Genomic DNA, 57671 nt, shown 5'->3' with positions numbered 1-57671 from the left:
CCCGCGCGACACTCCCCCCGCATTGAAACACTGCGCCACCGAGCCCACCATGCTGAACGGCATGCCCGCGCAGGAACGCGGCCACACAGTCACGCTGCATTCTTCTCCGCAGCAACCCGAACACCCACAAATCCCAAAATTCCATAGATCACACCCGATAAATCCGGCACTCTCTCCACGACAGAACAACCCGGTGAGGCCCCCCATGCCCGCAGATCGCCCCCTCTCAGGCCGCGTCGCCCTCGTCACCGGAGCGGGAAGGGGGATCGGCCGCGCCACCGCCCTCCGGCTCGCCAGCCTCGGCGCCGCCGTCATCTGCGTCGCCCGCTCCCGCGATGAAATCGAAGCCTGTGCCACCGAAGCCGGTCCCGCCGCCGCCGCCATACCCTGCGACATCACCGCGCCGAACGCAGCGCAAACCCTCGTCGAAACAGCACAGGCCCGCTTCGGTCGTCTCGACATCCTCGTGCTGTCATCAGGCGCCTTTCACAGCGGAACCATCACCGAAACCGACAGCGCCGCCTTCGGTAAACTCTTCACCGTCAACGTCGGAGCCCCGCTCGAACTCATCCGCACCGCCCTCCCGATGCTCCGCGTCAGCAAAGGCCAGATCGCCGTCGTCAACTCCACCATCATCCGCGCCGCGAACACAGCCGGACGCGGCCTCTACGCCGCCACCCAGACCGCCCTCAAATCCCTGACCGATACCCTGCGCGATGAAATCAACCAGGACGGCATCCGCGTCATCTCCATCATGCCCGGAACCACAGCAACACCGCGGCAGGAAGCAATTTACGAAACGTCAGGCAAACCCTGGCGGCCCGAACTCCTCCTCCAGCCGGAAGACGTCGCCGCCGCCCTCTGCGGCAGCCTCCTTCTCCCAAAAACCGCCGAAGCCACCGATATCTTCGTCCGTCCGATGCAAAAATTCTGATCTTCTCCCGCCCGCTACCGCAGCGTTGCGGCAAAGCGACGACACACGCCATGAAGGACCATCAGTCCGGGGATAACATCGCGACGGCCTCTCTGACCGCCGCCGTAATCGGATTGATAATCGTGCAGGACATCGCCTCCGCGATCCGCCCCGCCGTCTCCGAAAAAGGGCCACCCCCGATGATCACACACTGCGCGTGATCCAGTCGTACACACTGCCGGGCCATCTCGAGCAGTAATGCGTCCTGTTCCCGTGGCGCGGCAGCCAGCACCAGCGGATCGATATCCGGCGTTCGGGTGCCGGTAAAAAAACTTTCCAGTCCAAGACGCCGCACCGCCGCATTGATCGGTCCTGTCAGGTCCGGCGTCGTCGTCGCCACGCCAAATGGCACACGGCACCGGCCGGCAGCACGAAAAGCCGCCTCGCCCAGTCCGACCACCGGCACATCAACCAGTTCCCGCAGCCGCATCACACCAGGATCACCAAAAGCCCCGACAATAATCGCAGCCGCTCCGGACGCCGCCCCGACCCCAAGCCGCACCACCTCATCCGCCGCTTCCGTCAGCGCCTTCTCGTCAACAATCATCGTGGCGCCACGCGCGGCAACCGCGCCGTCCAGTATGACATCGTCCGGCAGCGACGGCGCCGCCGCCGCGATCATGATATCGAAAACCGCCCGACTGGTATTCGGGTTTATCAGAAAAATATGACGCATAAAAAACTGTTGTTTCGTCCATGAATGACCCGGAAAATCGTCCTGCGACACCGGATGATCGAAAAAAGCGACGGTCAGAACCCCAGAGATGTCCTGACATAATACATGCCACCATTGCTCCCGTAAGGAGAGTAAGGCGAATACACCATCGCATTGAACTGGCTGGCGATGGCTTTTTTATTCACGCGCGTCGGATATTCGTTGCCCAGATTGTTAGCCCCGATGGCAACGCTCCAGCGAGGAAAGATGTGGTAGCCAAGTTCGATATTCGTCACGAAAGCCGGACTCTGCTTCGCCCACAGAGATGTCGGCGTCGATGGCGTGGCAACATAAACCAGCGAGCCATAGCGTGACTCCTGAACGAACAGTGACCACTTTCCGTAATTCCAGTTCACCGCAAGATTTTCACGATTTTTTGGTGACGAATGAAGAAGGATTTCTTTCGCATAAGCGTTAAAATAACTCAGGCCGAGCTGCTTCAGAACCGATGGAACCTTGTTGTAGCTGCGAATTTCATTGTCCGTGATATTCACACCAAACGAGAACACAAACCGTCCGTAGCGCTGCGTGCTGAGCGTATAATCGGCAGTCAGATCGCCGCCAAATGTGTTGGTGTTGACGGGATTCGTATAATACGTCGCGTAAGTTGCGTTCCCCAGACCAGAATTTGCCAGCAAAGCCTGCACCGCGGACCCGCCAAGCGTCGATGTGCTGGCCAGCCTGTCATTGATCGCGATGTAATAAAGATTGCCGGTCACATGGAAATTATCCACCGGCGTCGCGTCCAGACCAATGCTGTAACTGCGCGAATATTCCCCCTTTAGCTTGCCCGCGCCCAGCGCCTGTGCCGCGGAACTGTTCGTGGGGATCTGCACCGTCGTGTAGGTCGGTGACGGGGAAGAATAGAAGTAATAGGTCTGCCCGAGCGTCGGCGGCCGATACCCCGTGTTGACGCTCGCCCGAAGCGCAAACCGGTGGCTGACATTATACCGCGTTCCGACGGACCCGGTCATGACAGTGGCAAGATTGTTATAGCTCACCGCCCGTCCGCCAAACGTCCACTCCCATTTCTTCGTGAGAAAAAGGTCAAGATTCATGTGACCATCATAAACGTCACGGTTCTGACTCGTCACCGAAAGCGGCGGATTGCCCGCATGGTCCGCCGCTCCGGGTGTGGCCGCCTTGCCCGCGTCAGGCCCGGTGAGGATCGGCACCCCTCCGTCTGTCCACGACGCCTCGTCACCCGCACCCATCTGAAACCCGTCGCGACGATACTCAGCCCCGAACTCCAGACCAAGCGGCTTAGGCAACACACCGGTCTCAAAATTACGGGATGCCTTAAACCCTGTGCTCAGCTGTGAAGAAACAGCCTTGCCCGTATAAAACGTCGTCGGACTCGCTGTGCCCAGACTGGCGTTGTTTGTCCCCTGCATGTGATAGGTCTGATGGTCCTTCGCATAATTGATGTAGCTATCCCATGAAAACCCGAGAGTCCTGCCACGGAATCCGTTATTCACCTCAAAATCGTTCTCGTTCAGCTTCAGATAAGGCAGCATCCCGTTCGGCCAGAGCGCATCAACCGTCAGATCATCCGCCGCACTGCGATAATTCTCGGCCGCATTAAGCCTGCGATGAGAATAGGTATCGGTGCTGTAAAGAGAAATCGAATTCGTCAGCGGTAACTCCATGTTGGCGGACAGATCCTCCTGCGTCGTCTTCGAAAGCCCGAGCGACCGCTGCACATCCCGGCTGGCCGTCGCATCTCGCGGGTCCGGAGATCCGTCAGGAAGAGCGTGATACATCGTGCCGTTATAAAGACCACTGCGATTTGTCGGAAGCTGGTGCGTCACCTGCGCCGCCAGATCGAGATACCCACCGCTATGCCCCAGCGCCATGCCGTAACTGGCCGACCCGTCGAGCGCCTGACCATCGCCCGCATAATACCCGCTGTTCTTGAAATTGACCTGTCCGCCCTTCGTGTCTCGCCGGAGAACGATGTTCACCGCGCCGGCAATCGCATCCTGACCGTAAAGCGCCGACGCCCCTTCAGTAACGATCTCGACATGATCCACAGCCGAAATCGGAATCAGCCCGATATCCGTTGGCTCCGTTCCCCAGTTCGGCCCCGGATTGGGATTGAACGCCGCACTGATATGTCGCCTGTGCCCGTCAACCAGAATCAGCGTCTGATCCGCCGAAAGCCCGCGAAGCTGCATGGTCTGCACAAAAGCATCCGGTCCCGTGCCAGGCTGCGGCGGCGATGAGATCGAAGGCGACATCTGTGCCAGAGCCTGCGTCAGATTGGTTTGTCCGGTCGCCATCAGTTCCGCGTTGCTGACGATCGTTACCTGTGTCGTGCTGTGCCGCCGCGTTCCCGGAGAAATCGCGGAATTCCCCACCGGCTGACTGCCAGTAACAGAAATGGCTTCCGGATCAGTGGAAGCGAGAACATGCGAGGGACGCATCACAACGGGACGCGATACATCAGGGCGGCCCCCCGCCGTACGTGATGTCACGGAAGCAGCCTGACGCGGCGCTGAGCGTTTCGCATCAGGCCGGGTCCGGGTGGTGTGCGGGACCCTGCCTGCATGCGTGTGAGCCGTCTCCGGAGTGTCCGTCGTGGCGGCAAGAGCGGCGGATACAGTCGAACCCGGCCAGGCCGCTGTCGCAAGCAGCATCAGAAGGGAAAGGGGCATGTGACGTGGCATCGAAAACTCCGGTCAGCAACAGAACGAGGATGTTGTATCGAAATAGTAATGAAATAAGCGGTGAACAGCAGAGGATGAAACTGTCAGGAAGATTTCGCGGCAAAATCAGGCAATGCACGAAATTCCGTCTCACCGCGCGGAACGAACCGCGCGGTCACCGCCAGAAAGAGATAGAGAACAGCGCTCAGCAGAAAGACGGCGCCCGGGCTGCCCATATCGAACAGTGCCCCGGCCGCGAGAGGAACTATCGCACCCATGACATTCCCCGCCGCCAGCGCGATAGCCGTCGCCTTGCCCCGGTTCCCGATCGGAAAACTCCCGGGGATCATGATCCACAGCGTCGTGTTGATCATGATGACAAGGAAATAAAACAGAAACCCGAAGACGACCGGCAGAATTGCAAACGCTATCGTGTTCGACAGCAGCAATACGGCCAGAGCACCAGAGATCGCGCCAACGCTCAGCACATCCGCAGGGGAATAACGCCGGGCCAGAAAAGACGCCGCCAGAGCCCCCGGAATACCACCGGTCTGACACAGACTCACCAGTAACAGGGCATTGGCATCCGTGCGCCCCGTCACCTGAAAAATGACAGGCATCAGCGTCAGCGCTGACATCTGCACGCCATAGGCGAGACCCGCGAGAAGAGAGAGAAGAACCAGGTGCGGAACCAGCCCGGAAAACGAACCGCATACCAGGCTGCCCGTCCCGTCCACAGGAGAGACTGGTCGTATCTCAGCGCTCATCGAACGTCCGGTGAGCAATGACATGACACGCTCCAGTTCGCCGAAACGCCCGCGTGTCAGAAGAAAATAGGGCGTCTCAGGAATCCTGCGCCGCAAAACCGCAAGCACACAGACCGGAGCCACCAGAGCGACAAACAGCCAGCGCCAGCCGGAACTGCCCGGAAAAACAAGAAAAACCAGTAACCCGACAGAAGGGGCCAGCATGTTCCCGAAACCACCCGCGCCGAGATTGGTCAGGCCAATCGCCGTCCGCCGTTTCCCGGGCGGAAAAAATTCCGACAGAAGCGTCAGCCCGGTCACAATCTCGCCGCCCAGCCCCAGCCCCACCACAAACCGTCCCGCACAGAGCCAGGCATAACCCGGCGCCACCGCGCACAGCGCACCACCAAAAATGTAAAGCGCAAGGTTCAGGTTAAACGCCACACGCCGCCCATACCGATCCGCAATCACTCCCGAGAGGAGCTTGCCAGCCGCGGCGGAGAGAAAAGTTACGGTGTTGAGAAAGCCAATCTGCAGACCATCAAGCCCCCAGTGTTCCCGAAGCATCGGCGCGACGGTACCTACCGCATTCTGTTCGAAGACATCAAAAAGAATACCGATGAAGACAAGAAGGAAAATGATCCTCTGAGTCCGGGTGATCCCCCCGCGCTCCAGCATGTCATCGATAACGCGTGACTCTGCGAACAGGGGAGGCGACTGATCAGCGCTTTCGACAGGCATCGTCTGTTCTGGTCCTCTGGGTGGAGCTGATGCGTGAAAAAATAATTCCAAAATCGCAACAACGCAATAAAAATTTCATGATGGTGACGAAATGAGTGCGTGTGCCTGTAAAACCGCGCTGTTTCCCCTGTCGGATCAAATGGATAGAGTTGCCCGGATCAAACGAAAGCCGGACCCGACAGCGGAATGGCGGGTCTCTTCGGAAGGGCAGTCAATGAAACGCGATACCGAATCCTTCATCACCCGCGTTTCCGACGCCCTGGAAAACCTTCCGCCAACGGAAAGACGGCTCGCGGAATTTATGCTCAGCTTCCCCGGCGAACTCCCGTCCTATACCGCTTCCGAACTGGCCGTTGCCGCCCGGGTCTCAAAGCCAACCATCTCCCGGTTTATCCAGAGGCTCGGCTACGAAAACTATGCCGAAGCGCGCAGACAGGTCCGCATCGAACAGAAACACGGCTCGCCCCTGCTGCTGCTCGATCCCCGGCAGGAACGAAGCGGAACACTCCAGGCTCATCTCGAACTCGGCCTGACGAGCCTGTCAGAAACCTACGGCGCGCTGGATGAACCGACCCTTGAGCGCGTCGTGCAGTCCATTCTGAAATCCAGACATGTCTGGCTCGCAGGCTTCCGCGGCAATTATCCCTTCGCCGCCTATTTCCGCTGGCAGATGCTGCGCGTGGTGGCAAACAGCACCCTCATCCCCGCCGCAGGCGAAACCCTCGGGGAATACATCCCAGGCTTCTCCCCCGAAGACACGATGATCATCTTCGCCCTTCGCCGGACTACAAAAGCCTCAGAAACCCTCGTCCGAGCAGCCGTTCGCGCCGGTGTCAAAGTTCTCTGCATCACCGATGAAATGACCGAAAACCCAGGCCCGGCCACATGGATCGTGTCGTGCAAAACCAGAACCGGCGGCCCGCTCGATAACCACGTCGCCGTCATGAGCATCACCCATTTCCTCGCCACGCGCCTTATCGAATGCAGTGGCCAGACCGGCCGCCGCCGCATGGCCGCGATAGAAGTCGCCCATACCCTTTTCGACGAACTTTAAGGGGCTGTTCCATAAAGTCCGTCGCCGTCCCGGGCAGGGGAGCAATACCCGGCCGCCTCCTCCGCCACCGCTTCAGATCGTGCTCAGCATCAGACTGGTCTCAGAGTTGAGAACGCCATCGATCACACGGACCTCCCTGAGAACACGGTCAAAACTTTCCAGCGTATCAGTCCGGATTTCAGCAATGAGATCCCATGCGCCATTCGTGGTGTGCAAAGCATGAAGCTCCGGAACAGACCTCAGGGACCGGATCACCGCACTGGTGGATTTCCCGGCCACCTCAATCAGCATGATGGCCCTGATGCTGTCATGATGTTCGCGGGCCCGAACGGTAAATCCCAGAATGGCCCCGCTTTCCAGAAGCCGGTCCAGCCGGGACTGAACCGTCGCGCGTGACACGCCAAGAGCCCCCGCCAGTCCCGCAACCGGCGCCCGCCCGTCCGCGCGCAGAATGGCCAGAAGCTGCCGGTCCAGATCGTCAAAAATATGCATGGAACATTCTGCTCAGTCTTACAGGACAACATGCAAAAAATATCCTCCTTCCCGATACAGATTGCCAGTTAAAATTGCCATTTCGGAGGAACACACTCCTGTCCGGCGCAAAGCGCAGGAGATATCATGGTCGGCTATGTTGGCGTCGAAAACCTCATCCGGCTGGTCCGGCATGTCGGAATAGAAACAGTCCTGCGTGAACTGGCGGATTATATCGAGGACGATTTCCGCCGCTGGCCCGAATTCGACAAAACCCCCCGTATCGCAAGCCATTCGCGTGACGGCGTCATCGAACTGATGCCAACAGCCGACAATGCGCTCTACGGCTTCAAATACGTCAACGGACACCCCCGCAATACACGTGAAGGCCTGCAAACCGTCACGGCATTCGGCGTCCTCTCCGACGTCAACACCGGCTATCCTCTCCTGCTTGCGGAAATGACCCTCCTGACAGCCCTCCGCACGGCGGCCACATCAGCAGTCGCCGCCCGGCACCTCGCCCGTCCCGACAGCCGCATCCTGGCCATCATCGGCCTCGGCGCGCAGTCCGAATTCCAGGCCACCGCCTTCCACGCCCTCCTCGGCATCACCCATCTGCGGGTCTGTGACGTCGATCCCGCCGCCACCGAAAAATTCCGCGTCAATATGCAGAACAGCGGACTGACCATCACGCTCGCCCCAACCGCTCAGCAGGCCGTCCAGGGCGCCGACATCATCACGACTGTCACGGCGGACAAGCTGCAAGCCACCATTCTCTCCGACAACATGATCGGCGCCGGCGTCCACATCAACGCCGTCGGCGGCGACTGCCCCGGTAAAACCGAACTTCAGGCCGATATCCTGAAACGTAGCCGCGTCTTCGTGGAATTTCCGGAACAGACCCGCATCGAAGGCGAAATCCAGCAGATGCCGGACGATTTCCCGGTGACAGAACTATGGCAGGTCATCACTGGCGAGGCACAGGGCCGCCGCACGGCGCAGGACATCACGATTTTCGATTCAGTCGGCTTCGCAACGGAAGATTTCTCTGCCCTGCGTTATCTGCGCGACAAGGTGCGTGACACCGATTTCGTCACGGAAATCGATCTCGTCGTGGAGCCGGATGATCCCCGCGACCTGTTCGGCCTCCTGACACAGCCCTGACCCCGCAACAGATCGCCGCCATCCACCTGACACCCCGCCCTCAGGGATGACGCGTATCAGCCACCTTCACGGATCGCGTAAGGAACCGGGAGGGGAAAGTGACAGGTGGTACAGCCTGTCCTGACCCCTAACCGGCCAGTGCGCGCTTCAGGGCGGTGAAATAAGATTGTCTGAACTGGCGGCTCAGTGGCGCATCGGGAATGAACACGTCGAACACATGATAAGCACCCGGAATGACACAGACTTCTGTTGCCACACCCGCCGCCATCAAACGCCGTGCATATTCAAGATCCTCGTCTAAAAACAGATCCAGAGACCCGACGCCGATATAAGCCGGCGGCAGCCCCTTCAGGTCCGTCGCGCGAAATGCCGATGCATATTCGGAAACGTCCGCACTCCCGGGCGCTTTGCCCAGATAAGCATTCCAGGCATAGTGATTGGCGGAACGGGTCCATATATACTGGCCCATTTCAGGGGACGGCATGACGGTCGTCCCCGTCCGGTCATCCAGCATGGGATAGATCAGCAACTGGAAAAGAACGTTCACTTCCGCCCGGTCTCGCGCCAGCAGAGCAAGACAGGCAGTCAGACCACCGCCGGCACTGTCCCCGCCTATGACAAGGCGATCACGATCCGTTCCCAGATGAGCGGACTGCTCATGAACCCATTTCAGAACAGCATAACAATCCTCTATCGCCGCCGGATATGGCGCCTCAGGTGCCAGACGGTAATCAACGGAGAAGATGACCAGCCCCAGTTCGCTCACAAGTTGCCGGCACCGTGCATCGTCCACTTCGGGCGTGCCGCTGACGATGCCGCCACTATGAATATAGACCAGTGCCGGCGCGTTCCGATGGTCGCCCCGGGGCCTGTAGATTACGACCGGAACATCAGGGGCGCCGACAGGGCCAGGCACGCGGTGCTCTTCGATCATGACGTCCGGATGTCCGGCAACCGGAACGCTGCGAATGGCCGTGATAAATGCCGTGCGGGTCGCTGCCAGGGTCTGATCGGAAAGACCATCAAAAGACGGCAGAACTTTCAGAGCTTCCCGAAATTCCGGCGCAACAGGATTGTGAGGCATGAGTATTTCTCCGCGTTGTCTGTCCTCACGATAGATGGCGTTGCCCGGACAGCGGCATCACGTCCAACTGATTGAACAGAAAGTGTTTCCGGAGAGAGTTTCACATTGTCTGTCCGCTGGTCTTCGAACTGACGAACGCACGCCGCGGCTGAAACGACCCTCATGCGGCGCAAATTCTGACAAAATGTTTCTAAGCTAAATTCCCGACGGCATCGTGTGTCACGGACAATGACAAACCTGCTCACTCACTCCGGCCCGGATTTCCGCCGATACACACGCCATCAGGAGATTGAAATTTCCTGAAGCAGAATCTGCTCATTTTCCGTTTCGTCCTGAGACTGAAAGAGCGCACATTCCCGATAAATCCACATACGATCAGAGCATCAGGAGCAACGCACAGACCGCCCGTTACTCACTATGTAACTCTAGCATCAGGCACCTTAAGTGCACTTGCAAATTACTCGCAATAACGATACGAGCCTGCTGGCCACAGGGCAGCAGGAGACAGTAATGAGGCCGGTTATGCATCGCCGCAGGGTTATCTGTGTAATCCCTCTGTCACTTCTCTTGAGCGGAAAAGTTCTTGCTGCCGACCTGGAAGAGAAATCCGGCCTCCCTCATCATGCCGCAACGTCCGTTGCAGGCGGAAAAACCGGAAATTCCGAAATCCCCGCTCCGCAGGTCGAACGGCTGGAAGTGCGCGCCCGCAGAGCGGCGACCATCGCGTCTTCCGCCACCAAGACGGACAGACCTCTTGTTGAAACAGCGCAGTCCGTCACGATCGTCACCCGCAACGAAATGGACATACGTGGCGTGCTGAGCCTCAACCAGGCCCTGCGCTACACGGCGGGCATCACCTCCGACCTGCGCGGCGGGGGAGTGGGCACCCGCTACGACCAGTTCGCCCTGCGCGGTTTTACGGTTCCAACCTTCCTGGACGGGCTGAAGTTACAGGACAGCCCCACGGGCTATGCCGTCGCGCAGACCGATACCTCGCGTCTCGACCGGGTCGAGATCCTCAAAGGACCAGCCTCCGCGCTCTATGGCCAGTCCAGCCCCGGCGGCCTCGTCGCCCTGTCGAGCAAGCTGCCGACGGATCAGCGGTTCTACGGCGGCGTCAACACAACCGGAGGCAGCTTCGATCTCTATCGCGTGGATGCCGATGTCGGCGGCTACGCAACGGATAACGGCCTCGTCCGCTACCGGATCTACGGGACCGCAAACGGTCAGCACAGCCAGCTCAGCCGGACCGGAAGCCGCCGCTTTTCCATCAGCCCGGCCTTCACCTTCGGTGGCGACGGGCCGACGACGCTGACGCTGCTGGGCAACTATCAGTATGACCCCGAAAACGGCACCTATGGCGGCGTTCCGCTGTTCGGCTCGCTCAGACCCGCGTCCTACGGTTATCTGCCGCGAAACTTCTATGATGGTGACGTGCCTTTTGAGAAGTTCAACCGCCGCCAGGGGGGCATCACCTATATCTTCAGCCATCGCTTTAACAGCGACTGGAGCTTCACCACGCGCGGACGCTACGATGACGTCAAAACCATCTACCGCAGCGTGTACGATAACGGTTATTACACCGGCGACGACACACTCAGCCGCTCCGCCTTCGGTACGAACGAGCATACGCACAACCTGGCCTTCGACAGCCAGTTCAAAGGGCATGTTCGCACCGGCCCTCTGCGCCATACGATGATGTTCGGCTTCGACTACATGCAGCAGCGTGCGGCGGAGCAGGGAGCCTACGGCAGCGCGCCCGATATGAACGTGTTGCATCCCGACTATAACATGGTGATTCCGGCGATGACCCCTTACATAGATTATCTGACAAATTCGCATCAGATCGGTGCCTATGGTCAGGACGAGATCACATGGAAAGGCCTGGTTCTGACCGGCAGCCTGCGGAACGACTGGTATCGCTCGACACAGACCGAGCGCCTGTCCGCGTCGACAACCCGTCAGAGTCCGGGTCAGATCACGTGGCGCGCCTCAGGCCTCTATCACTTTAATTTCGGTCTCGCGCCCTATATCAGCTACGCGACATCCTTCCAGCCACAATCGGGAATTGTCTCAAACGACGGTGGAAAGAGCTTCCGTCAGGCCGATCCCTCGCTCGGGAAACAGCTTGAAGGAGGCGTGAAATATCAGCTTCCAGGAACGTCGCTTCTGCTGACCGCCGCCGGATTCCATATCGAACAGACGAACAATCTCGTCTCCGTCAACAACCTCGGCTACAGCACGGAGAGCGGAAAGGTTCATTCGGACGGCTTCGAGTTTGAAGCTCATGCCGAGCCTTACAGGAACCTTACGATTACAGCGTCAGTCAGCGTCCAGAAAGTCAAAGATGATTCCACAGGGAAACCGCTGATCCAGTCCGGCAGAGGAAACGCCGCACTGTTCGTTTTCTACAAAATGCCATCCGGTCCGGTTAAAGGGCTCGGTTTCGGCGGTGGAATGCGTTATTCCGCGAAGGCTTACGGCGGTGAGGCTTCATATGGCAGCGTCTGGGTTCCTCAGCATGCGGTTTTTGATGCTTCAGCCACCTACGATCTGTCGAATCTGTCCCGCTCGCTGCACGGATGGACGGTCGGAGCAAGCGTCCGCAACCTTTTCGATAAAAACTATGTCGGTAACTGCCTGAGCTACGCGTCTTATGGTCAGTCATGGTGCTATTACGGAGAGCGCCGGAACGCGCAGGGCAGTATCGGCTTCACCTGGTAAGCTCATGGTTTTCCAGACCGCCATAGCCCGGCGCACCCGATCCCGCAGTCCGGATGAAGCACGGCATCCCGGCCCCCCTGTCCGACAAACCCGTTGAACGGACAGGGAGTTTTCGTCCTCAGCGCGGCCAGTCGCTCAAGGCCAGACACGAACAACCGCGTACGAGCAGCCAGAACGGCTCACATCACCCCGGATCGACATTCCTTCGAGCCCCCGAACAACAGGCATCAAGCAGACAGCGCGCCAGAATCCCGACCTGCGCCGCAGGGCCAGGTGACGCAAACACCTGCCCGCTGGCATAGGCGCCCTCCATCAGGAGAATCAGCCCGTCTGCCAGCAGATCAGGCGCACCCGCCTCCATGGCGTGCGCCTGTTGACGTAGCCAGTCACGCACATCCTGCTTGAGCCGTGCAGCCTCCTGTCGAACGGGGTGATCCGCGTCCGGATATTCCACAATCGCATTGGTCAGCGCACAGCCCCGATAGGCCGGCCGGGAAGCGCGTTCCGCCAGCCCGTCGAAATAGGCCAGAATCCGGGCGCGCGGATCATCGGGGTGAACGCGACGCACCTCCTCGATGCGATCCCAGAAGCTCTGCTGGTAATCGGCGAGATAGGCGGTCGTCAGGCCATCCTTGGATTCAAAAGCACGATAGAGCGACGGCTTGGTCACACCGGCGTTCTGCACGATTTCCTCCACGCCCACCGCGCGAATGCCCTGATTGTAGAAAAGATCCCGCGCTGAACTGCGTATCCGGTCAGCGGCACAGGGGCGGGAAGGGGGCGACGGAGACGATGACATGAATACACTCGCGACTTGACGATGTTACCGATCGGTACCTATGGTCAGAAAAACAGCATCGACCGGTCATCCATATGAGCACTTCTCCGCCTTCCGGCAAGCAATCACAACGTCCGCATGTCTTCGTGCCGGTGGTGCTGATCACCTTTCTCTCGCTGCTGATCTCGGCCGGCGTCCGGGCAACGCCCGGCGTGCTGATGATGCCACTCCAGGAGACGCTCGGCTGGAGCCGCGCAACCATTTCTTTCTCAGCCGCCACCGGCATCTTTCTCTATGGTCTCGTGGGGCCGTTCGCGGCGGCACTGATGCAGAGCATCGGTATCCGTCGAACCCTGATCGGCGCCCTCCTCTTGACGGGCCTCTCAACAGGGCTGTCGCTGGGCATGACGCAACCATGGCAATTTTTCCTGACCTGGGGCGTGCTGACCGGATTTGGCACCGGCGCGGTGGCGATGGTGCTGGGGGCAACCATTGTGAACCGCTGGTTCGTCACCCTTCGCGGCACGATCATGGGCCTGCTGGCAGCCAGTACAGCCACAGGATCGCTGCTTTTCCTGCCGGCGCTCGCCGCTCTTGCCCATCATCATGGATGGCGTGCGCCTGTTATGGCGGTCTCTGTCACCTGCCTTGCCATCATACCCCTTGTGGCGCTGTTTTTGCCGGAACATCCCGGAGACCGGGGACTGGTGCCACATGGAGCGCCAGCGGATTACAAGCCACTCTCCCATTCAGATCGGAACCCGCTCCGCACGGCTGTGACTGCGCTGATAACAGCGGCGCGCAAACGCGATTTCTGGTTCCTCTTCCTGACGTTTTTTGTCTGCGGCTTCACGACGAACGGACTGATCGGCACCCATTTCATCGCCATCTGCGCCGATCATGGCATCGGTGAGGTGCCGGCGGCAGGCTACCTTGCGATGATGGGCCTGTTCGACCTGTTCGGCACCACCATGTCCGGCTGGCTGACCGACCGGCTGGATGCCCGCTGGCTGCTGTTTTCCTATTACGGGCTCCGTGGTCTGTCGCTGATCGTCCTGCCATTCATCGACTTCTCTCCCGGGAGCCTGATGATCTTCGGCGTCTTTTACGGACTGGACTGGATTGCCACCGTGCCGCCAACCCTGCGGCTGGCAACCATGACCTTCGGAGAACGCGCGGCCCCGATCGTGTTTGGATGGATCGTGTTCGGACACCAGATCGGCGCAGCCTGCGCGGCGTCGCTCGCAGGCATTCTCCGGCAGGCGCAGGGCAGTTACCGGGATATGCTCATCCTTGCCGGCAGCACCGGCGTTGTCGCCGCAATTATGGCTCTCGGCATCGGCAGAGACGCCAGGCAACGCTCAGCACTTCAGAACCGGTTTTCGTAACTCCACCGACGCAACATCACGATGTTCACCACGATCCGGTCAGCCCCGGCAACGCCGAAGACGGCGCGTCCGACACAATGTGGTCGTCCTGCTGACGAATGTCTGTCATCTGGCGTCGGCATCCTGGTCGGTCTACGCTCTTCCGGCACGCCGACGCGCAACTCACAGAATGAGTTCCACTCAGCAGAATCCCAACCACCTTACCTGGAGAAGAAATTCTTGACCGGTGTATCGAGACGAAACTTCGTGACAGCCGGAGCGGCTCTGGCCGGCGCCGCTTCAGCAATGGGGCTCGGAGTCCCGGAGGCCCATGCCGCGGATAATGGAAACGGATTCATGGCGGCGTCCTCTCCCACCCCGGGCGGCCCCGGCGGTCCCGGTCGCCACCAGCGGAAAGGCCCTGGTCTCCAAAGCATCTGCGCGCTCTGTGAAGTCACCGGCGGTGGCCAGAAAGTTTACGGAATCGCAGTGGAGTATGACGTCAATATCGACCCCGCCAGCCTGGCGCCCGACACATACACCACCGCAGTCTTCCCCGCTGCCAGAGGCTTCTTCGCGGGAATGCCCGAGGAACCGGATAAGAACGCCACAACAGCCGCCGCCATGCCACGGGCCATTGTGGCCCTCTATACGAATGCCACCCCTGCGCTGCGCTCCGACCGCAGGAGCGTGCCCGGCCAGTATGTCATCACTGAATTCCGGCATGATACCGACCTCAGTCTCCCCACCACCGATAGTGACAAGGTGATACTGACGCAGGACAAAACCGTCAGGACAACTGCAGGCACGGCTTATCCCGCCAGTAAAACCGTGTGGAGCAACGCGGGTCAGCGCGGAAACAGTGTCGTCATCCGGGGCGTGGATGCCTGGGAACAAAATCACTGGTGGTGGGATGATACGCGTTCCGCCTGGCTCGAATACAGCATTTACCTGCCGAAATCCTTCCTCAAAGACGGTGGTGAGAACAGGACCTATCCGCTCCTCCTTGCAATCACCCACTCGGGAACGAGTTACGACGGCACCTGTGCCCAGACGCTGACCGAACAGTGCATCGCCAGCATCTGGAGCCTGCCGGAAGAGCAGGACAGGCATGAATGCGTGATCATCACGCCACGCTACGAACGCACAACGATGAACGATTACTGGGAACACACGTCCGACGTCGAGAATACCTACAGACTCGTTGAGTCGCTCCTCCGGAACACATGGAATTATGGCAACCCGAATCTGGAAGACCGTCGCGATAAGGTTCTGAAAATTGATCCCGGACGAGTCTATTGCACAGGCTGGTCCATGGGAGCGATGACGTCCCTCTGGCTGATGGCAAAGCATCCGGAAACCTTTGCCGCCGGCCTCATCATCGCCGGCCAGCAACGGCCCGCAGATGTCGTCACGCTCGCTAAACAGAAGATCCTGATCATCACAGGAACGGAAGACAATAAAGCCACCCCCTGGAACGAGAAATGCGTGCCGGTCTGGGAACAGGCAGGGGCCACCGTCACCCGCCCCGCGGAACGTCTGAATCCCGCACTCATCTTCCCGATCGACAACCAGCAAAAGCTGACCGATCAGGTCAATGGCTACCTCGCCAGAAACAGCAACATCACCTTCCTGACTTTTGAAGGCGTCGATCACATGGGTTCCGCGCGGAAGTTCTTCTACATCAAAGCCGCAAGGGACTGGCTGTTCAGACAGGTGAAGTCGTAAGCAGGCCAGATCCCTCAGCAGAAACCTGCGGACTTCTGACCCGGCGCCATCACGCCGGGCCACATTCCGAAGTTCAGCGCAGACCGCCTGATGCGATCAGTGTCTCGCCGGTCAGCCAGCGGGAGTCATCGGATGCCAGGAAAACCGCCAGCGGTGCGATGTCCTGCACCTGTCCCGCGCGCCCCAGCGGCGTCTGCGCAATAATTGCCTGCTCCATCTCCGAGCCGACGACATTCGCGCTCCGGGTGCCTTCGGTTTCAATCAGGCCGGGATTGATGGCATTGACCCGGATCTGCTTCGGCCCGAGTTCACGCGCCAGCGACCCGGTGATGGCGTCGATCGCGCCCTTCGTCCCCGTATAGACCGCGGAATCAGGCGGCGTGATGCGCGATACAACGGAACTGATATTGATAACGCTGCCACCCGCCCCCAGATGGGTGACCGCAGCCTGGGTCGTCAGCAGCGTGCCCAGCACGTTGACGTTGAAGAGCCGGTGGAAATGCTCCTCGGTGATCTCTTCAATCGACGCGAATTCATAGACGCCGGAATTATTGACCAGAATATCCAGCCGGCCGAATGCAGTGATGGCGGCATCGACGATCGCCTGAGCGTCAGCCCTGCGCGAGACGTCGCCCTGAACCGCCACGGCCTTGCCGCCAGCATCCGTGATCGCCGCGACCACCGCATCGGCCCCCGATTTGCTGGAAGCGTAATTGACCACGACCGCAGCGCCGTCCGCCGCCAGCGCTCTGGCAATACCGGCGCCGATCCCCTTGGATGCGCCCGTAACGATTGCGACTTTTCCGGAAAGCTTGCTCATTGTTCTGCGCCTGTCTGTATGGGCCGGGAAGCGTGCATGCGCCTCATGCCCGGTTTGCGGAAACCGATGGATTAAATGTGGAGCGACCACTCCAACATATGTGCATATGAGGCGCGTATCCCTGCGTTCAAGGATTTGTGGAGTGATGACACCAAAAAAAATCGGGAGCGGGCGGCGTGGCCGCGGGCGACCGCAATCCTTTGACAGGGAACAGACCCTGTGCGCGGCCATGCGCCTGTTCTGGGACCGGGGTTATGACGGAACAAGCTTCGACGACCTGATCGCCGCCATGGGGATCAGTGCATCAAGCTTCTACAATGCGTTCGGCAGCAAGGAAGCCCTGTATCAGGAGGCGATCGACGCCTACCTCAAAGTCGCCGGCGCATGGTTTTTCGCCGCCCTGCAGGAAGACACCGACACGCGAACCGCCTTCCTGCATCTGATGACCGCTGCCGCCGCCGAGTTCACGCGTGACGATCTGCCCTCCGGCTGCATGATCGCCGTCGCCGCTACCCAGTGCGCCCCGGCCCAGACACGCCTGCGCGACCTTCTGGCCAGCCAGCGCACCCGGTCCGAAGCCGAAATGACAGACCGCCTGCGCCGGGGCATCGCAGCCGGCGACCTGCCCGCCGATACGGATATCGAGGCGCTGGCGGCTTTCTATGGTTCCCTGCTGCGCGGCATGGCCGTCCAGGCCCGGGACGGAGCGTCACGGGCCAGATTGCTGGAAATCGCGCGGATCGCGATGCAGGCATGGCCTGTAACGCAGGAACTCCATCCCCCGGAAACTCTCCCCCACAGCTATGCACAAAGTCCCTGAACGCCATGGCCGCCCCCTTCCTCCGGGAGGACATTCCCTGCCGACCGCGCGGCAAGGAAAGCGGCAGAGAAAAATTCCTGGGAAGAACAGGGGGAAGGGTCGCCTCAGGCTGACGCCTGCCTCAGACAAATCGGCAGGGAAACCATGGCGCCTGAGTGAAATAGCCTGCCCGGGTATGGGAACTTAAATTCCCACCGCTCAGACCCCGGAGCCCGACCTGCCGGAACAGCCTGTCCGCCAGATCAGTCGTTCTGCTGTGATTTCCGTGATTGCCGGTTGAGCCGAAGCTGCTCCCGTCGTGCCGCCCTTTGTCCTGCCGGATCTCCCTTCTGCTGCTGATGGGCGACTTCCCGCGTCAGTTTGTTCCAGTTATCCCAGCGCCGTTCATCAATCCGCCCCTCTTCACAGGCGGCCCGGACCGCACAGCCCGGTTCGGCCTCGTGCTGACAGTTCCGGAAACGGCACTGCTGAGCAAGCTCCCCGATTTCCGAAGCAAAATTTCCAAAAGCCGCCGCAAGGCCCTCGCTGGCATTGACCATTCCAAGTTCCCGCATGCCCGGCGTGTCAATCAGCAGCCCCCCCGAGGGAAGGCAGACCAGTTCCCGATGGGTTGTCGTATGCCGCCCCCGTGATTCGTGAGCCGAGACCACTCCGGTCGCCGCATGGTCCGTTTCCAGCAAAGCGTTCAGCAGTGTCGATTTTCCGGCCCCTGAACTGCCGACCATGACACCGGTCCGCCGCCCGCTCAGGTATGAGGCTGTTTCCTGAAGACCTCTCCCTTCAGGAGAAGACACGACCTGAAGGGCCGTTTCCGGAGCACAGGCCCTCGCCGCCCTGACGATCGGCTCAATATCGTCGCACAGGTCAGCCTTGGTCAGAATAATGACCGGCATGGCCCGGCTTTCTTTCGTCAGTGCCAGATAGCGTTCCAGACGGGACAGATTGAAATCCGTCCCCATCGTCATGACGAGAAACGCCACATCAATATTGGCGGCAATGACCTGCGACTGCGTACGTTTGCCAACCTCCTTGCGGACAAAACAGGTCGTGCGGGGCAGTACAGCATGAATCGTAGCGCGTTGTTCACCCAGGCGTGGCAGGCACGCCACCCAGTCCCCGATCGCAGGCCGTTCCAGTGGATCGGACGTGTGGCGGAGCCGTCCGGCGCTGTCCGACAGCAGAAGCCCTTCCTCTGTCATGACAGCAAGAAGGCCACGCTGCTGGGAAATAACACGACCAGGAAGCAGATCATTCCCGGAAAACTGTCGGAAAGCACACGCGGTCGCGTCGTTCCAGCCATAAGATGTCAGTAAAGTCAGATATCAGTCTTTCATGGCGAAACAGGAAGTCGCCGATAGTATTCCAAACCCGGCCGCAGGCACGTCCTGCCTGTATGACTGAGGTCGTGTCAATAAAAACAGGTGCTGGTTTCAAAAGCATGGAAATGGAATGTCCAGCAAATAAATGAAGCGCCATACTCCATCGCAGATGTCTCCCCGTGTCCCGGAGAGTCGCCGGAAACGTTCACCAGAGCTCTCACACGAACGAGGGATCCGGTTCACTCTCCATAAGAGGCAGAATTGCCGTCGGAAACTCCCGCACGGTCATTGCGACATGAATGAACGGGTCAGCGTCGGACCGACAGTTCATTGCGGACAAAAGCACTGCAAAAGACGTGTTGATCTCCAATATGTGCTTTTCACTGAACCGAAAGCCCGGACTGTATCGCTCTGAATGTCTCTCTGGCAGCATTGCGCCCGCGACCTCCCTGTCGACTCATCACCGATGCACAGGACCACCCCGGGATAATCGCGAATCTGAGGATGTGGTTCGGTACGCCAGATAAGGAAACGCCGGCCTTTCGCCAGGGAACCTTCGAAGTCGACAGTCCTTTTTCCCGTCACAGCCGTCGCCGCTTCTGCAAAAGGAAGTCTTCAAAGAGTTCTGGCAACCCGTCATTCTGTTATGCCATCAATCATGTGAGATTCGTCTCAATATTAAAACAAGCCGATTCTCCCGACAGAAATAACGATCGCCCGTGTCCCGCTCTGCCGCACAGGCATGGCGACTCCCGCCGTCCCAAACCCTTCCTGCCCCGGAAAAATACCGCCTTCACGGCGAACGCGCCCGAACTCTCCAGCCCGAGTCGAATCCGAAATAAAAATGTCCGGAACATTCTGGAATCCGCTCCGCCCGTCATCCCGTCCCCAGAACAACCCAACTCCGGATCAGCGCTGCTCTCAAAATAATTCACCCGGCACCACAATCTGAAGTTGTTTTCATAAAGTAAAAACAACCGGAAAAGCAGAGCACCCGACCAGCGCCGAAACACCCCTTTGACGGCCACCGGCTCACAATGAGAAACTGCCCGCCTTATGCCCGACACCAATCCCCCTCTGGTCCCGAAAGCCGCTCCGTCCCCGCGCCGGAAAACAACGGCCACGAAGCCCCCCCAAAAGCGGAAACCCAAAGCCGCTACCCATGCCCCGAATGGCACCGCCAATGCCCCGCGCAATATGACAAAGCCGGAAATCGCGGGCTTTCTCGCCGACCTCGCCCGGACCTGGCCCGACGCCAGAACCGAGCTGAAATTCGAAACCCCGTTCCAGCTTCTCATCGCCACAGCACTCGCCGCTCAGGCCACCGACGCCTCCGTCAACCGCGTCACGCCCGCCCTCTTCGCCGTCGCCCCCGGCCCGGCGGAAATGGCGAAACTGAGCGTCGATGACGTCGGAAATTACATCCGCACCATCGGGCTCTGGCGCAATAAGGCAAAGAACGTCGTCGCCCTCTCCCAGGCCCTGGTCGATCGCTTCGGCAGCGAAGTCCCCGCCGACCGCGACGCCCTCGAATCCCTCCCCGGAGTAGGGCGCAAAACCGCCGCCGTCGTCCTCAACGTCGCCTTCGGTCAGGCCGCCGTCCCGGTCGATACCCACGCCTTCCGCCTCGCTAACCGCACCGGCCTTGCCCGCGGAAAAACCGTGCTTGATGTCGAACGTGGCCTCGAAGCCCGTATCCCCGCCGATCTGCTGCGGGAATCGCATCACTGGCTCATTCTGCAGGGCCGCTATGTCTGCAAGGCCCGTCGCCCCGAATGCTGGCGCTGTGCCGCCACCCGCAACTGCCTTTATCCTGAAAAAGAACTGATTCCGCCCCGCCGCGCAAAATCCTGACATTGCGAATCACAGCCAGCGCCCCAATCTCGGTGGAACAAACCCGCCGCCCGGATTCTGTCCGGGCGTGCGGGTGAATGGGTTTGTGTTTGGACCTCCCTGCGCTAGACCAGAGCCAAGCGGCCAGAACCGTGCGGCATGGCCCGGCGCAGGGAAGGGCCGCAGCGAAGCAGGATTTGCAGACGATGGATTACATAATCGGCCAGAACCCACCCGCGCCGAAACCGGGCACGCCGACAACCGCTCCGGCAGGGCAGGGCGGAGCCGATATCATCACAGACGGCACCGAAGCGACGTTCATGCAGTCGGTGATCGAGGCCAGTAACACCGTTCCGGTCCTCGTCGATTTCTGGGCCGACTGGTGCGGTCCCTGCAAGCAGCTGACACCGGTGATCGAAAAAGTCGTCCGCGCCGCCAAAGGCCGGGTCAGGCTCGTCAAAGTCGATATCGAAGCCAACCGTCAGCTCGCCGAACAGCTCACCCGCCTCGGCCTGCCGTTGCAGTCAATCCCGATGGTCGCCGCGTTCTGGAAAGGCCAGATCCTCGACATCTTTCAGGGCGCCCTGCCAGAGAGCCAGGTCAGAAAATTCGTTGAAACCGTGCTGCAGGGCGCTGGCGGAGGCACGCTCCCCGCCGCCGATCTCCTCGCCCAAGCCCGCACGGCAATGGAGACAAACAAGCCCGAACACGCGGCCGAACTCTTCTCAGCCGTTCTCGGGGATGAGCCTGAAAACCCCGCCGCCTGGGGTGGCCTCATCCGGGCAATGCTGGCGCTCGATGATGAAGACGCGGCAACCGCCGCCCTCCAGGATGTTCCCCCGGCAATCACCAGCCACCCGGACATCGAAGGTGCCCGCGCCGCTCTCGAACTGAAGAAGGAAGGGCGGCAGGTCGCAGGCGAGGCCGATGAACTTCGCCGCCGCATCGAAGGTAATCCGGAAGACTTCGAAGCCCGCATGAACCTGGCGAATGCCCTGAACGTTGCAGGGCACCGCGAAGAAGCCGCCGCCCAGTTGCTGGCCATCCTTCGCGCCGACCGTGAGTGGAATGAAGGCGCCGCAAGGCAGCTCCTTTTCAAATTCTTTGAATCCTGGGGCCACGATGACCCGGCGACCCTGAGCGCCCGTCGCCGTCTGTCGTCGCTGCTTTTTTCCTGAGGAAGCATGAGGCTGGAAGCGTCCCTTTTCGACGATGATATCCCAAGGATCGTTCCGCGCCTGACGGACATCACGCTGGCTGACCTGCCAGTGGAAATCGGGCTGTTTCCCCTGTTCGGCTCGTTGCTGCTGCCAGGGGGGAAGCTGCCGCTCAACGTCTTCGAGCCGCGCTACATCGCGCTCATTGAAGATGCGCTGGCAGACCGTCGTCTGATCGGGATTATCCAGCCTTTCAACGAACTCGACGACGAAGCGGACGAGGCCGAAGAGTTGCCTCCTCTCTTCGACGTCGGATGCATCGGAAGAATTACGTCTTTCTCAGAACGCCTGGATGGCACGTTCGCCGTCACGCTCACAGGCATCACCCGCTTTCGTTATCTCCGGGAAAGCAGTGGTCGCCGTGGCTATCGCACGGCCCGCATCGACGTGTCCGGTTATGCCGGTGACCTGAGCGAAATCCCATCCGCTCCGTTCGACCGGGCGCAGCTTCTGGCCTCTCTTAAAAGCTATTTCAACGTGCGTGGTCTTGGCGTCCGCTGGGAAGTGATCGACCAGATGGGCGATGACGCCCTCCTCATCGCTCTCCCCATGATCTGTCCGTTCCCGTCATCGGAAAAACAGGCTCTTCTCGAAGCCGCCTCTCTGACAGACAGGGCGCGCGTGCTACAGTCGCTGCTTGATCTGTCCGGACCTTCCCCGGGCGAGCCCCGTCCGTCATAGAGACAGCGAAACTGATTTATAATCTGAGACCGATAAGCCTCCCGGAGATTTGCCTCATGTCATCGCCTCACGCTTCCGTCCCTCTTGACCCGCGTCTGCTGTCCGTCCTCGTCTGCCCCGTCACGAAAGGGCCGCTGATCTATGATCGGGAGGCCAGCGAACTGATCAGCAAACAGGCTGGCCTTGCTTTCCCGGTCCGTGACGGAATTCCCGTGATGCTGCCCGAGGAAGCACGCCAGATCAGCTGACCGGACGGACCGACTCATGCGCATCCCGACAACTCCCGCCGCGTCCTCGCCGGAGTTGCTATGACAAAACGGCGGCTTCTGCTGCTGATGCCGGCCTGCGTGTTTCTCCTGTCCTGCCGCATGTCAGGCCAGGATCCACGGGCCGGGGATAATATCGACGTTCCGTCAGAACGTCCCGGACGAGACTTCCCGGAAGCCGCGGAAGCTGAACAGCGCCGGGAACGCAATGCTGATTACAGCGATGCGTCCGCTCCAAAGGGTGGCCGCGGCGGCTACGAACCGGCGCCGTACGCAGGAACGTCACTGCCAAAACCAGGCACATCCAACGTCACGCCCGATACGGAAGTGACATATGGGCGCCCGGCAGGGACCACAAATCCAAAATCCGGGAACTGATACGCATACCAGCGCCTGTGAAAATTGCCCCCTGGCCGGAGCATCCGGACTCTACCCGGACCCGGCATGGACCACAGGCCCCGCACCCCGGTTTGCTGATCATAAAACGGTTTGCAAAGGCTCTGTTGTCGTTACGTGTTGATCTGTGATTTTTCAAAGGGTTAGCAAAATCCGGGCTCTGCCCGAACCCGGTAGGGGTCGCGGACCCCTTCACCCCAATCTGTTGATAAATAAGCATGTTTCCAAAGGTCTGTGACCTTTGGTCAGTTCCAGGGCAAAGCCCTGGGAAGAAGCCGGCACGTAACGACAACAGAGCCTTTGCCGGGTTCCAGGGCAGCGCCCTGCCAGCCCACACCTCTCATACCGACCAGCGTTGGGGCTGACCCACGGAAAGAGAGTCCCGGGACTCCGTCCCCGTAACTGCCAAAGGTCGCAGACCTTTGGAATCCGCTTTGTTGAGTCAACAGATCGGGGTGAAGGGGCCTGCGGTCCCTTCCGGGTTCGGGCGGAGCCCGGGCTCTGCACCCCAGGTTCTGGCTAAACCAGGAAGGGAGTGCAACTCCCTTCGCCCCGATCTGTTGAGTGACAAACCGAATTCCCCGCGACCTCTGGCGGGGTGCCGGGCGTGCCCTGGGGCTCTTTTCCTGATGTCAGTCTCAATACGGGTTGGTATGACATGAAAACAGTCAGTGGTTACGGCTGTCATGCAGTAATCGCAGACGTGCCGGCCACGAAAATTCGCTGTGAATAACGCCCATTCTTCATATGACGATGATATATGAAGGTTCCGTATCAGACCTGCTTACTTTTTTACCTGTGTTCCACTGACGGAGGTGGTTATGAAACTTCTTGCTGTCCATCCAAGCGCACTCATGTACACAAGAGTGTTTCTCAGGCTGGAACCCCTCGGCCTTGAACTCGTGGCCGGCGCGGCAAGAAATGCAGGGCACGATGTCCGGCTGATTGATCTGCAGGCTGAAACGCATCGTGACTACTGGCGGCTGGTGAATGAGTTTAAACCGGACGCAATCTGTTTTTCTGGAAATTATCTCGCAAATGTTCCGGAGATCGTGGATCTTTGCAAAGAGACACGTGAAAAACTCCCTGGTGCGCTGATTTTTGTAGGCGGCCACTCTGTTTCGTTTATCGCTCAGGATATCCTGGAGCTTGGCGGCGGCGCGATTGACTGCATTCTGCGTGGTGAAGGCGAGCCAGGAATCGGGCCACTGCTTGCAGGATGGGAGAAAGGCGATATTTCGACTGTCCCCGGGATTGTAGGCAAAAATTTTGAGGGGCCACCGCCAGCCTTTGTCAAAAGTCTTGATGATGTCCGGCCGGCTCGTGATCTTCTGCGTCACCGCAACAAGTATTTTATCGGCACGCTTGATCCTGCCGCATCAATAGAATTCGCCCGTGGCTGCCCGTGGGACTGCACTTTTTGCAGTGCGTGGACCTTTTACGGCCGTTCATATCGCACGGCGAGCCCGCTGGTCATTGCTGACGAGCTTGAGAGCCTGAAAGAGCCCGGCGTATTCATCGTCGATGACGTAGCCTTTGTTCACGCCGAGCATGGAATGGCCATCGCCAGGGAAATCCGCCGGCGAGGAATCAGGAAAGAATATTACCTTGAAACGCGGGCAGATGTTCTTCTTCGTAACAAGGAAGTCTTCAAAGAGTGGAGTGAGATCGGCCTGAGCTACATCTTCATCGGTCTGGAAGCTGTCGATGAAGAAGGCCTGAAGCGCTTTCGTAAACGTGTTTCGCTTGATCGAAATTTCGAAGCGCTCGAATACGCTCGTTCACTTGGCCTTATCGTGGCTATCAATCTGATCGCCGACCCCTCCTGGACGAAGGAGAGATTTGAGGCTGTACGGCAATGGTGCCTGGAAATTCCGGACATTGTGAACATCTCCGTCACGACACCTTATCCCGGCACAGAAATCTGGCACAAAGAAGCACGCCGTCTGACAACGCGGGATTACAGGCTTTTTGATATCCAGCACGCTGTTTTGCCGACCACGCTGTCCCTCCCCGAATTTTATGAGGAGCTGGTGAAAACCCAGCAGGTCCTGAACACGAAACACATGGGCTGGGCAGCTCTGCGGGATACTGCCGGTATTGCCGCTCGCCTTCTCGCGCAGGGTCAGACAAATTTCGTGAAAATGCTCTGGAAATTCAACTCTGTATTCAATCCTAAGTTGCAGCTTGCCGACCATATGCGTCGTCCACGTTACGAGATGCCTCTTCAGCCTGATGTTGTGGAAAAAATTGACGCAAAAACGCTTTATGTGCACAACCCGAAAGGTCGCAAATCGCGCTCGATTGATGATGCAACTGAGCAATTTGTGGATGAAACCCGAATGAGCGCCGATGTCTGATTTTTGTCAGTATTTGTTACGTTAGTGGGAAGATTTCCCTGACCGAATTGATATTCGGTGCTTCCATGGAGCGTTATCTGTATATCGCGATCGGCCATGGCCTCCGCTCTGGCCGTCTGTGATACTGAGATGGTCACCAATCCCACTGAGTTCATCAGCGGCTGTGCAATTGCCTATTCCAAAATTTTACAGTTTTAACGGCTTGATCCGGGAACCTGATCGGACACACAATTAAAATTTATCTATAGAAACATTGTTAACATATAGAAATAGAATTGAAGTTTCTTACATTTTTGATTGTAGCGAGGTTGACGAAGTAGCGCCTCGGTGGCTCTTTCGTGACGCACGGGTTGTATGTCAGATTCTTGTCGTCGAATTGCAAGACGCTGGTGGTGACGCTTTCAGTTTTGGAGAGATGACAGGTTTGTGGCAGATAAGTCGATTTTCCTGACGCATACCTTTCAAATTTTTTGCACAGTCAGAGTGGGACTGCCTTAATAGCTTCGCTGGGTGAGGAAATATGAAATTGGAGAATGCGTGGTCATGACTGACCGTGTGGTGCTCGTGGACAGAAATTCGGTCCTTTCCGCCGGGGAGAGCGCCAAAACAACCAGCCGGCCGCAGGTCGGGCGACAGTTGTTGCGTGAGCCTTATCCCTATTTTCATTCGATGCTGGCGGCAGTTGTAACCTGGTTAGACAGACTCAGTCTGATTTTGGGAGCAGTCACTGCGAATATGCTTGAGTTACCGCAGGTATCGATGTCATCGGCTCCGGCAGTTACTGTCAGTGATATTGCGGCGGTATTAATATTCTGGCTTTTTCCAAAAAAAAGGAATCTTCTTTCTTTTCCAAAAATTCGACGATTTAAAGGACAGGTTCGTTATTTAGGCGTCGCTTTATGTTTTTCCGTTTCTGTGAAAATTTTGTTGCTGGAAATATTTTTTAGATCGCTTGGCGAATCTTTCAAATTGTCGATGATTTGGTTCTTCTTCGTGGTGGTCAGTCTTTTTTTTGAGCGGTGTGTTGTTACGTTTGTTCTGTTTCTGCCATCTGTTGTTGTGCGATTGCAGAGGAAAATTGCAATTATAGGGTCTGGCGAGGCTGCTACTGAACTGGCCGAACGTATTTCGCATGATGCAGGTCACACCTACGGACTATTCGGTATGTTTGATGTGCCATCTGTTCAGAGTATTGATAATCATTCAGATAACGACTTAAATGCCTTGGTAAAGAGAAGTCGTCATGATCCTCTTCATGCTATTATTCTGGCGTTCTCAAATATTGAAATAGACGAAATATTCCTGAAGGATGTCACTTTACGACTTCGTCAGGTTCTTTCTGACATCTATATTATACCATCTTTGGTTCATGGTATTGATAGTGCTCTTCCAGTTGAGTATTTTGGGCCATCAACTCTTTTTGTCCTCCAGAGGCGTCCGCTTTCTGAGATTCAGGCGCTGGAAAAATCGATAATTGATTTTATACTAGCCTTGATAGGAGTTGTTTTTCTTGCTCCGGCTTTTATTTTGGTCGGCCTTGCAATTAAGTTGGATTCATCCGGTCCTGTTTTCTTCAGGCAACCTCGACTGGGTAAAAATGGCCGCGAATTCCTCGTGTATAAATTTCGTTCGATGCACGCTCACATGTCTGACTCTATGGCCGATCGTCAGACTAGTCGTGGCGATCCCAGAGTGACGCGAGTTGGGCGATGGTTGCGAAAGCTGAGTATTGATGAAATTCCCCAGCTTTTTAATGTGATTCAGGGTAATATGTCTCTCGTGGGGCCAAGGCCTCATGCGCCGCATACCCGGGCAGGTGGAAAGTTGCTGGATGATGCTTTGGCTGAATATGTCTTGCGTTATCATGTGAAGCCTGGGATTACCGGATGGGCTCAGGTAAATGGTGCCCGAGGAGAGCTTGTAACTGTCGAAGATTTGAGAAGGCGTGTCAATTATGATCTTGAGTATATTCGGCGCTGGTCGATTTTCTTTGATTTTAAAATCATGTTTTTGACTATCGTCAGAGAGGTGTTTAGTCGTCATGCCTTCTGACCACGTAAAAAATAAAAAATCTGAGTTACATAAGGCGTATTTCGCCGGACGTGAGTTCTCCGTTGTCTCTGTGATGGGAGTGAGGCTTTTTGATATTTCCAGAGAAGATCTTGAATTTGGATTGATATCGGCAATACGGGAAGGCCAGAAGTTGCGTGTCATCAATGCGAACGCGCATTGTCTGACAATTGCTCAGCGTCTTCCGTGGTTGCGCGAGCTTTTCCAAAAGGCGGAAGTGGCGTTTTGTGATGGGGCAGGTGTTCAGCTTGCTTCATTATTTCTGACCGGGAGGCGCCTGCATCGCACGACTCCGCCTGAGTGGGTTGGTAATGTATTGCAGGAATTGGGGTCAGAGGCTTCAGTGTACTGGCTTGGTGGAGACGAAGTCGTTGTGGCCGAAGCGGCAAAGGCTTTCGCGGGCAGATATGGTTGCAGAATTGCGGGATGGCATAATGGTTTTTTTGATGCCGATCCGGAATCAGTTGATTCTCAGGCGATTCTCGCAGAGATAAAACAAACTTGCCCGTCAGTTTTGCTGCTGAATATGGGGATGCCCCGTCAGGAGCGGTGGCTTTGGGATAACTGGGAAAAGCTTCCGCCCGTTGTCGCGATCACAGCGGGTGCGCTTGTCGATCACGCTGCTGGTCGTGTGAGGCGTCCACCCCGCTGGGTAGCTAATCTCGGATTGGAATGGCTTGTCAGATTGAGTCGGGAGCCTCGAAGACTCTGGCGCAGGTACATTATCGGTCTTCCTGTTTTCGGCTTTTATGTTTTACGCTCCAAGATAATTACCACATTAAGAAAATCGGGTGGCTGTCGTTGACATGGCCGGTTAAAGCCGCGCCCAAATTCGGTCCTCCGAAAGGTCTGAGTCGATATGTTTGAGCGCGTTATGGATCGGTCTTTTGATCAGTCGGGAGTACCCGCACTGCCTGATGGTGGAGCCTACGCCATTGTTTCTCGTTATATTAACGTAGGCTGGCGTTATCGTGCGCTCTTTGTGATCGTGATGTCGGTGATCCTGTTGCTGGGAAGTGCCGCAGTCTTTTCGCTGCGAAGGTCATATATGGCAATGGCCACCATAGTCGTGACAACGCCTGTAGCAGATCCACTTCTCCAGTCATCTAACAGCGAGAAAGCATCGCTTGAAGATGATGAGCTTGCGACGCAGGGCGCTCTTATTAAGTCGCGGGATGTCGCAGCTATGGTTCTTAGGCAATTTCCGGAGCCGCCCGCGCCTGTGCGCCATACCTGGCGTCATTTTCTTTGTGAACATAGTGTGCATTTTGTTTGCAACACGTCTTCGCCATCCGCAAGCAATAGCGCAAATGCTCTGGACCGCTCCATAGACGGTCTCCTTTCAACCGTGACAGTTGAGCCACAAGCGAATTCGCGTGTAATTAATGTGAGTGTAAAGGCTGATACTGGTGAGCGAGCTGCTGCGCTGACCAATGCGTTTGTAACCAGTTATCAACAACTGGCCCTGACGCAGCGTCAGGGTGATCTCAAGCGTGAAGCCGACTGGATTGATGGCCGCACGGCCGCGTTACGGCAGCGATGGCTTGAGGCCGAACGGGTGGCCAGCACGTATAACGTTCAGCATGGCCTGGTGAATACAGGTGAGGATTCACCGCTTGTCGACAGACAGATTTCGGATATGGCTTCAAGTCTCAGTCAGGCGCAAAATCGATATGCTGCTGCACAGGCGCGGGTGATGGCGCTTAATGCCGCAATCAGTGGTGGTGATCCGAGAGCGATGATATCGTTAGCTGAACAACCTCTTCTCGTTGCTTCAGCAAATGCTCTTATGCAGGCCGAGGGTGTCCGTGCACAAAAAGCCGGCTCATTTGGTCCTAATCATCCTGATGTTCTGGCTCTGGACAAGCAGATAGCCGGTGCGAACGCGCAACTTCATGCCGAAACACGTCAGGCTCTGACTTCGATTAATTCTGAACTTATCGCTGCAAAAGCAGATGTTGCCGAACTGACTCATTTAATGGAGAAATTACAAAAGCAATCTGCTGGTCAAACTGGTGCACAGGCGGAATACAAAACACTGCAGCAGGAGTCCACAAGCGCAAGAGGCGTTTACGAAGCTTTTCTTGACCGCGCTAAAGAACTAACTGATCGAGTGGCTCTGCTGCAACCGCCTGTTACATTTGTGTCCCACGCAGCAACGCCAGCCTCACCGACATTCCCTAATCGTAATAAATTACTGATGGGAGTGATTGTGTTAGCGCTGGTCGCAGCAACAAGTGCAGTTGTTCTTCGGGCATGGCTCTCTCCAAGTTTTATCGATATCGATGAGTTGCGTAACTTCGGAGGGCTGCCGCTTCTGACGATATTGCCGCGCATAAAAGGAATGCGAAAGAAGAGTCTTGCCCGGTTTGTGTTGGACCATCCCTTCTCTCAGGCGGCGGAGGCAATGCGTGGTCTTTCAGCGCAACTTTCCCTTGCTGGTGGCGGTCAGCCAATTGGTGCACAAGTTGTGGCTATTGCATCGGCGACACCTGGCGACGGTAAAACGACAGTGGCGACATGGCTGGCGAGCGCCCTTAATGGGGCAGGGCAATCAGTTTTGCTTATCGACCTCGACTATCGTCGTCTGACGAACTCTGGCGAGTTAAATTTGCAGATGAAAAAAGGGTTCTCTGACTTTTTCGCCGGTAGGGCTACAGCAACAGATGTTATTTTTAAAGATGATGTTACTGGTATCGATGTAATTCCCCCAGGCAATCCACGGTTAAGTTCATTTGATCCGGCAGAGGTTGCTCGTATCCGCGATATTTTGAGGGATTTATCCTGTAATTATAAAATGATTATTATTAATCTTCCGCCCCTGGCAGTAGCGCTTGATGGTCTCATCATGGCGTCTGTTGCCGATCAGACAATTTTTGTATGCCGCTGGGCTCATACGTCACGGGGCGTAGCCGCGGCATGCCTTGACCGTCTGCGTGTCTACGGGGCGAGGATGACAGGTACGGTGTTAACAGGAGCTGATGAAAGATCAGCAAATCTGCTTTGTGGTACCCAGGTTACACGAAGTGAGATTAAGCTCATTACTCACGGTTATCAGAACTGAGAGGCTGCCCAGTGAAAGTTATTCATGTTGTCAGGCAGTTTAGTCCGTCGGTCGGTGGACTTGAGGATGCTGTTCTGAATCTCTCAGTGCAACAACGTAATATGCCCGGGGTGGATGCGCGAATCATTACTTTAAACAGTGTTTTTAACCGTAATGGCTCTTTGCCTCCTCGGGATTCTGTATCCGGTGTACCCGTCACACGGATTCCATGGTGCGGCTCGAAGCGGTATCCGGTTGCGCCTTCCGTGCTGTGGCATCTTCGGGACGCAGATATCATTCATGTTCATGCGATTGATTTCTTCTTTGATTATTTTGCTCTTACAAAGAGGCTGCATCAACGTCCTCTGATTGCTTCAACTCATGGCGGTTTTTTCCATAGTGGTGCCTATTCACGTCTGAAAAAATTATGGTTTTCGAGTATCACTCGGGCCAGTGTCAGTAAATATTCAAAGATTGTTGCATGCAGCGAGAATGATGCTGAGCTTTTTAGTCCTGTTTCCGGAGCACGTCTCATCACGATTGAGAACGGCATTAATCAGGAAAAATTTTTAAACGCTGCTTCTCAGGTGCCGTGTCGTACATTAATTAGTTTTGGTCGATTTTCACCACATAAACGTCTGGATCTTCTGTTTCCACTGCTTGCAGCGCTGAAAAAACAGCATAATGAATGGCGATTGATTGTTGCCGGGCGTCCTGCGGAACAGAGTCTGGAGGATCTCCGGGCAATGGCTGACGATGCAGGCGTTTTAGCCGCGGTCACATTTCTTCCTGACCCATCTGACTCAGAGTTGCGTAATGCGCTTGGTAGCGCGACGTGGTTTGTGAGTCTTTCTGAGCACGAAGGTTTCGGACTGGCCGCTGTAGAAGCGCTGTCGGCTGGTCTAATTCCAGTATTAAGTGAAATTGCTCCGTTTCGTCGTCTGATTGCGCGCACAGGAGTCGGGATTCTGGATAATTCAACTGTTTTTGAAACAACGGCTGTTAAAATTGAAAAATGCCAAAATAGTGGTATGGCAAAATTAACGCAGCTTAGGGACCGGGCGATTAATGGCGCTCAGCTATATGATTGGCGGGATGTAGCAAAACGTTATGTGAGTGTTTATCGTGATATTCTTGGGGAGCCTGCTATTCCGGAGTTAAATACGGTGAGTTGCAAGCCAATATGAAGTGGCGATGGTTTGTTTTGCCCTTCTTGTATGACAGTTTCAGCAACACTATATTGAGATTTCTTTTTCTAATGTTGATTCTGTCTGGATGGCTGTTTCCATGTGAGGCGTACGCGCAGTTGATGACGGAATATTTTCCGAGCGAGCTTCCTGGTTATTCATCAGACTCTACTGCTTCTGTTACTATGCGTCAGTATATGCAAAATATTGATTCAGGTATCCATGTTGGAGATTATATTATAAGACCATCCGCGTCACAGTTTTTTGGTTATAATACGAGTATTCTTGGTGTAAAAAATACATCAGGAGCTGAATTGGATACATCAGCCTCTTTGAGTGCTAACTCAAACTGGAATCGTCATGCTGTCGGTATGTCGATGAGTGTTGCAAATCATGAATTTCCAACATTATCAGCCGCAAATTATACGAACTGGACGGCTTCTTTTGGTGGGTCGTTCAATATAGGAGAAGATACGGCAAGTATAGGGTATTCTCATTATGTTATGCATTTGTATGCTACTGACCTTGGTAACTTTGGAATTTCATATCCGGTTCCATATGCGGGAGATGATGCCCGGGTTAGTTACAGAAAAAATTGGGCTCGTTTTGCTGTTATTCCCAGCGCTTCTTACAATAATTTTTCTTTTGGTCAGGCAGGGGGGACGTCAACTTTCGCCAGAGAGGATGTTCGCTCGCTTGGGCATCAGCTTGAGACGCAAATGTTGCAGGGGCGTTTTGAGATTTCAAAAGGTAATGCACTGGTGGCAATTCTGAGAGGAAGCGAGGCTCAGTTCATATCTAATCCTGGTACCGTGCCAAGTGATTATATCAGTGGAGGTGGGTTTATCGGGCTCGATATGCGAGCCAGTCAGGTTCTTCAGTATCGAGTGCTGGCCGGGGGGGAAACCAGACAATTTACGAGGAGTGATGCCAGTGCGATCACAACGCCGACCGCTGAAGCGGATGTGATCTGGATGCCTGATCTGATGAACACGGTTACCTTAACTGGTCAACGTGGTCTGTTTGATCCGACATCACCTTTTTCTCGGAATCAAATCATGTCAACAGTGCGCTTGCAGGAGGATCATGAATTGCGTCGAGATGTTTTTTTGCGGGGATCTGCTGAAATGGGCACAACGGATTCTCGTCCGTCTGGTAACGAGGTAAAAATGAGGACGCAGCATCAGACGCAGTTTATTTTTAATGCTTCCGTGAACTGGAAGATAAATCGCGATTTTACGGCATCTTTGAGTTATAGTCATATCACTAGTTACACAAAGCATGGTATTGCATCGATCTCGTATAGTAGTATTGCTCAATCTACGTATACATCTAATACAATTATGTTTGGTATCTCCTTTGCACGCTAATAATTTGATTGTGAAAATTCAAGCATGTTTGGCGGCCTATCAGGAAAAGAAAGAGGGTTGTGAGATGCAGGGTAATCGCCCGTTCGTACAAAAAGAGAATTTTCTGGTTGCCAAGTCTGCTCGTCTAGGCGGGTTCTGTCTTTTTCTTTGGACTCTTGTCGCTTGCTCCCCAACACATGGTCTTGTTCCGTTGCCTCAGGCAACGGGTTTTTATCGGTTGGGGGCCGGAGACCAGGTTCGCGTTCTCACATATAATGACCCACAACTCAGCAATACGTTTTTTGTTGCTGATACAGGTACTATTGCCTTCCCATTGATCGGAATAGTTCAAGCTGCGGGTGAGACGCCGCAGAGCTTGGCTAACGAACTTACAAAAACTCTAAGTTCACGTGGTTTGTTGCGTGATCCGAGTGTGTCAGTCGAAGTTATGAAGTACAGGCCTGTATTTATTCTTGGTGAAGTTTCTAAGCCGGGACAGTATCAATATATCCCTGGTATGACAATGCAGTCTGCAGTCGCGCTTGCCGGTGGATATACATATCGAGCTATCACAAATACGGCGAGTGCAGTGCGAACTGAAGGAATTAACGGTAATCACCCGGTAAACGGCAGGATAATACCAGAAACACTCCTGGCTCCTGGCGATGTCGTGACAATTTACGAACGTTATTTCTGAGTGTCTGTTCGAAAGGATTTTGAGTTAATTGAATTGGTTAGCAGGTGGGGATTGAAGTTGTTGCTTCTGTTGTGATTCCATATGGGGTGTTGCTCCTGATTCGTTGAGGTGCCCCATGTGAACGTTCGAAAACTGCACCCGCTACAATCGTGACCATATGGGTTACCTGAGTGATTTGACTGACAATGGAAGGGATCTGACCAAGTCGGTTATTCCGCCTGCGAAGCGCGGCGGCGGCAAACGTCAGGTGAATGACGCGCGATGTCGTCAACGGGATCATGTATATTCTGAGCACTGGCTGCCAAATGGTAAGCAATCCCAAACGATCTTCCGCCGCGCACCACGCTTTGCGACTATCTTGACCGATGGCAGTGGGACGGCAGAGATGTCAGCCCGACAACGGTTGTGATAGGCAGCCAGAGCGTGAAGAGCGCCGAAAAGGGGGCGGCGGATTGATCCGCCGGGCTATGATGTAGGCCACCGTGCACGCAGCCGACATCGCCGCTGGCGCGTCGGCGCACGATAGCGACGACCACATCCCCGACAGCGGCCACCGAATAGTGTGCGACCCGAGCCGCAATCGCTTGGATCGGCGGCGGGTCGATATGGTCGTAACGATGCTGACAACGCTGGGCTTCCCCCGATACATCCATGCCGCAATGGCCACAGGCATTGGCCATGACACGTTCGGTCCTGTCCGGCGTAACTGCGAGGGGCCGCGCCTTCCTCTCGCTGGGTGGACGCTTGCGGAGGATGCTTTCTGCCGCGACCAAAACCGTCTTTCGCGGGCGGGATATGCGAATTGAATGAGGTGCTGCGCGGCTTGCCCGCCGCCAACGCCTCAAGTTCCGATATCCGCGCAACCAAACGCTCGATCATCTCCCGCTGCTGGGCCAGCAGGACATCTTTCCCGGCTTCACTCAGTTTAATGCGCGGTCGGCGCGACATCCATAAACCAAATTAAATTACATCATACAGCGCAACCCCTTCCGCCAACCACGTGAGCAATTACCGGAAAACCTGACCGAACGGACTCTGAGGTCCCCCTTACGGCGCGGATTAATTCAACGATGTGACACTAACCATATCGCCCAAATCCAAAACGGCAGGCATAGCAATCCGCCGATTGTCATGCCACGAAAAGCGTAACCGTCAGGCTCAGTACGTTTTGGGGAGTGTTGTAAGGATGAGTGCTCGCTCTGATTGTGTTGCAGATTTCTGGTGCTTCCGGATTGTAGAAGATACGGTAGCTGAGGGACGGTCATGGGGTTAATTATTCCATTTTTTGGTTGTAATCTCATTTATAATCTTATTGATTAACGGAGGGTTTCCTGAGGATTACGAAATGGAAACCGTGTTGTTGTCTGGAACTGGTAAGCGTTCTTTTTCGGGCAGAACATTCCACCGGCGTGGGAAATGTTTTAGGACCGCCGGGTGATCTCCGGTTATGCCGGCCCCAAAACAGCAGGAGGGCAACGCCCGATGGTGCCTCGTTATACAAGACCCGAGATGATGGCCATATGGGCACCAGAGAACCGGTATCGTATCTGGTTCGAAATCGAAGCGCTCGCGTGTGAAGCTATGGCTGAACTCGGTGAAATCCCAGGTGAAGCTGCGGAGATTATTCGGGGTCGCGGAGATGCAGCTATTGCGGCTTTCTCCCAATTAGACCTCGATCGGATTGATGCGATCGAGGCCGAGACGCGACATGACGTTATCGCGTTTCTCACCTGGTTAGCGGAGAAAATTGGCCCCGAGAGCCGCTTCGTGCACCTTGGTATGACGTCATCTGACGTGCTCGATACCTGTCTCGCCGTGCAATTGACGCAGGCAACGGACCTTCTTCTGGCTGATGTGGATGCTGTTCTGTCAGCGCTGAAAAAGCAGGCTTTCACGCATAAGTACACACTGACCATCGGGCGGTCCCATGGGATTCATGCTGAACCCACATCGTTCGGACTCAAGATGGCGGGGCATTATGCTGAATTTGAACGCAACCGCACACGGCTGCTGACCGCTCGAGCTGAAATTGCCACGTGCGCGATCTCAGGCGCTGTTGGTACTTTTGCTCATCTTGATCCGCGTGTTGAATCTTATGTCGCGAAAAAACTGGGGCTGATGCCGGAACCTGTTTCGACCCAGATCATTCCCCGGGATCGTCACGCAGCTTATTTCTGTGCTCTTGCTGTGATAGCAAGCGGCATTGAGCGTCTGGCAACGGAAGTGCGTCATTTGCAGCGATCGGAAGTTCGTGAGGTAGAGGAATTCTTCCATCCGGGCCAGAAAGGCTCGTCGGCTATGCCGCATAAACGTAATCCGGTGTTGTCGGAAAATCTCACGGGGCTCGCTCGTCTGGTTCGGTCTCATGTGATTCCCGCGCTGGAAAATGTTGCGCTCTGGCATGAGCGCGACATCAGCCACTCCTCCGTTGAACGTAACATCTGTCCGGACGCAACCGTCGGGCTGGATTTTGCTCTTGTGCGGCTTGCGGGGATGATGGATAAACTGATCGTTTATCCGGAGCAAATGGCTGCCAATATCGAGAGCCTGGGTGGAATTGTGCATTCTGGCGAGGTTTTGCTTGCCCTTGCCCGGGCTGGTGTGCTGCGGGAAGATGCTTATAAAATCGTGCAACGCTGTGCGATGGCTACATGGACGCAGCTTGGTAAGCCGAATGGTCGCACATTTCGCGAAAATCTGGACACTGATCCTGATATAGCAGGGAGAATTACTCCTGAAGTGCTTGATGCCGCGATGGATAGCTGTTCGCATTTGAAAGCGATTGATGATCGTTACAGAGTGGTTTTTGGAGAAACTGGATCCGTTGCCGGGTGAAACTGCCTGGGTGCCCTGACATCGGATAATGCAGAGTGCATGCGGCTGTATCATCTGGCTTCGAAGGCTGCTAAGAGGCACCCGCATGACATGAGGCGCCTGTATTGCGGCCCTTGAAAAGTGCGGATCGCACCGCACCCAAGTGAGTAAAGGATGACAATGGCCCGCCGACGCCAGCTGTACGAAGGGAAAGCTAAAATCCTGTTCGAGGGACCGGAACCCGGGACACTCGTGCAGTATTTCAAGGATGATGCAACAGCCGGGAACGGATCAAAGAAGGGTATCATTACCGGCAAGGGCGTCCTGAACAACCGTATTAGTGAATATATCATGTTGCGGTTGCAGGAAGTTGGAATCCCAACCCACTTTATTCGTCGTATCAATATGCGTGAGCAGTTGATTCGTGAGGTTGAGATCATTCCTCTGGAAATTGTGATCCGTAACGTCGCGGCAGGGAGTATCGCCAAACGTCTGGGGATACCGGAAGGCACGAGGCTGCCCCGGTCTATTGTTGAGTATTATTATAAGAATGACTCTCTTGGCGATCCAATGGTTGCCGAAGAACATATCACCGCGTTTGGTTGGGCAAGTACGCACGACATGGACGATATGGTCGCAATCGCATTGCGGGTGAACGATTTTCTGTGTGGGTTGTTTGCCGGTGTCGGGATTGTGCTTATCGACTTTAAACTTGAGTTCGGGCGTCTGTGGGAAGATGAAGAGATGCGCATTATCCTTGCTGATGAGATCTCACCGGATAATTGTCGGTTATGGGACGCCAAAACAAACGAAAAGCTGGATAAAGACAGATTCCGTCGTGATATGGGACGGGTTGAGGAAGCCTATCAGGAAGTTGCCCGACGACTTGGAATACTGCCCGAAGCCGGCAACGGTGATATGAAGGGCTCGGAAATGATGCAGTAGCCTGCAGCTGACTGCGGAGATAAAAGTAGCGGGAGGCGGTATGAAGGTAAGGGTAATAGTTTCGCTCAAAGAGGGTGTGCTTGATCCGCAAGGCAAAGCCATTAATCACGCGCTTCATGTTCTGGAGTTTCCAGAGGTGTGCGAGGTTCGCACGGGTAAAGTGATCGAACTTGATCTGGATGAAGAGAATCCTCAGCGTGCAGCGCAGCGGGCACATAAAATGGCGGAAAGTTTGCTGGCAAATCAGGTTATTGAGGATTTTATTGTGGAAATCGCGAAATGAGGCGACTTGACCTGATTAGTGTTGTTTCCTGCATGTGTGTCGGATTGTTGGTGGCTGCTGCTGATGCGAACGCCCAGCGAGTTTCTCCGATGAAAGCTGGAAATTTTGGGCGTATCTGCTCTCGTCCAGCTGGAGCGCAGGTCTGCGACGCTTATATTTCAGGCGTTGCTGACGCTGGTGCGCTTGGGAAAGTCAATAATCGTAATGAGGGCGATCCGAAAGCTTCAGCCGGATTTTGCATCCCTCAGACTGAGTCCGGTGTCGCTATGCGTGGGAAAGTCGTTTCCTGGCTGAAGGCTCATCAGGATGTGCTGGATAAGCCTGTGGGGGAGGGAGTTTTTATGGCCTTGCATGACTCTTATCCTTGTGGTGCCGCAATCGGTAGTTCGAAATGAAAGCCGGTATTGTCGTCTTTCCGGGGACTAATCGGGAGCGGGATATGGCGATTGCGCTCAGATCTGTTTCTGGTCGTGCGCCGAAAATACTCTGGCATCAGGATACGCATCTTCCGGATCTGGATCTGATTGTTTTGCCTGGTGGTTTTAGTTATGGCGATTATCTTCGCTGTGGCGCCATGGCTGCGCATTCCCCGATAATGCATGAGGTCAGGAAATTTGCAGAACGGGGTGGATATATTCTGGGCGTTTGTAATGGTTTTCAGATACTGACCGAAACAGGAATGCTTCCCGGAGCATTGCTGAAGAACGCCAGCCTTCGTTTTCTTTCTCAGGATTGCTTTCTTCGAGTGGAAAATGCGGAGACACCGTTTACCGCCCGGTGGCAGAAAGATGATGTTTTCCGTGCACCGCTGGCACATGGCGACGGTAATTATGTGGTTGACGAGAAAACGCTGGAAATGCTCGAAGGTGAAGGTCGTGTTGCCTTTCGGTATTCAGCATCAGATGGTGTTGTGTCGCCGCAGGATCGTGAAACCAACCCAAATGGCAGCCTCAATGCTATAGCCGGAATCGTCAGTTCAGATGGCCGGGTGTGCGGTATGATGCCGCACCCGGAGGATCTGGTGGACTCTCTGATGGGCGGTGAGGACGGCAGGCCGCTGTTCGAAAGTTTGGTGGAGGCAGTCGTCCAGTGAGTTCGAAGCAGAAAGTCGTGGATGCCGCGCTCGCTCGTCAGTTTGGTCTTTCCGGTGAGGAATATGACCAGGTGCTCATAATTATGGGCAGGGTACCAAATCTGACAGAACTCGGCGTTTTTTCGGTGATGTGGTCTGAACATTGTTCCTATAAGTCTTCGAGAAAATGGCTTCGTACATTGCCAACGACTGCGCCATGGGTGATTCACGGGCCTGGTGAAAATGCAGGCGTTGTCGATATCGGAGAGGGTCTTGCTGCCATCTTTAAGATGGAGAGCCATAACCATCCGTCCTTTATTGAACCGTACCAAGGCGCGGCGACGGGCGTCGGTGGTATTTTGCGCGATGTTTTTACGATGGGCGCCCGACCAGTTGCTAATCTGAATGCTCTGCGCTTTGGGTCACCGGAAAATCCGCGCACGCGACAGATTGTCGACGGGGTAGTGCGGGGCATCGGCGGATACGGCAACTGTGTCGGTGTGCCCACCGTTGGTGGCGAGGTGAATTTTCATCCGGCATACGATGGCAACCCCCTGGTCAACGCAATGACCGTCGGAGTGGCGCGAAAGGATCGGATTTTTCTTTCCGCAGCAGCCGGTATTGGTAACCCGGTTGTGTATGTTGGCTCCAAAACCGGGCGCGATGGTATCCACGGCGCGACCATGTCTTCTGCTGAATTTGACGAAAATGCTCTGGCTAAGCGGCCTACTGTGCAGGTTGGCGATCCCTTCGTGGAAAAGCTGCTGATTGAAGCTTGTCTTGAGTTGATGGCAACCGATGCAATTATTGCAATTCAGGACATGGGCGCCGCAGGGCTTACATCATCTTCTGTTGAGATGGCGGGCAAGGGAAATGTTGGTATAGATCTTGATCTGGACTCCGTGCCGCAGCGCGAGCCTGATATGACAGCCTATGAAATGATGCTGTCAGAGAGCCAGGAGCGTATGCTGATGGTTCTTCGACCGGATCGCACCGAGCAGGCCCGGGCAATTTTTGAGAAATGGGAACTTGATTTCGCAGTTATTGGGCAACTGACTGACACAGGCCGGATTGTAGTCCGGCACAAAGGCGCTATCGAAGCGGATATTCCGCTTGCTCCGCTTGCGGATGAGGCTCCGATTTATGATCGCCCTGTTGCAACTCTGCCTGCACCGGAGCCGATCGGGCCCGTTCACGATCCTGTCGGGCTGGAACAGGCGCTTATAACACTTATCAGTTGCCCGGATCTGGCGTCCCGTGCGTGGATATGGAACCAGTATGATAGCACGGTTGGTGGTCAGACTGCTCAGCGTCCGGGTGGCGCAGATGCGGCGATTGTGCGAGTTGAAGATACGTCGATAGGCCTTGCCCTGACTACTGACTGTACACCTCGCTATTGCTACGCGAATCCGCGATCAGGTGGAGCGCAGGCAGTCGCTGAAGCCTGGCGAAATATTACGGCGACGGGAGCAACTCCGCTGGCTGTGACCGATAACCTGAATTTCGCCAACCCTGAAAAACCCGAGATCATGGCTCAGTTTGTTGCTGCGATCGAAGGTATGGGAGAAGCTTGCCGGGTTCTTGATTTCCCCGTGGTAAGTGGCAATGTTTCTCTATATAATGAGACGCGGAATCCGGACGGATCGACCCGTGCTATTTTGCCGACTCCAGCTATCGGTGGTCTTGGTATGCTTGCTGATGTTGAAAAACATGTTGGTATGGCGATTCCTCGCAGCGGCGTTCTGATACTGATCGGTGAAACAAAAGGGCATCTTGGTCAGTCGCTCTGGTTGAGAGAAATACTCGGTCGCGAGACCGGTGACGCTCCTGACGTTGATCTTCGTGCAGAGCGACGCAACGGAGATTTCGTGCGCGAGCAGATCATTTCAGGTAAAGTGGCGGCTTGCCATGATGTTTCAGATGGAGGCATTCTCGTCGCTGTGGCTGAGATGATTATGGCCGGTGGAGAGGGCTGCGAGCTTGAGCCGCCGCAATCAGGTATGCGGCCAGAAGCTTACTGGTTTGGTGAGGATCAGGGACGTTATCTTCTTGCTGTCAACTCCGATGGGCAGGAGCTTTTACACGAAGCTGGCATGCGTGGTATTCCGTCGCGTCTGATGGGAAAGATCGGAGGGGGTGGTTTGACCTTGCCTAGTGGTGCGACAATATCCATACCTCGTCTGAGGGCGGCTAATGCCGCATTTTTTCCATCTTTGATGGGCGCCTGAGGTATACTTGTTGATGCGGTTGCGCGTCAGATCAGAAAGAAAGTCTGGCGGATAAAAAGCGAGGGGCAGGCTGATGGCTATGAAGGCTTCAGAAATCGAGGCTTATATTCGTGAAGCATTCCCTGATGCTATTGTTACGATTGATGATCTCGCTGGTGACGGTGATCATTATGCCTGTACGGTTGTGAGTAAGGCCTTTCATGGGGTATCGCGGGTCAGGCAGCATCAGATGGTGTATAATTCTCTTCAGGGACATATGGGGGGAACACTTCATGCCCTTGCTCTAAAGACTGCAACTCCCTGAAGTATGATTGTCGCTGTTTTTCAGTCTGAGAGTTCCTGAAAACTGGAGTAATTAATGATGTCAACACCTGCCGGACAGCGTATTCAGGCGCTGATTGAAGCCAATCCTGTGATGTTGTTTATGAAAGGGACGGCAGATTTTCCGCAATGCGGTTTCTCTGCCAGAGTTGTTCAGATTCTCAATCACATAGGAGTGCCGTTTAAAACGGAAAATGTGCTTGCGGATCCTGAGATCAGAGAGGGAATCAAAATTTTCTCTGACTGGCCGACGATTCCACAGTTGTATGTGAGAGGTGAATTCGTTGGCGGTTGCGACATCGTCAGTGAAATGGCTCAGTCGGGCGAACTCCAGACAATGCTTGCTGAAAAGGGAATTGTAACAGCGTCAGCTTGATACTCTGGTGATTTTGTTGAAAAAGTGCACGATCATATGATCGTGCGCTTTTTTGTGGCTGAACTGCCTGTCTGTTGCTGGAAATGTTTTGATAATATCGATGCGTTAATGCTTTGGGGGTTGTCGGAAAGGCCCTCCTGGTTATAGTGGGTTGCAAATTGGTGGGGTGAGGATTGCGATGATCGGAAGCGTAATGCGAAAGTTGAGTTTGTTCACCGCCGGGATTTCTGCCGTGTTCGTGTTTTCCACGGTAAAGCCAGCCCACGCGGAACGTGTTATTTCCGATTATGAGGCAAGTAAACTTACGTTAGAGTCTCTCACGGCAGCGCCAGTGTATCACGTTGTGCATCATATAAGTGGTGCATCACACAGTCGGGCGCATAGTTTTCAGGTTGCCGCACATCGCAACTCTCAAGGCCTTATCCATCTGGCCTCTTTTCGTACAGTGAAGCGTTCCGGTTCTGCCATGCATGTGCGGCACCGCACCTGATAATGAACAGGTGAGACCATTGGAAACGATGGTCTTTTTTTCGAAGTCCAGGTTTTAAAGAGTCACTTTAATCAAGCCAGAATGCGTTTTTGATTCGCCGCGCTTCTCCTGACTCATTAACAGCAATCATATCAAAGCTGATCGATTCGTAAGTCCACTCAGGGTGGCCTGCAAGAATAATTTCTGCTGCTTGTATAATACGGTATTGCTGGCGACGGGTGAGAGATTCTGCCGCCTCTGTCCATGTTGGTCTGTGCTTGACTTCAATAAAACATAATTGTGTTTTATGTTGTGCGATCAGATCAATTTCGCCGCGACTGGTTCGCGCTCTTCGTAGTAATATTTCAGACCCGGCTGAAATGAGTGCCGCTTCTGCGATCATCTCAGCCGTTACCCCGGCAGCGTAAGCGAGGCGGCCTTTGTTTGCGCGGTATGCTTCAAAATAACGGTTGGACATCATCGCCGTTATTGCGAACGTTTATAAAAATTCTATGAATGCGAAGATCAGTAAAGGCGAGAAGTCGCAGTTATGATTTGTGCTGTATGACAATTCTTTTGATCGTAATCGTATTGTCTCATTTTGCTGTGACACTTGTCGTCAGTGCACACATTATGCTCACAAAAAGGGACACAGCTTCAGCGATCGGATGGATCAGTACGGCATTTATGATGCCGTTTGTAGGTGTGTGTCTTTATGGGATGTTTGGAATCAATCGTGTGAGGCGTCTTGCCCGACGACTGGTTCGCAAGCGGGGTAATCCAGAGGCGCCCGCGCTCCACTATGCTATCCGTTCAAATGAAGGGCCATTTGCTCCACTGGCCAGTATGGTTGGTAAACTGACAGGCCGTCCGTTGATCGGTGGTAACTGCATTGATGCCTTTATTGATGGTGATGGCACATATCCCGCAATGCTTGAAGCTATTGCTGCGGCGCGCGCGAGTGTCCTGCTGTCTTCTTACATTTTCCGAGGAGACCGTATCGGAGAACAATTTATAGCAGCGCTTATAACAGCTCATAACCGGGGAGTGGCTGTGCGAGTGCTGGTTGATGGCATCGGCGCAGGATATTTCATCTGTCCGGCAGTGCGTCGTTTGCGAGCCGCGGGCGTTCCCTGCAGTCGTTTTCTGCATTCGATGCTGCCTTGGCGGATGCCGTTTATCAATCTTCGTAATCACCGCAAAATTCTCGTTGTTGACGGCCATTCGGGGTTCATTGGTGGCATTAATATCGGGGATGAAAATGTTGTAGCCTGGCATCCGGCGAATCCGGTGTCCGATGTTCATTTCCGACTTCAGGGGCCTATTGTCAGACAACTTACCGAGGCATTCGCCTGGGACTGGGCTTTCACATGTGAAGAGGATCTGAGCGGGGAGATTTATTTCCCGATCCCGGATGAGGCTGGCGACGATGTGATGCGGGTTGTTACATCAGGTCCCGACACTGATCTCGAGAAAATTGAATTTACAATGCTGCAGGCGATCACGCTGGCAAAAACCAGCATACGGTTGATGACTCCTTATTTTCTGCCAGGTACACGCATTTCTACGGAACTTGGTCTTGCAGCTCTCAGGGGCGTTGTAGTCGATATTATCATTCCACAGGCGAGTAACCATCTGATCATGGACTGGGCCTGTCGTGCGGATATTCATCCTGTGCTTGATGCCGGATGTCGTGTCTGGCTCGCAGAGGCACCCTTTAATCATGCCAAGTTGTTCAGCGTTGACCGGAGCTGGGCTTTTATTGGAAGTTCTAATCTCGACATGCGCAGCTTAAGGCTGAATTTTGAGATTAACGTGGAATGCTACAGTTCCGGATTTGCGTGTGAGATCGATGATTTCATTGCTCGTCATCGCAAACGCCGGCTTACTCACCATGACCTCGATGAAAGGTCATTTCCTGTTCAGTTGCGTGATGCTGCCGCGCGTCTCATGTCACCATATCTGTGAGAAAATTTATCTTTCTCCATTGTGTCAGAGCAACGGAGAAATGCGGTAACTGTCTGTGTTAAAGCGACATGCCTGAACATTGAACCAGTGTTGCAAACGTCGTAGGAGAATGGGGTCCATGGTGGTCCCCCAAACTCGCACCGTGGATGAATACCGGCGACGCGGTCCTTCCCCCCAGGTCGCGTCGCCACCCTGATTCCCCAGTATTTGAAGGATTTTTGCTGCGATGACGCCTCATCCGTTACGCGTTGGCATAACCGGCATTGCCGGCCGGATGGGGCGGAGGCTGGCTCAGAGTTCTGTAGAATCTGGCTTTGTCGTGGTTGCAGGCACCTCCCGGCAAATCGACGATGAAGCGCTGGCGTCTGATCCATTGCCGGATGGTTTCAGGCTTGTGAATGATATCTCCGAATTGGTAGGCGACGTTGATGTTGTCATCGACTTTACGCATGCGTCGACAGTTATTCCGCACGCGGCTGTTCTGGCGGATGCGGGTGTCCCATGGGTACTTGGAACGACTGGATTAACTGCCAGCGATCAGCGTGCGGTGGATGCAGCCGCAATGCGGATTCCGGTAGTGCAGGCTGCGAATTTTTCGACAGGGGTGACGCTTGTTATGCGTATTGCTCGCGAAATGGGGGCTGTACTGTCGGCAGAACAATATGATGCCGAAATCGTGGAAATGCATCATCGTCAGAAAGTCGACGCTCCGTCAGGCACCGCTCTTGCTATTGGTGAAGCGGTTGCGGAAGGCAGGCAGACAACACTGGCTGCAGTCAGAGAGCCTGCCAGGGAGGGGCAGTGCGGGCCACGCAAGACCGGAGCAATAGGTTTCGCCGCATTGCGGGGCGGGCAGATCGTGGGAGAACATACCTTGCTTTTCACTTCAGCCACAGAACAGATCGAACTGGGTCATCGCGCATTCGACCGGCGGGTGTTTGCTGATGGCGCTGTGCGGGCTGCCGGGTGGGTGTCTGGTCAGCATCCAGGTCATTATTCAATGGACGACGTGTTGGGTCTTGAATAAATAGCAAGACCATGTAGCGGCCAGTGAGGTCGCTATGGCACTGTATCCCATCTCGTGTGACCCAGATTAACAGACCCGCGTCTTGACCAGCGGCATATCCTCCGTCAAACGACATGCCTCCCAGGCGCAATGTTCGCGGGGTCGCGATAATTCCACCTTTTAGTGAGGCAGTCGGCACAATCATGATCAAGCACGGCGAGTTCCTGTTTACTTCAGAATCAGTGTCCGAAGGCCACCCGGATAAAGTGGCTGATCGGATTAGTGATACCGTTCTGGACGCGTATCTGATGGCAGATCCTGAATCACGAGTGGCGTGCGAGACGCTGGTAACAACCAATCGCGTCATCCTGGCAGGTGAAGTGCGAGGTCCGGCATCTGTGACTTCAGATAGCCTGATTGAGGCGACGCGGGAGGCAATTCGGGATATTGGTTACGACCAGCCTGGTTTTTCCTGGAAAAACGCCGAAATTGCTAATTATCTTCACGCTCAGTCCGCTGATATCGCTGTTGGTGTCGACAGCGCCGATAATAAGGATGAGGGCGCAGGCGATCAGGGCATCATGTTTGGGTTCGCGACAGATGAAACCGAAACTCTTATGCCGGCGCCACTTTTCTACTCGCACAAAATTCTGAAGACGATGCGTGACCTGCGTCGTGCAGGTGATTCGCGTGCTGCTGGTCTCCAGCCAGATGCAAAAAGCCAGGTTACTTTGCGTTATGTGAACGGTAAGCCGGTTGGTGCAACATCTGTTGTGATTTCCACGCAACATGATGAAGGTATGAGCCAGAATGCTTTGCGAGATGAACTCAGGGCAATTGTCGCCGATGTTCTGCCTGATGGCTGGCTCCCGCCGGAAGATGAATTCTATGTGAATCCTACCGGAATTTTCGTCATTGGTGGCCCTGATGGTGATGCCGGTCTGACTGGCCGTAAAATTATTGTCGATACCTACGGTGGCGCTGCTCCGCATGGTGGCGGCGCGTTTTCGGGGAAGGATCCGACGAAAGTCGATCGTTCGGCCGCTTATGCCTGTCGCTACCTGGCGAAAAATGTTGTGGCAGCAGGGCTTGCGGATCGTTGTACGTTGCAGATCTCTTATGCCATCGGCGTATCGCATCCCCTTTCAGTCTATGTCGATCTTGACGGCACTGGTAAAGATGTCGACGAAACGAAGCTCGGACAGGTTCTGCGCGAAGTGATGAATCTGTCGCCACGTGGTATTCGCCAGCATCTGCGTCTGAATCGCCCGATATATACAGAAACATCTGCCTATGGTCACTTCGGTCGTACGCCCGATGAGGTGCGTGACACATTCCCATGGGAACGGATCGACCTAGTCGATGCTCTTCGCGGTGCTTTTAACCGCTGAGACTGCAATCGGGGTATGATGGAGCAGATAAAGATAGTGTCGAAGGAACCTCAGCCACAACATATTGTGGCTGAGGTAAAGCCGCCAGCTCCGCGTCTTTATGGGCGACAAAAGGGACGACCGCTGCGGCAACGTCAGCAGTGTCTGATTGACGAAGCACTTCCTCGCATACGTTTTCCGCTGCGGGACGCCGGATCCCCGGCATCGGCCTTCACGGTTCAGCCAAAGCAAATCTGGCTGGAAGTCGGGTTTGGCGGAGGAGAGCATGTTGTTGCTCAGGTCGCCGCATATCCTGCGGTAGGGTATATTGCTTCGGAAGTATTCGAGAATGGTCTCTGTTCGCTTCTCTCCAGATTATTTCCTGAAGGACAGGAAGCGACAGCGCCTCTTCCACCCACGCTAAGAGTCTGGGATGACGATGCAAGATTGCTTCTGGCACAGTTGCCGGAAGCATCACTTGATCGACTATTTCTGATGTTTCCTGACCCGTGGCCAAAAGCCCGGCATGCTAAACGTCGCTTTGTTCACCCGGGAAATCTGTCACTTGTAGCGCGGGTATTGAAACCGGGTTCTGAATGGAGAGTTGCCAGCGATGACCCGACCTATCAGGCCTGGGTCGAGGAAGTGATGGAAAATCAGAATCTCTTTGAGATCGCTGAGGCGGTAACAATTCGCCCTGATGACTGGCCGCCCACGCGATATGAAGCAAAAGCGATTAAGGCTGGTCGCCAGCCATTTTACTGGCGTTTTATCCGGCGCTAAGGCGTTTTCATTTTTAAGATTAATACCAGCCAGCGTTGAGGCTGACACATGAAAAGAGCGTCCCGGGGCTCCGGCCCGCATCCAACTAAAGGTCACAGACCTCTGGAAACTGGTTTGTTATTCAACAGATCGGTGTGAAGGGGCCTGAGGTCCCTCCCGGGTCCCGGGCTCCTTTATGATGGTCAATCTATTATGCGGGTTGGTATAATATCAACGGCTATACATATTGACCTGTTGTGTCCATGGTCTTGAAGCGATTGAGCGTATTCTGTCGTGAAGTGCGACGAATGTGTTCCATGCATCACAACAAGCGCTGACGATGTTCTCGGTGGTTTTGAAGGCGCGGTTGGCGAGATAATTCGATCGCAGAAGCTGCCAGACATTTTCGACCGGGTTCAGCTCCGGAGAATAGAGCGCAGGTGCAGAAGGCTGATATTGTCTTGTCTGGCAAGGCTGAGCTTGCCGCCAGTCCTGTGCCCATCCGGCGCCGTCCAGTGTGACGACGGCATGCACGCCCAAGGCGACGACTGGCCATGCAGATGAAAATAGCCACCATAATCAGTAGTCGGAAACGTGAAAACGCCACCCAAAGTAGGCGACGCATTTACTCAGTAATAATTTTTTCATGCAGATTTACATGCACAGCAAACACTCCGGGTCAGTGTCGCCCGTTATCGGTCAGTGGGTCTCAGCGGCAGAGATAATATCATAGCCCGGTGACCCCGGCGGCGGTCCGGGAGGAGGAGCATCTTCAGCAGCCAGAGAAATGAGCTGATGGCTGTCTGGTCCAATCTCATGGGCATTGATAGCGACACCCAGTTCCCCCGATGTGCCCGGGCCGGCAGCAAAAACCGTAGCACCCGGTACAAGCCATGTCGCAATTCGTGCTGCAGCGCCGGGCGGAACTTTGACAACTGTGTGGTCTTTCAGGACCACACCATTTAGCGCTCCCTGAACATCATAGAGGCGCATCCAGACTGTGCCATGAGCAGCAATATCAGGTCCGGCGATCATCTCAGGTGAGTGCCGGGGCATCGTGATGCCTGTATCCTCAGTACGTTCTCCATGCGGGCCTGAGATCGTGAAGGCTCTGACGAGCGGCAACGTTTTGCCTTTGAGGCCTGTTCCCGTAATATGCTCTCCACGTTTCACGATCTTGGGTAAGGCCCATGCCAGGTCCGAAGAGACCAGTACCTCAGTTCCGTCCGTCAGAAGCACTCCTGTAACGCCACCGCCGGGAGAAGGAAGATATTGCGCCACTGTTCCGTTGAAGCTCGGGAGTACAGAAAAATCATAAACGGAAACATTGCCCGTATTCGCGGCACAGGCAGGAAACACCGCGCAAGTGGTCGCTGTTCCGAAAACGATTGCCATAAAATGAAAAAACTGACGCATGACAGATCCAGGCATTCGCACATCCGGTGAACCACTTATCAGGTTGCGCCAGACTGCATGGCGAAAAAACAATGCTTATAGCGACATGAGGCATGTCACAGGACAAGCGAGATGTCAGCGGGTCAGTGTCGGAAGTGACGCATACCAGTAAAAACCATTGCAATTCCGGCTGCGTCGGCGGCCGCAATGACCTCATCGTCCCGGATGGATCCGCCTGGTTGAATCACGGCAGTCGCACCCGCAGACACGATGGTCTCGAGGCCATCCGCGAAAGGGAAAAAAGCATCGGAAGCGACAACACTGCCTTTTGTCAGTGGATCGCTGTGCCCAAGAGCCGCAGCTGCTTCAGCACTTTTGCTTGCGGCGATACGAGCGGAATCGACGCGGCTCATCTGGCCGGCACCAATTCCAACGGTCGCGCCGTCTTTAGCGTATACAATAGCGTTTGATTTTACGTGTTTGGCCACACGGAAGGCGAAGAGGAGATCCTTCATCTCTTCAACGGTTGGAGCACGTCTGGTCACAACTTTCAGATGAGTTGTATCGATCCGTCCATTATCTCGCGTCTGGGCCAGGAAGCCACCGGCGACGGAGCGCACAATGACTCCGCCTTCCTCTGGATCAGGCAGAGCATCAGTCAGGAGGAGCCGGAGATTTTTCTTCCGCGCGAGTATCTCCTTAGCTGCATCAGTAGCATCGGGAGCGACGATAACTTCTGTGAAAATCGTGGCGATTTTTGCAGCTGTAGCTGCATCCAGAGTTCCATTCAGCGCAACGATGCCACCAAAAGCTGAAACAGGATCACAGCGCAGCGCGTTGTCCCACGCACTGACAAAAGTGGCTGCGGTTGCGACACCACAGGGATTGGCATGTTTGACGATTACGACCGCCGGCAATTCAAACTCCGCAACAGCTTCAAAAGCCGCGTCAGTATCATTCAGATTGTTGTAAGACAGTGTTTTTCCCTGGATCTGACGTGCTGTCGCAACGCCAGGGCGCTTGCTGCCATCAGTGTAAAAGGCAGCTTTCTGGTGCGGGTTCTCGCCGTAGCGGAGCACTTCACGCCGCTGACCGGCCAGGGTGAAACGCTCAGGAAGGACGTCGCCACGTTTTTCAGCAAACCACGCGGAAATCGCAGCGTCATATGAGGCTGTACGTGCGTAAGCTGCCCCGGCAAGTTCTCGCCTTGTTTCAAGCGTTGTTCCACCTTCGCTGAGAGCCGCGAGAAGCCTGCCATACTGATCAGGGTCAGTCAGCACCACCACATGAGGATGGTTTTTGGCAGCAGCACGAATCAGCGCCGGCCCGCCAATATCGATGTTTTCTATGCAGTCATCATCCGAAGCTCCTGAGGCTACGGTAGCTTCGAAGGGATAAAGATTGACGGCTATGAGATCGATCGGAGCAATCCCGTGAGTTTCCATCTGGGCTACGTGCTCAGGCATGTCGCGACGCCCAAGAATGCCGCCGTGAATCTGCGGCACGAGTGTTTTGACCCGACCATCCAGAATTTCCGGAAACCCCGTATGGTCAGAGACTTCGGTTACGAGCAAGCGTGCCTCACGGAGAACTCTGGCCGATCCTCCGGTTGAGAGGATTTCTGCCCCCTGAGCCACAAGGGCCTGTGCGAGCCCGATAAGCCCGGCCTTGTCTGAGACGGAAAGAAGGGCGCGTCTTACAGGCAGAAGGGACGGCTGACTCATCGGAAACTCTCTTTCTCGGCGTCGCTGTGGTTTTCGTGCATCCTCAACAATGCAGATGACGATCTCGCGGCGTAATTAACCAGCCCCCCTTGCATTGGCAACAGAGATGAAGCCGGCGTCTTGTGGCCCCGGGTTCCCGGCCAGGCTTACAAGGCGCTTCAGGCTTTTCATGTAAGTAATGCACGCCGTCAGGACCTGGCGATCAGGATAATCGGTTGGCGTTTGAGCGGATGAGCTTTCCTGTCATCTCATCGGCGAGTGTTCCATCGGGAGTGCCGTATTGCTACCGATTAGCCTTAATTTAATAGCGAAACAGGTTCTCACAACAATCAACTGATTCTGATCGACGAAAGAGGCTCTTGTCGGCTGTGGAGTAACCGTCCGGGTTCGGGCAGGAACTAAATAATCTCGAGTACATTTACTAATTTACTCGAAAATATTTTGGTTGTGTCTATGGTAAATATATCAGGATCGCTGCGGTCACTGATTAGTCTCTGAATTTTCCACGATCGTAACGACCTTATAGTGCTGATCGATGTTCGGGAAGAGGATAAAGTAACGGCGCATGCGCTGAAAAGCGGCATGCGCCGTTATAGACTATCAATATTTCCGACTCGTGAAACGTTCCAGCCAATGGATGGTATAGTCCCCTCTCTGAAACTCGGGATCGGAGAGAATGCGCTTATGTAACGGAACGACGGTTTTTACACCTTCGACGACAATCTCATCCAGAGCACGCTGCATTCTTGCAATGGCGGCCGCCCGCGTTGGTGCATGCACGATCAGCTTGCCGATCATGCTGTCATAAAACGGAGGCACACGATAACCCGTATAAATCGCGCTGTCCATTCTGACGCCCAGACCACCAGGTGGATGAAATACTGTGATCGTTCCGGGACTTGGGATGAATGTATCCGGATCTTCCGCGTTGATACGACATTCAATCGCGTGCCCGGAGAAACTGATATCAGACTGAGAGTAACCCAGTTCTTCTCCCGCCGCGATACGAATTTGTTCGCGAACGAGATCAACATCGCAAACCATTTCCGTCACCGGATGCTCTACCTGCAGCCGGGTATTCATCTCGATGAATGAGAACTGCCCGTCCTGATACAGGAATTCCAGCGTGCCCGCATTCCGATAGCCCAATTTTGCCAGAGCTGCTGTGGCTGTCGCTCCAATCGCATCACGTTCCTTTGTAGAAAGAGCGGGCGACCCCGCTTCCTCCAGCAGTTTTTGATGTCGCCTCTGGAGAGAGCAGTCGCGTTCGCCGAAATGCACAACATTTCCATGCGTATCGCCCAGAATTTGTAATTCGATATGGCGGGGACGATCGAGATATTTTTCCAGATAAACGGCATCGTTGCCAAAAGCTGCCAGCGCTTCCGTTCGCGCGACGCTCCAGGCTTCAGCCAGCTCATCTTCACTATGAGCGACTTTCATGCCACGTCCGCCACCGCCGGCAGTGGCTTTGATCAGAATCGGATAACCGACATGCGCCGCGACATCCCGCGCCTCGTCCAGGGTTGCAAGCTCGCCAGCCGAACCTGGAACCAGGGGCACTCCAAGCGCCTGCATTGTGGTCTTGGCGGTGATTTTATCACCCATAGTGCGAATATGTTCCGCGGTCGGGCCAATAAAAGCCAGGCCATGCGCTTCGACGGTTTCAGCGAAATCCGCGTTTTCCGACAAGAAACCATATCCGGGGTGGATGGCTTCTGCTCCGGTGATCGTAGCCGCTGAAAGAATGGCAGCAACATTCAGGTAAGAGTCTTTTGCTGATGGCGGCCCGATGCAGACTGCCTCATCGGCAAGCCGTACATGCATCGCGCTTTCATCTGCCGTCGAATGTACGGCTACTGTGCGGATCCCCATTTCGCGGCATGCCCGCAGGATACGCAGGGCAATTTCGCCGCGATTGGCGATCAGAATTTTGGAAAACATTACTCAACAATGACGAGTGGCTGACCGAATTCAACGGGGTCACCGGATTCGATAAGGATCTGTTTTACAGTCCCGCTTTTGGGGGACTTGATCTGGTTGAAGGTCTTCATGGCTTCAATCAGCAGAAGTGTCTGTCCGGCTGTCACTGCCTGTCCGATGCTGATGAATGGAGGGGAAGATGGATCAGGCGCCAGATAGGCAATTCCGACCATCGGACTGTTAACCGCGCCCGGATGCCTGGAAAAATCAGCTGGCGCAGCTGCGACTGGCGTAGCAGGTCCGGCTGCGGCGATCGTTTGAACCGGGATTGTCTGCACAGGGGCAACAGCTGGCGCCGCAGCGCGTACGACCCGTATACGGCTGTCCTTCTCCGCAATCTCAATCTCTGTAAGTCCTGTTTCCGTCAGGATGCCGGCCAATGCCCGTATGGCATCTGCGTCTACGAGCAGTCGGCTCATTGCGTGTCCTCGCTGAGAATAATATCGGTCATAGCCTGGAGCGCGAGCGCGTATCCCTGCACACCCAGCCCACAGATAACGCCAAGAGCGCCACGTGATACATAGGATTGATGTCGGAATGCTTCGCGGCGGTGAATATTCGAAATATGGACTTCGATCACAGGAAGATCCACGGCGAGCAATGCGTCGAGCAATGCGATGGACGTATGTGAGTAACCTGCCGGATTGATGATTATTCCCTGCGCCCGTCCGCGGCATTCCTGAACCCAGGAAATAAGCTCTCCCTCACCGTTGGTTTGACGGAAATCGATACCAATATCCAGTCGTTCCGCCGCCTGCGCACAGAGTTGTTCGACATCGTCAAGGGTCGCGCGACCGTACACTTCCGGCTGGCGCAATCCAAGCATGTTCAGGTTGGGTCCGTTCAGAACGGAGATAAGAGGTCGGTCCATGATGAGGCGCCGTTAGCACGACCGGCGGTCGGCTCCAAGAGTGATTGAGCGTATTGGCTTGTCTGCGACTCTGTCTGTCTGTGCTCAGCAGGGAACAGAAGGCATCTGATCGCGAGAGTCGCTTATATGGTTTAACTAAGGCAGAACAGTGTAAAAATTCTCAATATCGGGTCACAATACGATTATGTTTACGAAATATTATCGAGGTATTGTTTCTGGTAATATCTTTATCTTACCTCGGATTGAATCAGGGTTGAATTTGGGCTTCGGGTTGGGTTTACTGGTGTCATTCTGAAACTGATCCCGGATTGGTCTGTGATATCTGAGCGCGGAAAAAATGGATCGGGCGCTTTTTCGCTTCTGGTTCTGGCAGGACTGATGTGGAGCAGTCATGCTAAAGCAGACGATGCCAAAGGAACAGAGCAAGTCGTGGCTCGTGATGCGACGGTGCATACGTCGTGGTCCGCGTCAGTGCGTGCGGCTTTTACCCGGCGGTTAGCCACGTCAGGTGCCCGCATCCAGACCGGGTTAGCAAGCTGGTACGGTGGGCGTTTTGCCCATAAGAAGACCAGTTCCGGCCATCTGTTCAGTCCTGTTGAAATGACTGCAGCGCACCCTTCCGCCCCAATCGGATCAAAATTGCTGGTGAGTTCAGAAGAAACTGGCAGGTCAGTTGTTGTGACAGTTAACGACCGCGGTCCGTACAAAAGAGGCCGAATCATCGATTTATCCCATGCGGCTGCCTCGCAGCTCGGTATGCTGAACAGTGGTGTCGCTCATGTGACAGTCAGGCCAGTGCGTCCCGAAGAAGTCCTTGAGGTGGCGGAAGCACCGGAAGATAATGGGAAATAACATGTCGTACTGACTGCGCGCCATTTTTGTTTTTCGGATAAAGGCGTTATCTCTCGGAATATTGGCCTTGCGCGCGGCAGATCAGGCCGATTTATCTGCCGCGATTCAGGTTTTCTGGCTAAACCTGAAGGACGTCTCTCTTCAGTCCTGACGCGAGTGCTTCCATTTCAGCATTGAACTCAGCACCAAGAAGCACGACCCACGCGCTTACGAAAAACCACATCATGATTGCAACAAATGCGCCCAGTGGGCCATAAGTTGATCCATAACTGGCTATGTTTGCGACATAATAGGAAAAGCCGGAGGCTACCAGGAGCCATATGAATGTCGCGGCAATCGCTCCCGGGGCGACCCAGCGCCATTTGGTATGATGTCGACTTGGTCCGAACCGGAACAGGATCATGTAAGCCACGATCATAAAGCTGGCCATGGTTCCAAGTCCGGTCAGCCGCACAGCCAGTTCCACTGATCCTGCGGGAGGCTGGATCATGAGCAGAACCGGAAGATACTGGAACAGAATGGGGAGTGCGACCATGGTGGCCACACCCAGGCACGCTTCCACAGTGGCTCCCAGTGTCAGCGAAAGGGCTAATGCCTGAAACACAAAAAAGTTCCGGGTTTCACTCGTGCCATAGGCGATGTTCAGCGCTGACAGGATCGATTTGATTCCGGCAGAAGCTGACCACAGGGCGATTGACGTTGAGATAAGCAGGTTCAGTGTCAGCGAACTGTGAGGTTCGGATACCAGTTCCTGTACCCGATCCTGAATGATGGAGAATGCCGCCGGTGGCAGGAGATTCCGCATCATATCCAGTTGCGTCGCCACGCTCTGAACGTCGAAAGCGAGACCATAAATCGAAATAAGCGTGCTGATCGCGGGAAATAAGGCCAGAGTGGCATAGAAAGCACAGCCTGCCGCTACCAGCGTAGTGGGACCGGAGATCAGTGCCATAATTGTCGATTTGCAAATTGCTTTCCACTGCGTGGATGTCAGATGCAGAGGTGAAAGAATCGCAGGTTGTGCCGGTTTCTGTTCGCCAGTCAGATCTGTGCCGTTTGCGGCAGCGGCGTGTTCTGACTGGGCTGCGGACAGAGTGGAACTCATAAAAGGTACTTAACCTCGAAAAAATGTCTGACCATCTCTGTAATCGCGAGTAACTCAGACTGATACGCTTAAGGTGAGACACATCCACTTGCGTGTGAAACGCAGGCGCCTGATGCGGAGAAACTGCAGCCTGGGATGATGAAATTGCGATGACTTCGGTGTGGCGGACGCAGCAATACTGCCTGGTTTTAAAAGGAATTCATCAACCCGTTCCACTTTTTTTCGCGAAGAGCCAAACTTTCTATTGCATGTGTGTCGGTTTGGTTCCATATGCGCCTCCCTACGCAGCAACGCACGTGCCACTGGCCCACTGAGGTTACGCAACGACGTCAAGCGTTCTGGCAATCGGGATCCCGCAGGGGATTCAGTCTTGGTCGCTGGTCCGTTAGACCGTTTCGCAACACGCCCGCCATGACTCTGTTCTGGCAGGCCCAGATAGGGATTAAGTGCGATGACACTAAAAATCGCGCAGTTTCTTTCAGAAAAACAGCCCGCAACACCCTGTCTGGTCGTTGATGTTGATAATGTCGAGGAACATTATCACAGCATGCAGGCAGCACTTCCGTCCGCGCGGATTTATTATGCTGTAAAAGCTAATCCAGCCCGACCTGTTCTTGACAGGCTCGTTTTTCTAGGGGCCTGTTTCGATGCAGCTTCCTGGGAAGAGGTGGATCTGTGCCTGTCGGCCGGAGCCCGGCCGGAGAACATTTCTTTTGGGAATACGGTCAAGAAAGCATCAGCTATCAAAGCCGCTTATGAAGCTGGCATCCGGCTGTTTGTTTTCGATTGTATCGAGGAGTTGGAAAAGCTCGCCCGGTTTGCTCCAGGCGCACGCGTCTATTGTCGCTTGCTGGTGAACAACCACGGGGCAGAATGGCCTTTGTCGCGTAAATTCGGCACGACGACTGAAAGTGCCCGTGAATTGTTGCTTCATGCACGAAAGCTTGGCCTCGACCCATACGGTGTGTCTTTTCACGTCGGTAGTCAGCAGATTTGCGCCGATGCTTATGAGGCGGCAATTGTGCAGGTGGGAACGTTGCTGGCCGATCTTGCCGCAGACGGGCTGCGCCTGAGGATGGTAAATCTTGGCGGCGGCTTTCCGATCCGCTATCGGGATGATGTCCCCAGCATCGCGCATTTTGGTCAGGTCATCCAACGTGCCATGAAGACCAATTTTGGCGAGGCGCTTCCGGAGATACTGGTTGAGCCAGGTCGTTTCATTGTTGGTGCGGCAGGGGTGGTTTGCTCGGAAGTTGTTCTTGCCAGTCGGCGTGGATACGTGGACGGACCCCGGTGGATCTATCTTGATATCGGACGTTTTGGTGGTCTTGCCGAAACTGAGGGGGAGTCGATTCGCTATGCTCTTCGTACTGAACGAGATGGCGAAGAAACAGAACGGGTTGCTCTTGCCGGGCCAACATGTGATGGCGCCGATATCCTTTATGAAAAATCCTATTATGCGTTGCCGGTGACGCTTGAAGCCGGTGACCGTGTGCAGATCCTGGGAACGGGTGCTTACGTTTCGACCTACTGCTCAACGCGATTTAATGGTTTTGCACCCCTCTCGGAGCATTATATCTGAGATTGTGAAGTGTACCCGGTATTCTCTGATGCCGGGTACACAAAGATTCAGAGCACTACGTTGAACTGAAGTCCCATAACGGCGGCATCATGGAAAGTCGTCGTTCCCCCCGGACGGTTAATGTATTGAAAATCAGGCTGGAGGGTCAGGCCTGGCGCTACATGCGCGTTATAGAACAGTTCATAGACATTCTCATGCGTCTGCTCGCCCCAGCTTGGACCCCACTGGTTCGACAGATACGGAAGACCGAGAGCCCGTGAACTCTCCTGCTGAAGCAGCACGGCCCGGCTCATA

Annotated in this window: 51 protein-coding genes and 1 pseudogene (1 of these 52 only partly in view); 35 read left to right on the top strand and 17 right to left on the bottom strand. The window is 55.1% G+C overall.

What is annotated here, in order from left to right:
• Window positions 1-205 precede the first annotated feature (205 nt).
• Complete coding sequence (locus tag GOB85_RS07155) at window positions 206-934, top strand: SDR family oxidoreductase (protein ID WP_173576864.1); 729 nt, start codon at window positions 206-208, stop codon at window positions 932-934.
• A gap of 61 nt (window positions 935-995) precedes the next feature.
• On the opposite strand, the gene GOB85_RS07150 is transcribed toward GOB85_RS07155, so the two are convergent.
• From GOB85_RS07150 to GOB85_RS07140, 3 genes are all read right to left on the bottom strand, one after another.
• On the bottom strand, window positions 996-1649 hold the full coding sequence (locus GOB85_RS07150; protein ID WP_173576863.1) for an aspartate/glutamate racemase family protein: 654 nt from the start codon (window positions 1647-1649) through the stop codon (window positions 996-998).
• A 74-nt stretch (window positions 1650-1723) separates the two neighbouring features.
• Window positions 1724-4357 carry a TonB-dependent receptor domain-containing protein gene (locus tag GOB85_RS07145; RefSeq protein WP_408737049.1) on the bottom strand — a complete coding sequence of 878 codons (2634 nt, stop codon included), beginning with the start codon at window positions 4355-4357 and terminating at the stop codon, window positions 1724-1726.
• An 83-nt stretch (window positions 4358-4440) separates the two neighbouring features.
• A complete protein-coding gene (locus GOB85_RS07140) occupies window positions 4441-5823 on the bottom strand; it encodes an MFS transporter (protein ID WP_173576862.1) in 1383 nt (460 codons plus the stop codon).
• 214 nt (window positions 5824-6037) lie between these two features.
• Here GOB85_RS07140 and GOB85_RS07135 point away from each other — a divergent pair, with 214 nt between their 5' ends.
• The gene (locus GOB85_RS07135) at window positions 6038-6877 is read left to right on the top strand and encodes a MurR/RpiR family transcriptional regulator (RefSeq protein WP_173576861.1); all 840 of its coding nucleotides are present in this window, start codon (window positions 6038-6040) and stop codon (window positions 6875-6877) included.
• A gap of 72 nt (window positions 6878-6949) precedes the next feature.
• Here GOB85_RS07135 and GOB85_RS07130 read toward each other — a convergent pair whose 3' ends face one another.
• The gene (locus GOB85_RS07130) at window positions 6950-7369 is read right to left on the bottom strand and encodes an Lrp/AsnC family transcriptional regulator (RefSeq protein WP_173576860.1); all 420 of its coding nucleotides are present in this window, start codon (window positions 7367-7369) and stop codon (window positions 6950-6952) included.
• 126 nt (window positions 7370-7495) lie between these two features.
• Here GOB85_RS07130 and GOB85_RS07125 point away from each other — a divergent pair, with 126 nt between their 5' ends.
• Complete coding sequence (locus GOB85_RS07125) at window positions 7496-8512, top strand: ornithine cyclodeaminase (protein WP_173576859.1); 1017 nt, start codon at window positions 7496-7498, stop codon at window positions 8510-8512.
• Window positions 8513-8639: 127 nt separating this feature from the next.
• Here the strand turns inward: GOB85_RS07125 and GOB85_RS07120 are convergent, their stop codons facing one another.
• A complete protein-coding gene (locus GOB85_RS07120; protein WP_173576858.1) occupies window positions 8640-9596 on the bottom strand; it encodes an alpha/beta hydrolase in 957 nt (318 codons plus the stop codon).
• A 510-nt stretch (window positions 9597-10106) separates the two neighbouring features.
• Between GOB85_RS07120 and GOB85_RS07115 the strand changes: the two genes are divergently transcribed.
• Entirely contained in the window at window positions 10107-12320 is a 2214-nt protein-coding gene (locus tag GOB85_RS07115; RefSeq protein ID WP_408737048.1) for a TonB-dependent siderophore receptor, read from the top strand.
• A 184-nt stretch (window positions 12321-12504) separates the two neighbouring features.
• On the opposite strand, the gene GOB85_RS07110 is transcribed toward GOB85_RS07115, so the two are convergent.
• Complete coding sequence (locus GOB85_RS07110) at window positions 12505-13119, bottom strand: TetR/AcrR family transcriptional regulator (RefSeq protein WP_173576857.1); 615 nt, start codon at window positions 13117-13119, stop codon at window positions 12505-12507.
• Window positions 13120-13193: 74 nt separating this feature from the next.
• Between GOB85_RS07110 and GOB85_RS07105 the strand changes: the two genes are divergently transcribed.
• Together GOB85_RS07105 and GOB85_RS07100 are read left to right on the top strand one after the other, a co-directional pair.
• The gene (locus tag GOB85_RS07105; protein ID WP_173576856.1) at window positions 13194-14486 is read left to right on the top strand and encodes an MFS transporter; all 1293 of its coding nucleotides are present in this window, start codon (window positions 13194-13196) and stop codon (window positions 14484-14486) included.
• 219 nt (window positions 14487-14705) lie between these two features.
• Window positions 14706-16193: a prolyl oligopeptidase family serine peptidase gene (locus GOB85_RS07100; RefSeq protein WP_173576877.1), complete on the top strand. Its 1488-nt coding sequence runs from the start codon at window positions 14706-14708 to the stop codon at window positions 16191-16193.
• Between the two features lie 73 nt (window positions 16194-16266).
• On the opposite strand, the gene GOB85_RS07095 is transcribed toward GOB85_RS07100, so the two are convergent.
• The gene (locus tag GOB85_RS07095) at window positions 16267-17013 is read right to left on the bottom strand and encodes a glucose 1-dehydrogenase (protein ID WP_173576855.1); all 747 of its coding nucleotides are present in this window, start codon (window positions 17011-17013) and stop codon (window positions 16267-16269) included.
• A gap of 145 nt (window positions 17014-17158) precedes the next feature.
• Between GOB85_RS07095 and GOB85_RS07090 the strand changes: the two genes are divergently transcribed.
• Window positions 17159-17833: a TetR/AcrR family transcriptional regulator gene (locus tag GOB85_RS07090; RefSeq protein ID WP_242011338.1), complete on the top strand. Its 675-nt coding sequence runs from the start codon at window positions 17159-17161 to the stop codon at window positions 17831-17833.
• 242 nt (window positions 17834-18075) lie between these two features.
• On the opposite strand, the gene rsgA is transcribed toward GOB85_RS07090, so the two are convergent.
• Window positions 18076-19032, bottom strand: coding sequence for a ribosome small subunit-dependent GTPase A (gene rsgA, locus GOB85_RS07085; RefSeq protein ID WP_173576854.1), 957 nt, complete (start codon window positions 19030-19032; stop codon window positions 18076-18078).
• 1176 nt (window positions 19033-20208) lie between these two features.
• Here rsgA and nth point away from each other — a divergent pair.
• From nth to grxD, 22 genes and pseudogenes are all read left to right on the top strand, one after another.
• A complete protein-coding gene (gene nth / locus GOB85_RS07080; protein ID WP_173576853.1) occupies window positions 20209-21006 on the top strand; it encodes an endonuclease III in 798 nt (265 codons plus the stop codon).
• A 185-nt stretch (window positions 21007-21191) separates the two neighbouring features.
• Window positions 21192-22163 carry a thioredoxin family protein gene (locus GOB85_RS07075; protein ID WP_173576852.1) on the top strand — a complete coding sequence of 324 codons (972 nt, stop codon included), beginning with the start codon at window positions 21192-21194 and terminating at the stop codon, window positions 22161-22163.
• A 6-nt stretch (window positions 22164-22169) separates the two neighbouring features.
• The gene (locus GOB85_RS07070) at window positions 22170-22883 is read left to right on the top strand and encodes an LON peptidase substrate-binding domain-containing protein (RefSeq protein ID WP_173576851.1); all 714 of its coding nucleotides are present in this window, start codon (window positions 22170-22172) and stop codon (window positions 22881-22883) included.
• A 56-nt stretch (window positions 22884-22939) separates the two neighbouring features.
• Window positions 22940-23131 (top strand): Trm112 family protein, encoded by a 192-nt coding sequence (locus tag GOB85_RS07065; protein ID WP_173576850.1) that lies wholly within the window; start codon window positions 22940-22942, stop codon window positions 23129-23131.
• 60 nt (window positions 23132-23191) lie between these two features.
• Window positions 23192-23527 carry a hypothetical protein gene (locus GOB85_RS07060; protein ID WP_242011337.1) on the top strand — a complete coding sequence of 112 codons (336 nt, stop codon included), beginning with the start codon at window positions 23192-23194 and terminating at the stop codon, window positions 23525-23527.
• Between the two features lie 839 nt (window positions 23528-24366).
• A complete protein-coding gene (hpnR, locus tag GOB85_RS07055; RefSeq protein ID WP_173576849.1) occupies window positions 24367-25905 on the top strand; it encodes a hopanoid C-3 methylase HpnR in 1539 nt (512 codons plus the stop codon).
• 543 nt (window positions 25906-26448) lie between these two features.
• Window positions 26449-27957, top strand: a complete 1509-nt coding sequence (locus GOB85_RS07050; RefSeq protein WP_242011336.1) for an exopolysaccharide biosynthesis polyprenyl glycosylphosphotransferase — start codon at window positions 26449-26451, stop codon at window positions 27955-27957.
• Window positions 27947-28780, top strand: coding sequence for a WecB/TagA/CpsF family glycosyltransferase (locus tag GOB85_RS07045; protein WP_173576847.1), 834 nt, complete (start codon window positions 27947-27949; stop codon window positions 28778-28780). The genes GOB85_RS07050 and GOB85_RS07045 overlap by 11 nt, the downstream gene beginning before the upstream one ends.
• A 54-nt stretch (window positions 28781-28834) precedes the next feature.
• The gene (locus GOB85_RS07040; protein ID WP_242011335.1) at window positions 28835-31039 is read left to right on the top strand and encodes a GumC family protein; all 2205 of its coding nucleotides are present in this window, start codon (window positions 28835-28837) and stop codon (window positions 31037-31039) included.
• A gap of 11 nt (window positions 31040-31050) precedes the next feature.
• On the top strand, window positions 31051-32205 hold the full coding sequence (locus tag GOB85_RS07035; RefSeq protein WP_173576846.1) for a glycosyltransferase: 1155 nt from the start codon (window positions 31051-31053) through the stop codon (window positions 32203-32205).
• A 122-nt stretch (window positions 32206-32327) separates the two neighbouring features.
• Complete coding sequence (locus GOB85_RS07030; RefSeq protein WP_173576845.1) at window positions 32328-33575, top strand: outer membrane beta-barrel protein; 1248 nt, start codon at window positions 32328-32330, stop codon at window positions 33573-33575.
• 10 nt (window positions 33576-33585) lie between these two features.
• Window positions 33586-34251 (top strand): polysaccharide biosynthesis/export family protein, encoded by a 666-nt coding sequence (locus GOB85_RS07025; RefSeq protein WP_338421666.1) that lies wholly within the window; start codon window positions 33586-33588, stop codon window positions 34249-34251.
• A gap of 157 nt (window positions 34252-34408) precedes the next feature.
• Window positions 34409-34753, top strand: a pseudogene (locus GOB85_RS19200) (transposase); the annotation flags it as partial.
• A gap of 103 nt (window positions 34754-34856) precedes the next feature.
• Window positions 34857-35057, top strand: a complete 201-nt coding sequence (locus GOB85_RS19195; RefSeq protein ID WP_242011334.1) for a hypothetical protein — start codon at window positions 34857-34859, stop codon at window positions 35055-35057.
• 676 nt (window positions 35058-35733) lie between these two features.
• Entirely contained in the window at window positions 35734-37086 is a 1353-nt protein-coding gene (gene purB / locus GOB85_RS07015) for an adenylosuccinate lyase (protein WP_173576843.1), read from the top strand.
• A 159-nt stretch (window positions 37087-37245) separates the two neighbouring features.
• Entirely contained in the window at window positions 37246-38010 is a 765-nt protein-coding gene (purC, locus tag GOB85_RS07010) for a phosphoribosylaminoimidazolesuccinocarboxamide synthase (RefSeq protein WP_173576842.1), read from the top strand.
• Between the two features lie 40 nt (window positions 38011-38050).
• The gene (purS, locus tag GOB85_RS07005; RefSeq protein WP_173576841.1) at window positions 38051-38293 is read left to right on the top strand and encodes a phosphoribosylformylglycinamidine synthase subunit PurS; all 243 of its coding nucleotides are present in this window, start codon (window positions 38051-38053) and stop codon (window positions 38291-38293) included.
• 32 nt (window positions 38294-38325) lie between these two features.
• Window positions 38326-38688: a Rap1a/Tai family immunity protein gene (locus GOB85_RS07000; protein ID WP_408737050.1), complete on the top strand. Its 363-nt coding sequence runs from the start codon at window positions 38326-38328 to the stop codon at window positions 38686-38688.
• Window positions 38685-39386: a phosphoribosylformylglycinamidine synthase subunit PurQ gene (gene purQ / locus GOB85_RS06995; protein WP_173576839.1), complete on the top strand. Its 702-nt coding sequence runs from the start codon at window positions 38685-38687 to the stop codon at window positions 39384-39386. The genes GOB85_RS07000 and purQ overlap by 4 nt, the downstream gene beginning before the upstream one ends.
• Entirely contained in the window at window positions 39383-41593 is a 2211-nt protein-coding gene (purL, locus tag GOB85_RS06990) for a phosphoribosylformylglycinamidine synthase subunit PurL (RefSeq protein WP_173576838.1), read from the top strand. The genes purQ and purL overlap by 4 nt, the downstream gene beginning before the upstream one ends.
• 73 nt (window positions 41594-41666) lie before the next feature.
• On the top strand, window positions 41667-41897 hold the full coding sequence (locus tag GOB85_RS06985; protein WP_173576837.1) for a BolA family protein: 231 nt from the start codon (window positions 41667-41669) through the stop codon (window positions 41895-41897).
• A 57-nt stretch (window positions 41898-41954) separates the two neighbouring features.
• Window positions 41955-42290, top strand: coding sequence for a Grx4 family monothiol glutaredoxin (gene grxD, locus GOB85_RS06980; RefSeq protein WP_173576871.1), 336 nt, complete (start codon window positions 41955-41957; stop codon window positions 42288-42290).
• Between the two features lie 557 nt (window positions 42291-42847).
• On the opposite strand, the gene GOB85_RS06975 is transcribed toward grxD, so the two are convergent.
• Entirely contained in the window at window positions 42848-43240 is a 393-nt protein-coding gene (locus tag GOB85_RS06975; RefSeq protein WP_173576836.1) for a YraN family protein, read from the bottom strand.
• Between the two features lie 83 nt (window positions 43241-43323).
• On the opposite strand from GOB85_RS06975, the gene GOB85_RS06970 reads away from it, so the two are divergent.
• The 4 genes from GOB85_RS06970 to trmB all read left to right on the top strand — a co-directional run bounded on the left by GOB85_RS06970 (window position 43324) and on the right by trmB (window position 47886).
• A complete protein-coding gene (locus GOB85_RS06970) occupies window positions 43324-44727 on the top strand; it encodes a phospholipase D-like domain-containing protein (RefSeq protein WP_173576870.1) in 1404 nt (467 codons plus the stop codon).
• Window positions 44728-44953: 226 nt separating this feature from the next.
• Window positions 44954-45754 (top strand): 4-hydroxy-tetrahydrodipicolinate reductase, encoded by an 801-nt coding sequence (gene dapB / locus GOB85_RS06965; protein ID WP_173576835.1) that lies wholly within the window; start codon window positions 44954-44956, stop codon window positions 45752-45754.
• 182 nt (window positions 45755-45936) lie between these two features.
• The gene (gene metK, locus GOB85_RS06960) at window positions 45937-47124 is read left to right on the top strand and encodes a methionine adenosyltransferase (RefSeq protein WP_173576834.1); all 1188 of its coding nucleotides are present in this window, start codon (window positions 45937-45939) and stop codon (window positions 47122-47124) included.
• Between the two features lie 36 nt (window positions 47125-47160).
• Window positions 47161-47886 carry a tRNA (guanine(46)-N(7))-methyltransferase TrmB gene (trmB, locus tag GOB85_RS06955; RefSeq protein WP_408737047.1) on the top strand — a complete coding sequence of 242 codons (726 nt, stop codon included), beginning with the start codon at window positions 47161-47163 and terminating at the stop codon, window positions 47884-47886.
• Window positions 47887-48096: 210 nt separating this feature from the next.
• Here the strand turns inward: trmB and GOB85_RS06950 are convergent, their stop codons facing one another.
• From GOB85_RS06950 to aroQ, 6 genes are all read right to left on the bottom strand, one after another.
• The gene (locus GOB85_RS06950; protein ID WP_173576833.1) at window positions 48097-48405 is read right to left on the bottom strand and encodes a transposase; all 309 of its coding nucleotides are present in this window, start codon (window positions 48403-48405) and stop codon (window positions 48097-48099) included.
• A 159-nt stretch (window positions 48406-48564) separates the two neighbouring features.
• Entirely contained in the window at window positions 48565-49296 is a 732-nt protein-coding gene (locus GOB85_RS06945; RefSeq protein WP_173576832.1) for a hypothetical protein, read from the bottom strand.
• A gap of 107 nt (window positions 49297-49403) precedes the next feature.
• Window positions 49404-50984 (bottom strand): bifunctional phosphoribosylaminoimidazolecarboxamide formyltransferase/IMP cyclohydrolase, encoded by a 1581-nt coding sequence (gene purH, locus GOB85_RS06940; protein ID WP_173576831.1) that lies wholly within the window; start codon window positions 50982-50984, stop codon window positions 49404-49406.
• A gap of 600 nt (window positions 50985-51584) precedes the next feature.
• A complete protein-coding gene (gene accC, locus GOB85_RS06935) occupies window positions 51585-52928 on the bottom strand; it encodes an acetyl-CoA carboxylase biotin carboxylase subunit (protein WP_173576830.1) in 1344 nt (447 codons plus the stop codon).
• On the bottom strand, window positions 52928-53386 hold the full coding sequence (locus tag GOB85_RS06930) for an acetyl-CoA carboxylase biotin carboxyl carrier protein (protein ID WP_173576829.1): 459 nt from the start codon (window positions 53384-53386) through the stop codon (window positions 52928-52930). The genes accC and GOB85_RS06930 overlap by 1 nt, the downstream gene beginning before the upstream one ends.
• Entirely contained in the window at window positions 53383-53838 is a 456-nt protein-coding gene (aroQ, locus tag GOB85_RS06925) for a type II 3-dehydroquinate dehydratase (protein WP_173576828.1), read from the bottom strand. The genes GOB85_RS06930 and aroQ overlap by 4 nt, the downstream gene beginning before the upstream one ends.
• A 315-nt stretch (window positions 53839-54153) precedes the next feature.
• On the opposite strand from aroQ, the gene GOB85_RS06920 reads away from it, so the two are divergent.
• Window positions 54154-54690 carry a septal ring lytic transglycosylase RlpA family protein gene (locus tag GOB85_RS06920; RefSeq protein WP_173576827.1) on the top strand — a complete coding sequence of 179 codons (537 nt, stop codon included), beginning with the start codon at window positions 54154-54156 and terminating at the stop codon, window positions 54688-54690.
• A 118-nt stretch (window positions 54691-54808) separates the two neighbouring features.
• Here the strand turns inward: GOB85_RS06920 and GOB85_RS06915 are convergent, their stop codons facing one another.
• Window positions 54809-55795, bottom strand: coding sequence for a YihY/virulence factor BrkB family protein (locus tag GOB85_RS06915; RefSeq protein ID WP_173576826.1), 987 nt, complete (start codon window positions 55793-55795; stop codon window positions 54809-54811).
• A gap of 451 nt (window positions 55796-56246) precedes the next feature.
• Here GOB85_RS06915 and GOB85_RS06910 point away from each other — a divergent pair, with 451 nt between their 5' ends.
• The gene (locus tag GOB85_RS06910) at window positions 56247-57377 is read left to right on the top strand and encodes a type III PLP-dependent enzyme (protein WP_173576825.1); all 1131 of its coding nucleotides are present in this window, start codon (window positions 56247-56249) and stop codon (window positions 57375-57377) included.
• Window positions 57378-57424: 47 nt separating this feature from the next.
• Here GOB85_RS06910 and GOB85_RS06905 read toward each other — a convergent pair whose 3' ends face one another.
• On the bottom strand, window positions 57425-57671 hold the final stretch of the coding sequence (locus GOB85_RS06905; RefSeq protein ID WP_242011342.1) for a carbohydrate porin. 1190 nt of this gene lie beyond the right edge of the window; only the last 247 of its 1437 coding nucleotides appear in the window; the start codon falls outside the window, past its right edge — the gene reads right to left on this strand; its stop codon occupies window positions 57425-57427.

This window comes from Acetobacter fallax (genome assembly GCF_011516735.1).
GTDB lineage: Bacteria > Pseudomonadota > Alphaproteobacteria > Acetobacterales > Acetobacteraceae > Acetobacter > Acetobacter fallax.
The sequence above is the reverse complement of the archived record's forward strand: the minus strand, read 5'-3'. Positions and strand labels throughout refer to the sequence as shown.

Excerpts from the sequence above, each read along its gene's own strand:
- accC (WP_173576830.1), bottom strand. The coding sequence starts at position 52,928 with ATGTTTTCCAAAATTCTGATCGCCAATCGCGGCGAAATTGCCCTGCGT.
- GOB85_RS06945 (WP_173576832.1), bottom strand. The coding sequence starts at position 49,296 with ATGCCTGGATCTGTCATGCGTCAGTTTTTTCATTTTATGGCAATCGTT.
- GOB85_RS07070 (WP_173576851.1), top strand. The coding sequence starts at position 22,170 with ATGAGGCTGGAAGCGTCCCTTTTCGACGATGATATCCCAAGGATCGTT.
- GOB85_RS07045 (WP_173576847.1), top strand. The coding sequence starts at position 27,947 with ATGCCTTCTGACCACGTAAAAAATAAAAAATCTGAGTTACATAAGGCG.
- GOB85_RS06975 (WP_173576836.1), bottom strand. The coding sequence starts at position 43,240 with ATGATGTCCAACCGTTATTTTGAAGCATACCGCGCAAACAAAGGCCGC.
- GOB85_RS07155 (WP_173576864.1), top strand. The coding sequence starts at position 206 with ATGCCCGCAGATCGCCCCCTCTCAGGCCGCGTCGCCCTCGTCACCGGA.
- GOB85_RS07130 (WP_173576860.1), bottom strand. The coding sequence starts at position 7,369 with ATGCATATTTTTGACGATCTGGACCGGCAGCTTCTGGCCATTCTGCGC.
- GOB85_RS07050 (WP_242011336.1), top strand. The coding sequence starts at position 26,449 with ATGACTGACCGTGTGGTGCTCGTGGACAGAAATTCGGTCCTTTCCGCC.
- GOB85_RS06985 (WP_173576837.1), top strand. The coding sequence starts at position 41,667 with ATGGCTATGAAGGCTTCAGAAATCGAGGCTTATATTCGTGAAGCATTC.
- purS (WP_173576841.1), top strand. The coding sequence starts at position 38,051 with ATGAAGGTAAGGGTAATAGTTTCGCTCAAAGAGGGTGTGCTTGATCCG.
- GOB85_RS07095 (WP_173576855.1), bottom strand. The coding sequence starts at position 17,013 with ATGAGCAAGCTTTCCGGAAAAGTCGCAATCGTTACGGGCGCATCCAAG.
- GOB85_RS19195 (WP_242011334.1), top strand. The coding sequence starts at position 34,857 with ATGGTCGTAACGATGCTGACAACGCTGGGCTTCCCCCGATACATCCAT.
- GOB85_RS07000 (WP_408737050.1), top strand. The coding sequence starts at position 38,326 with ATGTGTGTCGGATTGTTGGTGGCTGCTGCTGATGCGAACGCCCAGCGA.
- nth (WP_173576853.1), top strand. The coding sequence starts at position 20,209 with ATGCCCGACACCAATCCCCCTCTGGTCCCGAAAGCCGCTCCGTCCCCG.
- GOB85_RS07040 (WP_242011335.1), top strand. The coding sequence starts at position 28,835 with ATGTTTGAGCGCGTTATGGATCGGTCTTTTGATCAGTCGGGAGTACCC.
- GOB85_RS07115 (WP_408737048.1), top strand. The coding sequence starts at position 10,107 with ATGAGGCCGGTTATGCATCGCCGCAGGGTTATCTGTGTAATCCCTCTG.
- GOB85_RS07125 (WP_173576859.1), top strand. The coding sequence starts at position 7,496 with ATGGTCGGCTATGTTGGCGTCGAAAACCTCATCCGGCTGGTCCGGCAT.
- GOB85_RS07105 (WP_173576856.1), top strand. The coding sequence starts at position 13,194 with ATGAGCACTTCTCCGCCTTCCGGCAAGCAATCACAACGTCCGCATGTC.
- dapB (WP_173576835.1), top strand. The coding sequence starts at position 44,954 with ATGACGCCTCATCCGTTACGCGTTGGCATAACCGGCATTGCCGGCCGG.
- GOB85_RS07090 (WP_242011338.1), top strand. The coding sequence starts at position 17,159 with ATGACACCAAAAAAAATCGGGAGCGGGCGGCGTGGCCGCGGGCGACCG.
- GOB85_RS07145 (WP_408737049.1), bottom strand. The coding sequence starts at position 4,357 with ATGCCACGTCACATGCCCCTTTCCCTTCTGATGCTGCTTGCGACAGCG.
- purB (WP_173576843.1), top strand. The coding sequence starts at position 35,734 with ATGGTGCCTCGTTATACAAGACCCGAGATGATGGCCATATGGGCACCA.
- GOB85_RS06915 (WP_173576826.1), bottom strand. The coding sequence starts at position 55,795 with ATGAGTTCCACTCTGTCCGCAGCCCAGTCAGAACACGCCGCTGCCGCA.
- GOB85_RS07075 (WP_173576852.1), top strand. The coding sequence starts at position 21,192 with ATGGATTACATAATCGGCCAGAACCCACCCGCGCCGAAACCGGGCACG.
- GOB85_RS07140 (WP_173576862.1), bottom strand. The coding sequence starts at position 5,823 with ATGCCTGTCGAAAGCGCTGATCAGTCGCCTCCCCTGTTCGCAGAGTCA.
- purH (WP_173576831.1), bottom strand. The coding sequence starts at position 50,984 with ATGAGTCAGCCGTCCCTTCTGCCTGTAAGACGCGCCCTTCTTTCCGTC.
- hpnR (WP_173576849.1), top strand. The coding sequence starts at position 24,367 with ATGAAACTTCTTGCTGTCCATCCAAGCGCACTCATGTACACAAGAGTG.
- GOB85_RS07060 (WP_242011337.1), top strand. The coding sequence starts at position 23,192 with ATGACAAAACGGCGGCTTCTGCTGCTGATGCCGGCCTGCGTGTTTCTC.
- GOB85_RS07110 (WP_173576857.1), bottom strand. The coding sequence starts at position 13,119 with ATGTCATCGTCTCCGTCGCCCCCTTCCCGCCCCTGTGCCGCTGACCGG.
- purC (WP_173576842.1), top strand. The coding sequence starts at position 37,246 with ATGGCCCGCCGACGCCAGCTGTACGAAGGGAAAGCTAAAATCCTGTTC.
- GOB85_RS07120 (WP_173576858.1), bottom strand. The coding sequence starts at position 9,596 with ATGCCTCACAATCCTGTTGCGCCGGAATTTCGGGAAGCTCTGAAAGTT.
- GOB85_RS06970 (WP_173576870.1), top strand. The coding sequence starts at position 43,324 with ATGACAATTCTTTTGATCGTAATCGTATTGTCTCATTTTGCTGTGACA.
- aroQ (WP_173576828.1), bottom strand. The coding sequence starts at position 53,838 with ATGGACCGACCTCTTATCTCCGTTCTGAACGGACCCAACCTGAACATG.
- GOB85_RS07135 (WP_173576861.1), top strand. The coding sequence starts at position 6,038 with ATGAAACGCGATACCGAATCCTTCATCACCCGCGTTTCCGACGCCCTG.
- purQ (WP_173576839.1), top strand. The coding sequence starts at position 38,685 with ATGAAAGCCGGTATTGTCGTCTTTCCGGGGACTAATCGGGAGCGGGAT.
- GOB85_RS07030 (WP_173576845.1), top strand. The coding sequence starts at position 32,328 with ATGACGGAATATTTTCCGAGCGAGCTTCCTGGTTATTCATCAGACTCT.
- grxD (WP_173576871.1), top strand. The coding sequence starts at position 41,955 with ATGTCAACACCTGCCGGACAGCGTATTCAGGCGCTGATTGAAGCCAAT.
- GOB85_RS07065 (WP_173576850.1), top strand. The coding sequence starts at position 22,940 with ATGTCATCGCCTCACGCTTCCGTCCCTCTTGACCCGCGTCTGCTGTCC.
- GOB85_RS06930 (WP_173576829.1), bottom strand. The coding sequence starts at position 53,386 with ATGAGCCGACTGCTCGTAGACGCAGATGCCATACGGGCATTGGCCGGC.
- GOB85_RS06910 (WP_173576825.1), top strand. The coding sequence starts at position 56,247 with ATGACACTAAAAATCGCGCAGTTTCTTTCAGAAAAACAGCCCGCAACA.
- GOB85_RS07150 (WP_173576863.1), bottom strand. The coding sequence starts at position 1,649 with ATGCGTCATATTTTTCTGATAAACCCGAATACCAGTCGGGCGGTTTTC.
- metK (WP_173576834.1), top strand. The coding sequence starts at position 45,937 with ATGATCAAGCACGGCGAGTTCCTGTTTACTTCAGAATCAGTGTCCGAA.
- rsgA (WP_173576854.1), bottom strand. The coding sequence starts at position 19,032 with ATGACAGAGGAAGGGCTTCTGCTGTCGGACAGCGCCGGACGGCTCCGC.